The organism is Pseudomonas sp. GW821-FHT03E01 (genome assembly GCF_059420765.1).
Genome location: NZ_JBWKUI010000007.1, coordinates 169,716 through 226,916, shown reverse-complemented (window position 1 = coordinate 226,916; position 57,201 = coordinate 169,716). Strand labels below are relative to the sequence as shown.

At 57.0% G+C, this 57,201-nt stretch carries 51 protein-coding genes and 8 pseudogenes (2 of these 59 running past the window's edge); 31 read left to right on the top strand and 28 right to left on the bottom strand.

What is annotated here, in order from left to right:
- Together AC07VO_RS14245 and AC07VO_RS14240 are read left to right on the top strand one after the other, a co-directional pair.
- On the top strand, positions 1-333 hold the 3' portion of the coding sequence (locus tag AC07VO_RS14245) for a PilZ domain-containing protein (RefSeq protein WP_081625788.1). 111 nt of this gene lie to the left of the window's left edge; only the last 333 of its 444 coding nucleotides appear in the window; its start codon lies beyond the left edge, outside the window; the stop codon is at positions 331-333.
- A gap of 189 nt (positions 334-522) precedes the next feature.
- Positions 523-1,599, top strand: coding sequence for a 3-deoxy-7-phosphoheptulonate synthase (locus AC07VO_RS14240; protein WP_018929799.1), 1,077 nt, complete (start codon positions 523-525; stop codon positions 1,597-1,599).
- Positions 1,600-1,664: 65 nt separating this feature from the next.
- Here the strand turns inward: AC07VO_RS14240 and AC07VO_RS14235 are convergent, their stop codons facing one another.
- Positions 1,665-1,946, bottom strand: coding sequence for a GNAT family N-acetyltransferase (locus AC07VO_RS14235; RefSeq protein WP_007939987.1), 282 nt, complete (start codon positions 1,944-1,946; stop codon positions 1,665-1,667).
- Between the two features lie 629 nt (positions 1,947-2,575).
- Here AC07VO_RS14235 and oprI point away from each other — a divergent pair.
- Positions 2,576-2,827: an outer membrane lipoprotei OprI gene (oprI, locus tag AC07VO_RS14230; RefSeq protein ID WP_003172710.1), complete on the top strand. Its 252-nt coding sequence runs from the start codon at positions 2,576-2,578 to the stop codon at positions 2,825-2,827.
- A 123-nt stretch (positions 2,828-2,950) separates the two neighbouring features.
- Here the strand turns inward: oprI and AC07VO_RS14225 are convergent, their stop codons facing one another.
- From AC07VO_RS14225 to AC07VO_RS14215, 3 genes are all read right to left on the bottom strand, one after another.
- Positions 2,951-3,922, bottom strand: coding sequence for a L,D-transpeptidase family protein (locus AC07VO_RS14225; RefSeq protein ID WP_018929800.1), 972 nt, complete (start codon positions 3,920-3,922; stop codon positions 2,951-2,953).
- A 132-nt stretch (positions 3,923-4,054) separates the two neighbouring features.
- Positions 4,055-4,348, bottom strand: coding sequence for a hypothetical protein (locus AC07VO_RS14220; protein ID WP_007899882.1), 294 nt, complete (start codon positions 4,346-4,348; stop codon positions 4,055-4,057).
- 56 nt (positions 4,349-4,404) lie between these two features.
- Entirely contained in the window at positions 4,405-5,010 is a 606-nt protein-coding gene (locus tag AC07VO_RS14215; protein WP_018929801.1) for an arylesterase, read from the bottom strand.
- 10 nt (positions 5,011-5,020) lie between these two features.
- Here AC07VO_RS14215 and AC07VO_RS14210 point away from each other — a divergent pair, with 10 nt between their 5' ends.
- From AC07VO_RS14210 to greB, 3 genes are read left to right on the top strand one after another with little or no spacing between them, the layout of a single operon-like run.
- Positions 5,021-5,704 carry an ABC transporter ATP-binding protein gene (locus AC07VO_RS14210; protein ID WP_007939984.1) on the top strand — a complete coding sequence of 228 codons (684 nt, stop codon included), beginning with the start codon at positions 5,021-5,023 and terminating at the stop codon, positions 5,702-5,704.
- A complete protein-coding gene (locus AC07VO_RS14205) occupies positions 5,704-8,208 on the top strand; it encodes an ABC transporter permease (protein ID WP_064616715.1) in 2,505 nt (834 codons plus the stop codon). Before AC07VO_RS14210 ends, AC07VO_RS14205 begins: the two co-directional genes overlap by 1 nt.
- A gap of 59 nt (positions 8,209-8,267) precedes the next feature.
- Positions 8,268-8,765 (top strand): transcription elongation factor GreB, encoded by a 498-nt coding sequence (gene greB, locus AC07VO_RS14200; RefSeq protein ID WP_018929803.1) that lies wholly within the window; start codon positions 8,268-8,270, stop codon positions 8,763-8,765.
- A gap of 33 nt (positions 8,766-8,798) precedes the next feature.
- Here greB and AC07VO_RS14195 read toward each other — a convergent pair whose 3' ends face one another.
- From AC07VO_RS14195 to AC07VO_RS14185, 3 genes are all read right to left on the bottom strand, one after another.
- Positions 8,799-9,107, bottom strand: a complete 309-nt coding sequence (locus tag AC07VO_RS14195; RefSeq protein ID WP_007939981.1) for a hypothetical protein — start codon at positions 9,105-9,107, stop codon at positions 8,799-8,801.
- 261 nt (positions 9,108-9,368) lie between these two features.
- Entirely contained in the window at positions 9,369-9,803 is a 435-nt protein-coding gene (locus AC07VO_RS14190) for a DoxX family protein (protein ID WP_086944660.1), read from the bottom strand.
- Between the two features lie 103 nt (positions 9,804-9,906).
- On the bottom strand, positions 9,907-11,328 hold the full coding sequence (locus AC07VO_RS14185; protein ID WP_018929805.1) for an MltF family protein: 1,422 nt from the start codon (positions 11,326-11,328) through the stop codon (positions 9,907-9,909).
- Between the two features lie 237 nt (positions 11,329-11,565).
- Here AC07VO_RS14185 and AC07VO_RS14180 point away from each other — a divergent pair, with 237 nt between their 5' ends.
- From AC07VO_RS14180 to AC07VO_RS14170, 3 genes are all read left to right on the top strand, one after another.
- The gene (locus AC07VO_RS14180) at positions 11,566-12,375 is read left to right on the top strand and encodes a TatD family hydrolase (protein ID WP_192350969.1); all 810 of its coding nucleotides are present in this window, start codon (positions 11,566-11,568) and stop codon (positions 12,373-12,375) included.
- 110 nt (positions 12,376-12,485) lie between these two features.
- Positions 12,486-13,967: a methyl-accepting chemotaxis protein gene (locus tag AC07VO_RS14175; protein ID WP_192350967.1), complete on the top strand. Its 1,482-nt coding sequence runs from the start codon at positions 12,486-12,488 to the stop codon at positions 13,965-13,967.
- 132 nt (positions 13,968-14,099) lie between these two features.
- Positions 14,100-14,468 carry an Mpo1-like protein gene (locus AC07VO_RS14170; RefSeq protein WP_018929808.1) on the top strand — a complete coding sequence of 123 codons (369 nt, stop codon included), beginning with the start codon at positions 14,100-14,102 and terminating at the stop codon, positions 14,466-14,468.
- On the opposite strand, the gene AC07VO_RS14165 is transcribed toward AC07VO_RS14170, so the two are convergent.
- The 3 genes from AC07VO_RS14165 to AC07VO_RS14155 all read right to left on the bottom strand — a co-directional run bounded on the left by AC07VO_RS14165 (position 14,469) and on the right by AC07VO_RS14155 (position 16,493).
- A complete protein-coding gene (locus AC07VO_RS14165; RefSeq protein WP_192350965.1) occupies positions 14,469-15,266 on the bottom strand; it encodes an acyl-CoA thioesterase in 798 nt (265 codons plus the stop codon).
- A 134-nt stretch (positions 15,267-15,400) separates the two neighbouring features.
- Entirely contained in the window at positions 15,401-16,168 is a 768-nt protein-coding gene (locus AC07VO_RS14160; RefSeq protein ID WP_064616708.1) for a CHAD domain-containing protein, read from the bottom strand.
- Positions 16,169-16,214: 46 nt separating this feature from the next.
- A complete protein-coding gene (locus AC07VO_RS14155; protein ID WP_018929811.1) occupies positions 16,215-16,493 on the bottom strand; it encodes a hypothetical protein in 279 nt (92 codons plus the stop codon).
- A 219-nt stretch (positions 16,494-16,712) separates the two neighbouring features.
- On the opposite strand from AC07VO_RS14155, the gene AC07VO_RS14150 reads away from it, so the two are divergent.
- Positions 16,713-17,762: a patatin-like phospholipase family protein gene (locus AC07VO_RS14150; RefSeq protein ID WP_018929812.1), complete on the top strand. Its 1,050-nt coding sequence runs from the start codon at positions 16,713-16,715 to the stop codon at positions 17,760-17,762.
- 49 nt (positions 17,763-17,811) lie between these two features.
- Here the strand turns inward: AC07VO_RS14150 and AC07VO_RS14145 are convergent, their stop codons facing one another.
- The 6 genes from AC07VO_RS14145 to kdpF all read right to left on the bottom strand — a co-directional run bounded on the left by AC07VO_RS14145 (position 17,812) and on the right by kdpF (position 25,996).
- Complete coding sequence (locus AC07VO_RS14145; RefSeq protein ID WP_086944657.1) at positions 17,812-18,510, bottom strand: response regulator; 699 nt, start codon at positions 18,508-18,510, stop codon at positions 17,812-17,814.
- Between the two features lie 48 nt (positions 18,511-18,558).
- Entirely contained in the window at positions 18,559-21,210 is a 2,652-nt protein-coding gene (locus AC07VO_RS14140; protein WP_064616702.1) for a DUF4118 domain-containing protein, read from the bottom strand.
- Between the two features lie 169 nt (positions 21,211-21,379).
- Positions 21,380-21,925 (bottom strand): potassium-transporting ATPase subunit KdpC, encoded by a 546-nt coding sequence (gene kdpC / locus AC07VO_RS14135; RefSeq protein WP_192350961.1) that lies wholly within the window; start codon positions 21,923-21,925, stop codon positions 21,380-21,382.
- Positions 21,926-22,135: 210 nt separating this feature from the next.
- Positions 22,136-24,193, bottom strand: coding sequence for a potassium-transporting ATPase subunit KdpB (gene kdpB, locus AC07VO_RS14130; protein WP_111454878.1), 2,058 nt, complete (start codon positions 24,191-24,193; stop codon positions 22,136-22,138).
- 10 nt (positions 24,194-24,203) lie between these two features.
- Entirely contained in the window at positions 24,204-25,898 is a 1,695-nt protein-coding gene (gene kdpA, locus AC07VO_RS14125; protein ID WP_018929817.1) for a potassium-transporting ATPase subunit KdpA, read from the bottom strand.
- An 8-nt stretch (positions 25,899-25,906) separates the two neighbouring features.
- Positions 25,907-25,996: a K(+)-transporting ATPase subunit F gene (kdpF, locus tag AC07VO_RS14120; RefSeq protein ID WP_007899818.1), complete on the bottom strand. Its 90-nt coding sequence runs from the start codon at positions 25,994-25,996 to the stop codon at positions 25,907-25,909.
- 306 nt (positions 25,997-26,302) lie between these two features.
- Here kdpF and AC07VO_RS14115 point away from each other — a divergent pair.
- Together AC07VO_RS14115 and AC07VO_RS14110 are read left to right on the top strand one after the other, a co-directional pair.
- Positions 26,303-27,418: pseudogene (locus tag AC07VO_RS14115) on the top strand (amino acid permease); the annotation flags it as partial.
- A gap of 128 nt (positions 27,419-27,546) precedes the next feature.
- Positions 27,547-27,714 carry a DUF2897 family protein gene (locus AC07VO_RS14110; protein ID WP_008006000.1) on the top strand — a complete coding sequence of 56 codons (168 nt, stop codon included), beginning with the start codon at positions 27,547-27,549 and terminating at the stop codon, positions 27,712-27,714.
- A 125-nt stretch (positions 27,715-27,839) separates the two neighbouring features.
- Here the strand turns inward: AC07VO_RS14110 and AC07VO_RS14105 are convergent, their stop codons facing one another.
- The 6 genes and pseudogenes from AC07VO_RS14105 to AC07VO_RS14080 form a co-directional block, all read right to left on the bottom strand.
- On the bottom strand, positions 27,840-28,691 hold the full coding sequence (locus AC07VO_RS14105) for an urea carboxylase-associated family protein (protein WP_018929819.1): 852 nt from the start codon (positions 28,689-28,691) through the stop codon (positions 27,840-27,842).
- Between the two features lie 16 nt (positions 28,692-28,707).
- Entirely contained in the window at positions 28,708-29,361 is a 654-nt protein-coding gene (locus tag AC07VO_RS14100; RefSeq protein ID WP_018929820.1) for a GntR family transcriptional regulator, read from the bottom strand.
- Between the two features lie 78 nt (positions 29,362-29,439).
- The gene (gene fabF, locus AC07VO_RS14095; RefSeq protein WP_064616692.1) at positions 29,440-30,714 is read right to left on the bottom strand and encodes a beta-ketoacyl-ACP synthase II; all 1,275 of its coding nucleotides are present in this window, start codon (positions 30,712-30,714) and stop codon (positions 29,440-29,442) included.
- A 31-nt stretch (positions 30,715-30,745) separates the two neighbouring features.
- Positions 30,746-31,540: an SDR family NAD(P)-dependent oxidoreductase gene (locus AC07VO_RS14090; protein ID WP_064616690.1), complete on the bottom strand. Its 795-nt coding sequence runs from the start codon at positions 31,538-31,540 to the stop codon at positions 30,746-30,748.
- 197 nt (positions 31,541-31,737) lie between these two features.
- Positions 31,738-32,073, bottom strand: a complete 336-nt coding sequence (locus AC07VO_RS14085) for a ComEA family DNA-binding protein (RefSeq protein WP_064616688.1) — start codon at positions 32,071-32,073, stop codon at positions 31,738-31,740.
- A 197-nt stretch (positions 32,074-32,270) separates the two neighbouring features.
- Positions 32,271-32,883 (bottom strand): annotated as a pseudogene (locus AC07VO_RS14080) (polysaccharide biosynthesis protein); the annotation flags it as partial.
- Between the two features lie 236 nt (positions 32,884-33,119).
- Here AC07VO_RS14080 and AC07VO_RS14075 point away from each other — a divergent pair.
- From AC07VO_RS14075 to AC07VO_RS14060, 4 genes and pseudogenes are all read left to right on the top strand, one after another.
- Positions 33,120-33,671 (top strand): SDR family NAD(P)-dependent oxidoreductase, encoded by a 552-nt coding sequence (locus AC07VO_RS14075; RefSeq protein ID WP_371924416.1) that lies wholly within the window; start codon positions 33,120-33,122, stop codon positions 33,669-33,671.
- A 118-nt stretch (positions 33,672-33,789) separates the two neighbouring features.
- Positions 33,790-35,412 (top strand): hypothetical protein, encoded by a 1,623-nt coding sequence (locus AC07VO_RS14070; protein WP_111454880.1) that lies wholly within the window; start codon positions 33,790-33,792, stop codon positions 35,410-35,412.
- The gene (locus AC07VO_RS14065) at positions 35,409-36,338 is read left to right on the top strand and encodes an NAD-dependent epimerase/dehydratase family protein (protein WP_495007598.1); all 930 of its coding nucleotides are present in this window, start codon (positions 35,409-35,411) and stop codon (positions 36,336-36,338) included. The genes AC07VO_RS14070 and AC07VO_RS14065 overlap by 4 nt, the downstream gene beginning before the upstream one ends.
- Positions 36,339-36,386: 48 nt before the next feature.
- A pseudogene (locus tag AC07VO_RS14060) lies at positions 36,387-36,739 on the top strand (IS66 family transposase); the annotation flags it as partial.
- Positions 36,740-36,926: 187 nt separating this feature from the next.
- Here the strand turns inward: AC07VO_RS14060 and AC07VO_RS14055 are convergent.
- Together AC07VO_RS14055 and tnpB are read right to left on the bottom strand one after the other, a co-directional pair.
- Positions 36,927-38,015, bottom strand: a complete 1,089-nt coding sequence (locus AC07VO_RS14055) for an acyltransferase family protein (RefSeq protein WP_495007597.1) — start codon at positions 38,013-38,015, stop codon at positions 36,927-36,929.
- A gap of 600 nt (positions 38,016-38,615) precedes the next feature.
- A pseudogene (tnpB, locus tag AC07VO_RS14050) lies at positions 38,616-38,786 on the bottom strand (IS66 family insertion sequence element accessory protein TnpB); the annotation flags it as partial.
- 614 nt (positions 38,787-39,400) lie between these two features.
- Here tnpB and AC07VO_RS14045 point away from each other — a divergent pair.
- The 7 genes from AC07VO_RS14045 to AC07VO_RS14015 all read left to right on the top strand — a co-directional run bounded on the left by AC07VO_RS14045 (position 39,401) and on the right by AC07VO_RS14015 (position 47,637).
- The gene (locus AC07VO_RS14045; protein ID WP_310397277.1) at positions 39,401-40,843 is read left to right on the top strand and encodes a UbiA family prenyltransferase; all 1,443 of its coding nucleotides are present in this window, start codon (positions 39,401-39,403) and stop codon (positions 40,841-40,843) included.
- Positions 40,840-42,153 (top strand): FAD-binding oxidoreductase, encoded by a 1,314-nt coding sequence (locus AC07VO_RS14040; protein WP_111454882.1) that lies wholly within the window; start codon positions 40,840-40,842, stop codon positions 42,151-42,153. Before AC07VO_RS14045 ends, AC07VO_RS14040 begins: the two co-directional genes overlap by 4 nt.
- A complete protein-coding gene (locus AC07VO_RS14035) occupies positions 42,150-42,890 on the top strand; it encodes an SDR family oxidoreductase (protein WP_436275212.1) in 741 nt (246 codons plus the stop codon). Before AC07VO_RS14040 ends, AC07VO_RS14035 begins: the two co-directional genes overlap by 4 nt.
- A 184-nt stretch (positions 42,891-43,074) precedes the next feature.
- Positions 43,075-45,006: an ArnT family glycosyltransferase gene (locus tag AC07VO_RS14030; protein WP_436275211.1), complete on the top strand. Its 1,932-nt coding sequence runs from the start codon at positions 43,075-43,077 to the stop codon at positions 45,004-45,006.
- On the top strand, positions 45,003-45,953 hold the full coding sequence (locus AC07VO_RS14025; RefSeq protein WP_436275210.1) for an NAD-dependent epimerase/dehydratase family protein: 951 nt from the start codon (positions 45,003-45,005) through the stop codon (positions 45,951-45,953). Before AC07VO_RS14030 ends, AC07VO_RS14025 begins: the two co-directional genes overlap by 4 nt.
- Before the next feature lie 2 nt (positions 45,954-45,955).
- A complete protein-coding gene (locus AC07VO_RS14020; RefSeq protein WP_138867025.1) occupies positions 45,956-47,242 on the top strand; it encodes an NAD(P)/FAD-dependent oxidoreductase in 1,287 nt (428 codons plus the stop codon).
- Positions 47,239-47,637 (top strand): GtrA family protein, encoded by a 399-nt coding sequence (locus AC07VO_RS14015; RefSeq protein WP_111454885.1) that lies wholly within the window; start codon positions 47,239-47,241, stop codon positions 47,635-47,637. Before AC07VO_RS14020 ends, AC07VO_RS14015 begins: the two co-directional genes overlap by 4 nt.
- A gap of 168 nt (positions 47,638-47,805) precedes the next feature.
- Here AC07VO_RS14015 and AC07VO_RS14010 read toward each other — a convergent pair.
- Together AC07VO_RS14010 and AC07VO_RS14005 are read right to left on the bottom strand one after the other, a co-directional pair.
- A pseudogene (locus tag AC07VO_RS14010) lies at positions 47,806-47,904 on the bottom strand (IS5/IS1182 family transposase); the annotation flags it as partial.
- A gap of 73 nt (positions 47,905-47,977) precedes the next feature.
- Positions 47,978-48,215, bottom strand: a pseudogene (locus tag AC07VO_RS14005) (transposase); the annotation flags it as partial.
- A gap of 388 nt (positions 48,216-48,603) precedes the next feature.
- On the opposite strand from AC07VO_RS14005, the gene AC07VO_RS14000 reads away from it, so the two are divergent.
- Together AC07VO_RS14000 and AC07VO_RS13995 are read left to right on the top strand one after the other, a co-directional pair.
- Entirely contained in the window at positions 48,604-49,056 is a 453-nt protein-coding gene (locus AC07VO_RS14000; RefSeq protein ID WP_495007596.1) for a hypothetical protein, read from the top strand.
- Positions 49,053-51,875, top strand: a complete 2,823-nt coding sequence (locus AC07VO_RS13995; RefSeq protein WP_495007595.1) for a glycosyltransferase — start codon at positions 49,053-49,055, stop codon at positions 51,873-51,875. The genes AC07VO_RS14000 and AC07VO_RS13995 overlap by 4 nt, the downstream gene beginning before the upstream one ends.
- A 211-nt stretch (positions 51,876-52,086) precedes the next feature.
- Here AC07VO_RS13995 and AC07VO_RS13990 read toward each other — a convergent pair.
- Positions 52,087-52,359 (bottom strand): annotated as a pseudogene (locus AC07VO_RS13990) (glycoside hydrolase family 19 protein); the annotation flags it as partial.
- A gap of 337 nt (positions 52,360-52,696) precedes the next feature.
- Positions 52,697-52,870: a hypothetical protein gene (locus AC07VO_RS13985; protein WP_436275207.1), complete on the bottom strand. Its 174-nt coding sequence runs from the start codon at positions 52,868-52,870 to the stop codon at positions 52,697-52,699.
- 65 nt (positions 52,871-52,935) lie between these two features.
- Between AC07VO_RS13985 and AC07VO_RS13980 the strand changes: the two are divergent.
- The 6 genes and pseudogenes from AC07VO_RS13980 to AC07VO_RS13955 all read left to right on the top strand — a co-directional run.
- Positions 52,936-53,253 (top strand): annotated as a pseudogene (locus AC07VO_RS13980) (IS66 family transposase); the annotation flags it as partial.
- 120 nt (positions 53,254-53,373) lie between these two features.
- Positions 53,374-53,508: a hypothetical protein gene (locus AC07VO_RS13975; protein ID WP_436275206.1), complete on the top strand. Its 135-nt coding sequence runs from the start codon at positions 53,374-53,376 to the stop codon at positions 53,506-53,508.
- Between the two features lie 40 nt (positions 53,509-53,548).
- Positions 53,549-54,574 (top strand): glycosyltransferase, encoded by a 1,026-nt coding sequence (locus tag AC07VO_RS13970; protein WP_436275205.1) that lies wholly within the window; start codon positions 53,549-53,551, stop codon positions 54,572-54,574.
- Positions 54,574-55,755 (top strand): NAD(P)/FAD-dependent oxidoreductase, encoded by a 1,182-nt coding sequence (locus AC07VO_RS13965; RefSeq protein ID WP_436275204.1) that lies wholly within the window; start codon positions 54,574-54,576, stop codon positions 55,753-55,755. The genes AC07VO_RS13970 and AC07VO_RS13965 overlap by 1 nt, the downstream gene beginning before the upstream one ends.
- Positions 55,748-56,542, top strand: coding sequence for an NAD-dependent epimerase/dehydratase family protein (locus tag AC07VO_RS13960; protein WP_495007594.1), 795 nt, complete (start codon positions 55,748-55,750; stop codon positions 56,540-56,542). Before AC07VO_RS13965 ends, AC07VO_RS13960 begins: the two co-directional genes overlap by 8 nt.
- A protein-coding gene (locus tag AC07VO_RS13955; protein WP_436275202.1) for a sugar phosphate isomerase/epimerase family protein crosses the window boundary here: on the top strand, positions 56,539-57,201 show its 5' portion. It continues 174 nt past the right edge of the window; only the first 663 of its 837 coding nucleotides appear in the window; the start codon lies at positions 56,539-56,541; its stop codon lies beyond the right edge, outside the window. The genes AC07VO_RS13960 and AC07VO_RS13955 overlap by 4 nt, the downstream gene beginning before the upstream one ends.

Sequence of the window (57,201 nt, the reverse complement as noted above, 5' to 3'; positions counted from 1 at the left end):
TGCAATTACCACCGCGCGTGGCGCCACGGTACGGCGCTGGAAATACGCATGCCGACCCTGAACCCGGACTTGCGTTTCCTGGGTTATGTGGCGTGGTGCTTGCGACGCAAACGCGGCTATCTGGTGGGGATCGCCTTCGTCGACGAACAGACGCTGTTTTGCGCTCGGATGGGTGAGCAGATCTGCCAGATCGAACGTTACTGCCGTCAGCATGAACCCCAAAGCCAACAGCAGAACAATGAGACCCTGGCCCTCGAATGGGTCCAGCAGCACGCCGACGAGTTCTCCCACGATACAGTCAGCAAGGCATTTGCGCAGCCAATGGCCGGTTAGGGTGCATTCCCCATCAGTTTCCCCGCCACGGTGGGGGAAACTGATGGGGAATGCCCATTAAACCGGTGTCTGCCCATTGTCGAGCCACGGTGTAACGCGCTAAGGTTCTGCTCCCCGACGCGCTTAATTTGCTGTGCTCCGCCGCGCGGGTTCGCTGGCGGCCGGCACCCGTGACCTGACGAGTAAACGATGGCTGATTTACCGATCAACGACCTAAACGTCGCCTCCAACGAGACCCTGATCACTCCCGATCAGCTCAAGCGTGATATCCCTCTGAGCGACGCTGCCCTGCGCACCGTCACCAAGGGCCGCGAAGTCATTCGCAACATTCTTGATGGCACCGACCACCGCCTGTTCGTCGTGATCGGGCCGTGCTCGATCCATGACATCAAGGCTGCCCACGAATACGCCGAGCGCCTGAAAGTGCTCGCGGCCGAAGTGTCCGATACCCTGTATCTGGTCATGCGCGTGTATTTCGAGAAGCCACGCACCACCGTTGGCTGGAAAGGCCTGATCAACGATCCGTACCTGGACGACTCGTTCAAGATTCAGGATGGCCTGCACATCGGTCGTCAGTTGCTGCTGGACCTGGCCGAGATGGGCCTGCCGACCGCAACCGAAGCCCTCGACCCGATCTCCCCGCAATACTTGCAGGACCTGATCAGCTGGTCGGCGATCGGCGCACGCACCACCGAATCCCAGACGCACCGTGAAATGGCTTCCGGCCTGTCTTCGGCCGTCGGCTTCAAGAACGGCACCGATGGCGGCCTGACGGTGGCCATCAACGCCCTGCAATCGGTTTCCAGCCCGCACCGTTTCCTGGGCATCAACCAGGAAGGTGGCGTATCGATCGTCACCACCAAGGGCAACGCCTATGGTCACGTGGTACTGCGCGGTGGCAACGGCAAGCCGAACTACGATTCGGTCAGCGTCGCGCTCTGCGAGCAAGCACTGAAAAAGGCCAACATCAAGCCGAACATCATGGTCGATTGCAGCCACGCCAACTCCAACAAGGATCCGGCCCTGCAACCGCTGGTGATGGAGAACGTCGCCAACCAGATCCTCGAAGGCAACCAGTCAATCATCGGCCTGATGGTCGAGAGCCACTTGAACTGGGGCTGCCAGGCAATCCCGAAAGACCTCGCCGACCTGCAATACGGCGTGTCGATCACCGATGCCTGTATCGATTGGACTGCCACTGAAAACACCTTGCGCAGCATGCATGCCAAGCTCAAGGACGTGTTGCCTAAACGCAATCGCAGCTGATCGCCGTTTCGCGCATAAAAAAACGCCAGGTTTGAACCTGGCGTTTTTTTATGCGTTGGTTTTGCTCACAGCTTGGCAGCATGCCGCTGATGACGCTCCATGTAGCGCTCCACGTAGGAGCACGATGGAATCACCGTGTAGCCCATTTCATCAGCGTATTGCAGCGCCTGCTCGGTCAAAGCCGCCGCAATGCCGCGACCACGCAACGCGTTGGGCACAAAAGTGCGATAAATATCCAGGGTCTGTTTTCCCAGATCCATATAGGTCAGGTAGGCACGATAACCGTCCACAGTGGTCTCGAACTGATGACCAGCCTGGTCATGGTGGATGGACAACGCCTCGCTCATCACTACTCCTCGCGGGTCTTTAATTCTGACCCCTACCTTACCGATGTTTTTCCGGCGAAGGAACAACTACGCCACCCCGTGCCTGAATGGACACCGAGAGAGCCGCACCAATCTCGCGCAACCGAGCACGTATCAAATAGTAGGCACCATTGGCAAAAATGCTCAAGGGACGCTCGTCATTGTGCATCGGGTGGCGGGTGTTGCCGCGGATTACGCAGGAACGGCTCGACCGAACGGGTCAAAGCCTGAACATTGCCGGATATTGAGACTTAAGACGAGCGCCCTTTGTTTAAGTCACCTCAACATGGATAAAGATATGCGAGCGGCTGCGCAAAATTCGAACACAAGTGTAGACAAACCCATCTAGACGGACTTTGGGCAAGACCAAAAAACAGCCGCCGAGCCAGGGAACTTTTTCCCAACGGCTCGCTCAGTTCGGGCCTCGTAGCTGGATATTTTTTATACAACGCAGTTAAAAGTTGCTCGAAAAAGAATCAACGCCTACAATTTTTTTTGCTTCTTGCGCTACGTCAGTTTACTTACTACAAGTAATGGGTAGTATGTACGCCGGCTATTTCCTCACTCTGAGGAGACAGCTACTTAATAGAAAGTCCTTGAAGGGGAACACGATGAACAACGTTCTGAAATTCTCTGCTCTGGCTCTGGCCGCAGTTCTGGCTACCGGTTGCAGCAGCGTATCGAAAGAAACTGAAGCACGTCTGACTGCTACTGAAGACGCAGCAGCTCGCTCCCAAGCTCGTGCAGACGAAGCTTACCGTAAAGCTGATGAAGCTCTGGCTGCTGCTCAAAAAGCACAACAGACTGCTGACGAAGCTAACGAGCGTGCTCTGCGCATGCTGGAAAAAGCTAGCCGCAAGTAATAATCCTTCGGGATTGTTATCAAGCCGATCCATTTTTTGGGTCGGCTTTTTTATTGCCTGAGGTTTCTGCAGGCCATAAAAAACCCGCCGATGCGGCCTGCATCGGCGGGTTGCTTTAACGCGTTACTGCTGCAGGTCGATCGGCGCACTCGAGACCATCGGTGCCGACGTATTCGGCACGGCGATTTCCACCGGCAGGCCATCCTCAGCGGCGACCACGTCGCGCACTACATCCCAGTTCATGCGCAAGTTGTTGGTGATGTCCTCACGCTTGAGCATCGCATTGATCACGGCGGTGTGCTTGTCGACCACCGAAGGGTTGCCTTTGTCATCCAGCGGCGTGTGCGCTTCCAGATAAACCTTGCCGCCACTGAGGCCGAACTTGTACGGATCGTTGAGGATGCGTACCGACGTCCCTACCGGCACCATGCTGGCCATTTCCAGCACGTTGTTGTTGAACATGCGGAAGCAACCGTGGCTGGTACGCATGCCAATGCCGAACTTCTTGTTCGAACCGTGGATAAGGTACCCCGGAGTGCCCAGGGTGAATTTGAATGGCCCCAGCGGGTTATCCGGGCCGGCCGGCACTACGTTCGGCAGTGGGTCGCCATCGGCGGCGTGCTCAGCCTTGATCGACGCTGGAGGGGTCCAGGTCGGGTTCGGCGTCTTGGCGACGATGCTGGTGTGGGCAATCGGCGAACCCCAGCCTTCACGGCCGATACCCAGCGGGAAGGTGTACACCACGTTCCGGCCTTTCGGGTAGTAGTAGAGGCGGTATTCAGCCAGATTGATGACGATGCCTTCACGCGGGCCAGGTGGCAGGATGAAGCGCGTCGGCAGGACGATTTCGGTACCGGCGCCCGGCAGCCATGGATCGACGCCAGGGTTGGCCGCGACCATTTCCAAATAGCCCAGGTCGTAGGTGGTGCCAAGGTCGGCGAAGGTGTCTTCGTATTTGGCCTTGATCACTTGCACCTGGCCGACAATGTCTTCACCGGGTGGTGGCAGGGGCAACTCCAATGCTGCAACGGGACCCGCCACGCAGAGCGCAGCAAGAGACAGGCAGCGGGTGACGGCGGGAAAGCGCGGCAACATCCGGAAAATCCTTCGCATGATCGACAAGGGTATAAAAACCCGATTGTACACCGCCGCCCGTTATTTCGGGGAGATGCAAGACCTGCGGCGAGGGGGATTACCTGTGGTGGAAGCTTTCCTGTGGCAAGGGAGCTACAGCTCGAACCGCAACTCAGGCCAGATCGGGGAAGTGCCGCGTTTTTGCGATTCCAGAATGGCCCGGCACAGCGAGCACAGGCGCTGGTCCTGGAAGACCGTGCGATCGACGCTCGACCAGCGTGGTTGCGCCGGCAACAGGCTGCCGCACAGGGTTCGGTCCGCCGAGCCGCCCAGTTCCAGCTGACGGGTCACCAGATGCACCCGCACTTCCTGGCAGGCGAACAGATCCAGCTGTTCGTCAGGCTCGATCAGTTGATAGGCAAAAAGGGACCAGGCGGGACGCGGCATCGGGGCCTCCAAATCGGGGGCGCCACCTTAGCCGAAACGCCGCCGCTAGAAAAGCGTCAAAGCAGCGGTTTCAGTGTCGGCCAGACATTTTCCAGCAACTTGCCCTGAGCCCCCGCCGCCGGGTGCAGGCCGTCGGATTGCATCAGGTCTGGATGACCGCCCACGCCGTCGAGAAAAAACGGCACCAGCGGGATTTTTTTCTCGTCGGCCACCTTGGTGAAAGCCTCGGCAAATGCCTGGGTGTAACGCGCACCGTAGTTGGGCGGCAACTGCATGCCCAGCAGCAGTACCTTGGCACCACTGGCGCGGGAGCTGTCGATCATCGATGCAAGATTTTGTTGCAATTGTGTTGGCAGCATTCCGCGCAGTCCGTCATTGCCCCCCAACTCGAGGATAACCAGCTCAGGCTTATGCTCTGCAAGCAGCGCCGGCAGGCGTGCCCGGCCTCCGGCACTGGTGTCGCCACTGATGGATGCATTGACCACCTTATCGTCGAAACCTTCGTGCTTGAGCCGTTGCTCGAGCAATGACACCCACCCCAACCGGGTATCCAGGCCGAAACCGGCGCTGATACTATCGCCAACGATCAGGACTGTACCCGCCGCTGCGTTCTGGGCCATGCACATCAAGGCCAGGCCAGCACTCAAAAACCACACACGCATCGGATTCTCCATGGGCGCAAGCATTCTCACCGCGAAGAACCTCAGCAAAGTGGTTCCCAGCGCGGAAGGTGAACTGACTATCCTGCACGAACTCAGCCTGGAACTGAACAAGGGCGATAGCCTGGCCATTGTCGGCGCCTCCGGTTCCGGCAAATCCACCCTCCTCGGTCTGCTTGCCGGCCTCGACCTGCCGAGCAGCGGCGAAGTCACTCTCGCCGGCCAAGGCCTGAGCAATCTCGACGAAGACCAGCGCGCGCGCATTCGCGCCGAGCACGTGGGGTTTGTCTTCCAATCCTTTCAACTGCTCGACAGCCTCAACGCCCTGGAAAACGTCATGCTGCCGCTGGAACTCGATGGCCGCAAAGACGCCCGTGAGCGCGCCACCGAGCTGTTGCAACGGGTCGGCCTGGGTCAACGCCTGACCCACTCGCCGCGCCAGCTCTCCGGTGGCGAACAGCAGCGTGTGGCGATTGCCCGTGCCTTCGCCGCCGAGCCCGATGTGTTGTTCGCCGATGAGCCCACCGGCAACCTCGACAGCCACACTGGCGAGCGCATCAGCGATCTGCTATTCGAACTCAACAAGGAACGCGGCACCACCCTGGTGCTGGTAACTCATGACGAACGCCTGGCACATCGCTGCCGGCGCCTGATCCGCCTTGAAGCCGGCCTGCTGGTCGCCCCTCTGGAGCCTTGATGGCACGCCTGCCGCTGTTGCGCCTGTTCAGTCTCGCCATTCGCCAACTGCTGCGCGATGCCCGCGCCGGTGAGTTGCGCGTGTTGTTCTTCGCCTTGCTGGTGGCCGTGGCGGCGAGTACCGCCATCGGTTACTTCGGCGCCCGCCTGAACGGCGCCATGATGCTGCGCGCCACAGAGTTTCTCGGCGCCGACCTGTTGCTGGAAGGCAGTTCGCCGGCGCGGCCGGAACAGATCAACAGTGGCATCGAGCTGGGCCTTGAACATGCTCAGGTGGTGGAATTTTCCAGTGTCATTGCCACCGACAACGGCATTCAGCTGTCCAGCATCAAAGCCGCCGATGACGTCTACCCGTTGCGCGGCGAACTGAAAAGCGCCCCCGCGCCGTTCGCGCAGGAAGCACCCGGTGGCGGTCCGAAACCCGGCGAAGCCTGGGTTGAAGCGCGACTGCTGACTGCGCTGGACTTGAAGATCGGCGACAGCATCGATGTCGGCATGAAAACCCTGAAACTGGCGCGGGTGCTGACCTACGAACCGGATCGCGCCGGCAACTTCTACAGCCTGACGCCACGGGTGCTGATCAATCTCAGCGACCTCGAGGCGACCGGCGTGGTGCAACCCGGCAGCCGGGTCAGTTACCGCGAACTCTGGCGCGGCAACGCCCAGGCGCTGGAAACCTATCGTCAATTGATCAAGCCAGGCCTGGCCGCCAACCAGCGCATCCAGGATGCCCGCGATGGCAATCGGCAGATCGGCGGTGCCTTGGGCAAGGCCGAACGTTACTTGAACATGGCCAGCCTGGTAGCGGTGCTGCTGTCCGGCGTGGCGGTGGCGTTGTCGGCGACACGCTTCGCCACCCGCCGATTCGATGCCAGTGCATTGCTGCGCTGTCTGGGCCTGTCCCGCCGGGAAACCATGGTGCTGTTCAGTCTGCAACTGACGGTTCTCGGACTGCTCGCCAGCATCAGCGGCGCCCTGCTTGGGTGGCTGGCGCAGCTCGGGCTGTTTGCGCTGCTGCATGATTTACTGCCGACTGACGTTCCACCGGGAGGCCTGTTGCCGGCCATTGCGGGGATCGGCACCGGGCTGGTCGCGCTGGCCGGTTTCGCCCTGCCGCCGTTGGCCGCTTTGGGGCGAGTCCCACCGCTACGGGTATTGCGCCGGGACTTGCTACCGATTCCCTCCAGCACCTGGATGGTCTATGGCGCGGCGTTGGGCGCCCTCGGCCTGATCATGTGGCGTTTGAGCCTGGACCTGGTGCTGACTTTCGCCCTGCTCGGCGGCGGCGTGATCGCGGCACTGGTGCTTGGCGGTTTGCTCTTGCTGCTGCTCAAGAGCCTGCGCCGGATGCTGGCCCGCGCCTCATTGCCATGGCGTCTGGGGTTGGGCCAACTGTTGCGCCATCCACTGGCGGCGGCGGGTCAATCCCTGGCCTTCGGCTTGATTCTGCTGTCGATGGCGTTGATCGCTTTGCTGCGTGGCGAGCTGCTCGACACCTGGCAAAACCAGTTGCCGAAAAATGCCCCGAACTATTTCGCCCTGAACATTCTGCCGGCGGACAAACAAGCCTTCAGCGATCGGTTGATGGAGCTGTCAGCACAATCGGCACCGCTGTACCCGGTGGTGCCGGGACGGCTGATCAGCATCAATGGCAAACCGGTGCAGGAGATCGTCAGCAAGGACTCGGCCGGTGACCGGGCCATTCAACGCGACCTGAGCCTGACCTGGGCGGCGGACCTGCCGGCGGGCAACAAGCTCACCGCCGGCAACTGGTGGGATCAGCAACCGGCGGATGAACTACCCGGTGTTTCGGTGGAAGGCAAAGTTGCCGAAAGCCTCAAGCTCAAGCTCGGCGATCACATGGTGTTTAGCGTTGGCGGGGTCAATCGGGAGGCGAAAGTCACCAGCCTGCGGGAGATCAACTGGGACAACTTCCAGCCGAACTTTTTCATGATCTTCCAACCCGGCACCTTGAAGGATTTGCCGGCGACCTACCTGACCAGTTTCTATCTGGCACCCGGTCACGACCAGCAGATCGTCGACCTGTCCCGCAGTTTTCCAGCGGTGACCATCCTGCAAGTCGAAGCGTTGCTGGAGCAATTGCGCAGCATTCTCGCGCAAGTGACCCTGGCAGTGGAGTACGTGCTGTTGTTCGTGTTGGCGGCGGGGATGGCGGTATTGTTCTCCGGCTTGCAGGCCACCCTCGATGAACGTATTCGCCAAGGCGCGTTGCTGCGAGCGCTGGGCGCCGAACGGCAGTTGCTGGTCAGGGCCCGGCGAATCGAGTTCGGTTTGCTCGGCGCGGTCAGCGGGCTGTTGGCGGCATTGGGCTCGGAACTGGTGAGCCTGGTGCTCTACCGCTACGCCTTCGATCTGCCCTGGCATCCGCATCCATGGCTGCTGGTCATGCCGCTGATCGGCGCGGCGCTGATCGGCGGTGCCGGTGTGTTCGGCACGCGCCGCGCCTTGAACGCCAGCCCGCTGACAGTCTTGCGCGAGGGTTGATAAACTCAAGTACGCTTGTTTAAAAACCCGATTCAAGAACTCAACCACAAGAAGTCGCCATGAGCCGTTATCGCCCTCCCCGCACCGCCGGCACCGCGCTGATCACCCCCGAAGGTGAAGCGCGGATGCGCGCCGAGTTTCATGAGCTCTGGCATGTGCGCCGACCGCAAGTGACGCAATCGGTCAGCGAGGCGGCGGCCCAGGGCGATCGCTCGGAAAACGCCGAATACACCTACGGCAAAAAGATGCTGCGCGAGATCGATAGCCGTGTGCGCTTTCTCACCAAACGGTTGGAAGCGCTCAAGGTGGTCAGTGAAAAGCCCAGCGATCCGAACAAGGTCTACTTTGGCGCCTGGGTCACGATCGAAGACGAGGACGGCAAAGAGTCGCGCTATCGCATCGTCGGCCCGGATGAGCTGGACCTGAAGCTAGGCCTGATCAGCATCGACTCACCGCTGGCCCGCGCCTTGATCGGCAAGGCACTGGACGCCGAAGTGCGCGTGCAGACACCAACCGGTGAGCAGTGCGTGTATATCGTGGCAATCGACTATTTTTGAGCCACGGTGCTCTAAGCCGTAGAACCCTGAGCCTCAGCAGCGGGCAATCAGCCCTTGGCGCGCGACGCGGGTCAGTTGCCTGATCACTTCAGGCGCGTCCTCGGCGCTGGGTGCCTGAATCACCGCCAGATCGAAACTGTCTGTCGCGAAGCGCTCCAGCGACTCGCCATCTTCGACAAACTGGATCAGGAATGCTGCCGGACCGCCGGTGCGACGTGGCCAGCCATCGAGGTAACGCAACAGCGTCGGCTGATGTTTACCGCCAAGCAGGATTTTTGGATTGCGCTGGGTGAGATGTGCCGTAATCGGCGCGGGGCGTACAACGGGGTTCAATGCATTCATTGTGTCGTGTCTCTGCCTCAAAAGTCTGCATGGCAGGTGAGAGGCAACACCGAACCAGCGCTTTAGCGGTATTTCGAAGCCTGTTTCAAGCTTCTATCGGCAACTGAATGAGTCACCTGGCGCCCCGCAAGTAGCTGTTTAAATCGGCGCATGAGCAGCATCCTAGAGAAGCTGACCGGACAGTGTCAAGAATCGCCAGCAACAAAAAAAGGCCCGCACAGTGCATCACACTGCGCGGGCCTTTTTGTCGAGTCAGAGCGGTCAGTCGGAGATGGCGCGGTCGACCGAGAGCTTGCCTGCGCCTTCGATCAGCACTGCGAGGCTGCCACCGAGCAAGGCCAGGGCGAATTCATAACCGTTGTTGGCCATGAACAGACCGTTGCTGATGTGCACCGAGAAAATCGCAACCAGCGAGAGGAAGGTCAGCCCCAACGCCGCCGGACGCGCCAGCAGGCCGATGATCAGCGCCAGACCGCCGAAGAATTCAGTACCACCAGCCAGGATTGCCATCAGGTGACCGGGCGCCAATCCAATGCTTTCCATGTACTGCGCGGTGCCGGCAATGCCGTAGCCGCCGAATGCCCCGAAGAGTTTCTGTGAGCCGTGGGCCGCGAAGATGATGCCGACGAAAATCCGCAGAATCGTCAGGCCGTAGCCAGCGCGGGTAGACAGTACCTTGTTGATCAGTGTGCTCATGCTGTGTCATCCATTGTGAGAGTGTGTTGGTTGGTCGCCATATTAATCGGTTTATCTCATGCTAAAAGCGCAAAAAACGCACCATAACAATCAGATTAGTCGATCATTTACGTAAGGCAACTTTCTGCCCCTGAGGCTCCAACGATTCCCGCTCCCGATCGAACGCCAGGTAATACTTGTTCACGCTATTAACATAGCTGACAGCCCCCATTCCCACCTGCTCCATGGCGATGCGCTCAACCTGGAAAAACCACTGATTAGGATTCAGGCCGCGCCGCCGAGCCTCGGCCCGCATGCCCTGGACCCGCTCCGGTCCCATGTTGTAGGCCGCCAGCACGAACGCCATCCGTTCGCGCTCGTTGAGTTTGGGGCTGGCAAAGAATTTGCGGCGGATCATCGCCAGGTACTTGGCGCTGGCCTGCACATTGGCATCGAGATTCTGAATGTCACTGACGCCAACCCGTTGGGCGGCCGAAGGTGTTATTTGCATCAGGCCGGTGGGGCCACCGCCATTTCTGGCGGAGGGTTGCAACGCCGATTCCTTGAAGGCCAGCGCTGCCAGGTTCAGCCAGTCCATGTCCTGGGCTTGAGCGTGTTTTTGCAGCACCGGTCGAAGTTTTTCCAGGCGCTGACGATCGGCCTTGGCCAAGGGATAGTGCACTTGATACAGGCGCCGGTAGATCCGCAGGAACGCCGCATCCTGGTCCGACGGTTGCTTGTAGGTGGTCAGGAAACGGTCGATGCTCGCCCGCAGCATCGAGGCGTCGCGGCGTACGAACCAGTATTCCTCGCCCGGCTCACGGATGAGGACCTGTCGATCGAAGCGCAACTTGGGCAGGATCTTGCCCCAGCGCTCGGCGATCGGTTGCTCGACGATGGTCAGATGGAAGATCCCGCCCTGGACCATTTCCAGTACGTCCTCGACGGCCAGGCTTGGGTCGACCCACTCGATCTTCACCGGGGGCAGTTTGTGCAGCGCGAGCTTCTGATTGATCTGGCTGACCGCATCCCCGGCAGCACTGCCGGTAGGCAGCGCGAGGGTTTTACCCGAGAGTTGTTCAAGGTGGGTGTAACGCCGTTCGCCTTTGATCCCCACCAGCAGTAACGGCACGTCGCTGGCAATCGGCTCACTGGTGCTGACCGCGTGCCCCGATTGCGGATCAAGCAATTCCCCCGGCGCGACCAGATCGCCCTCCCCGCGCTGCAACGCGCCGAGCAGTTGATCCTTGGCTTTGGGAATGATCTTGAGGGTGATTTCCTGGCCGTCACGGGCGTGGCCATTAAGGTATTGCTCGAAAGCCCGCAGGCGGTGGTATTCGACGCCGATGGCCTGGCCCTGAACTTCGCCGGAGCTGTTGCGGCTCTGGTTGACCAGCACCCGCAGCACACGGCTACTGCGAATCTCCGCCAGGTCGCGGACCTTGGCTGCCGGTACGGCTTGCAACGGCCCGGCCAGACGCGCAACCGCCGGCATCGGCAGCAGCAACGAACAACATAGCAGTAACAAAACCGAGGGACGTGTCATCCACTCTCCGGAAAGAATACTGGCCAACCTCATGAGTGATTTCATGACATCGGGCAACAGAAACAGAGCGCTTGAAGCGCTGATAAAGTGCGAGAGAGTGGCACAGTGATGGCAAATCTACCAACCCCGACCTGCCTCGCGGCCTCAACAGACAGCTTTAACTCGTTGTAGTTCTTGGTTTTTCTTATAAATCTACAGCTCTGATATGCTTTCCGGCCTTTGGTCCGAGGTAGCACCATGCAACTCATCGATATCGGCGTCAACCTGACCAACCCCAGTTTTGCCGACAAACACCAGGCTGTACTCGACCGAGCCTACGCTGCCGGGATCTGCCAACTGGTGCTTACCGGGACCAGCGTCGAGGGCAGCGAACAGGCGCTGGAACTGTGCCGGAAACTGGACGAAAGCGCTGAACGACTGTTCGCTACCGCCGGCATTCACCCGCATTCAGCCAGCGACTGGAACGCCGACAGCGCCCAGCGTCTGCGCAGCTTGCTCAAGGAGCCGAACGTAGTGGCCGTGGGTGAATGCGGCCTCGATTTCAATCGTGATTTCTCGCCCCGCCCGCAACAGGAAAAAGTCCTAGAAGAACATCTGGCAATGGCGGTCGAACTGCAACTGCCGGTGTTCCTGCATGAGCGCGACGCCAGTCAACGGCTGCTGGAGATCCTGCACGATTACCGCGACCGGTTGCCGGCTGCCGTGGTGCACTGCTTCACCGGAGAAAAGAAGGCGCTGTTCAGCTATCTCGATCTGGATTTGCACATCGGCATCACTGGCTGGATCTGCGACGAACGCCGGGGCACGCACCTGCATCCGTTGGTCAAGGAGATTAAACGCGGGCGCCTGATGCTGGAGAGCGACGCGCCGTATCTGCTGCCCCGCAGCTTGCGCCCCAAGCCGAAGAACGGTCGCAACGAGCCGGCGTATCTGACTGAAGTGTTGCGTGAAGTGGCGTTGCATCGCAGGGAAAGCATGGAAGATCTCGCCGCCCACAGCACCGCCAGCGCCCGGGCGTTTTTCGGGTTGCCCTCGATCCCCCAGTAACCACTTGAGAACCGTGGCGGTCATTGACCCATATCAAGATTCGACGCACTGAGTAGCGGCACAATAATGGCACCTTGCCAAAACTGTTTCCGCTATCAGAGAAGACCTCCATGGGTGCCTGGCTTAGCAATATCTCGCTGAAATACAAATTCTGGGCAGTCAACGCCGTCGCCTTTGTCACCACCCTGTTGCTGGTGCTGTACGCCGTGCAGCTCGAACAACAGGCCCGCAGTCACGCCGCGCAAGTATCGGCCCAGGCCCAGGCACGATTGCTCAATGCCTGGCCTGCCGGGCAGCCGCTGCCCAAGGCCGACAACCTGCTGACCTTCAATCGTGGGCAGGCGCCTTTACTGAACGGGCAACCACTTCTGGAACTGACCGATACCCTCGGTTGGGTCCAAATCAATGCCATGCCGCTGTTCGGGGAAAATCCGTTGATGGGTGCCGAGGTGTTCGCTCGTCCCGACGGTCAACAGGTCGCGGTCGTTGCCTACAGCCCGAGCCTGAGCCAGGTGTTCGGCGAGCGCTTCACTCACTACGCGGTAGCGGTGTTCATCCTGATGCTGGCGATGCTCGGCGCGTCGCAACTGTTGATCCGCTTCCTGCTCAGCCAGCTCAACACCTTGAAAGACGTGATGCTCCACGTCGAGAAAACCGGTGACCTGTCGGCCCGTGTGCCCCTGGCCTGCAAGGACGAAGTCGGGCAGATGGCCAACGCCTTCAATGCCATGCAAGCCGGCTACCAGCGGGTGGTCAACACTGTCGCCAGCACCGCCCGGCAACTGGACGTCGGCGCCGCGCGACTGGCCGCGAGCATGAATGAAGTGCGTCACGGCATGCTCGGCCAGCAAAGCGAAACCGATCAGGCCGCCACGGCGATCAACGAAATGACCGCCACGGTCCATCACATTGCCCAACATGCCGGCGCCACCCGCGACCTCTCGCAAACCGCCGACACCCTGGCTGGCAGCGGTCAGGAAGTGGTGACTCGGGTGCAAAAATCGATTGGCGGATTGTCCACCGGCGTGCAGCAAACCGCCGAGATGATTCAGCGCCTGGCCGAGGACAGCCAGAAGATCAACGGCGTGGTCAACGTGATTCACAGCATCGCTGAACAAACCAACCTGCTGGCCCTGAACGCGGCCATCGAAGCGGCCCGGGCCGGTGAAATGGGCCGAGGGTTTGCGGTAGTCGCCGATGAAGTGCGCAACCTGGCCAAACGGGTCCAGACGTCCACCGACGAGATCACCACCATGGTTTCAGCGCTGCAGGCCGGGACCCGGGACGCGGTGGACTTCATGCAGGAAAGTTCGTACAAGGCGGACGACTGCATGCAACAGGCCCAGGAAGCCAGTGTGGCCCTGGCTGAAATCACCGGTGCGGTGGCGCAAATGCGTGAAAGCAATACGCAGATCGCGGTGGCGGCCGAGCAGCAGAGTCATGTGGCGGAGGAGATGAATCGGGCCGTGGTGAGCATTCGCGACGTGACCGAGAACACCGTGAAGCAGACCGTGAACTCGGCGATTACCAGCAATGAATTGGCGATGTTGGCCGGGGAATTAAGCAAGGCCATCGGGCAGCTCAAGCTTTAAGGGCCCGCGAAGGCGGTCAACATGAATATCGACCATGACTCCTATCGCGCCGATAGCCAGCCTTGATTCGCCGACGGCTTTCGCCCGACCTATTCTTTGTTCATGAGCCTCAACGAACCAAGGATAAGCATCATGGGCAAACGTCACCCCAACCTTCCCGCCTGGCAATGGCGCCTGTACCCGCACAATCACCAGCACCCGACCAATCTGGTGTTGCACCTGATTGCCGTGCCGCTGTTCATCGTGGCGTTTTTGCTGATGGTCTCGGGGGTGTTCAGCCTGGATCTGGCGAGCTTCGCGATTGGCATTATCGGCCTGATTGCCGCCCTGGGCCTGCAGCGCCACGGTCATAGCCTGGAGGCGCAAGCCTCCGAGCCGTTCAGTGATCGCAAAGACGCGGTATCACGCTTGCTGGTCGAGCAGTTCCTGACCTTCCCCCGGTTTTTCTTCAGTGGCGGCTGGTGGCGCGCCTGGCGCGAACGCCACCGTCGCCATCGCTGATCAGGCGAAAATCGTGACGGTCTGCCGACTCATGGCGATCAACTGACCGTCTTCGCTCCAGAGATTGGCGGCGGCGTGCCCATAGCCGTCAGCGGCATGTTCGATGTCCACCAGGTACTTGCACCAGTCCAGCGTACTCAACACCAGCAACGGCTGGACGAATTCGATGGTCCAGGTGAGCGTGCTGCCTGCCGCCGGTTTCTTCAGATGCGACAACAAGGACGGCGGCCATGCGTCGACCAGCGCCAGGATATGGGCTTCGCTGACCAACTCGCCCTCCCCATCCCCGCGCAAGCGTACCCAACCACCCATGTCCCGCGATTTGTTACCGGTGAACGGCATGCCACCGACACTCCAGCGCATGGCCAGGTAGCGCATGAATTCCGGGGTCACGCCTTTGATGTACGGCAGTTCCTGACAGTCGTCCCAATGCTTCATCTCAGGAGCCGGGTTGGCCGCGACCACCACTTCGGAAGTTCGCGAAGCGCCGAAGCTGCCCTGGACCAACGTCACCACTTGCCCTTTCTGCATCGCCCGGCCCAGCACCTGGCTGACGGCTTTGCCTTCGCGCAATACGTCGACTTCAAAACTGACCGGTACATCGGGCTCGACCGGGCCGACAAAGGTGATGGCCAGCGAGCGCACCGGACGATCCGCCGGGACTTTTGCGCGCATGGCTTCGTATTGCAAGGCGGCGATCAGACCACCAAAACTCGCCCGCCCCTGGCCCCACTCAGGTGGAATAGACACTTCCTGCGGCTGGCTGCGAACAGCGTCGAGCAGATCGGAAAAGCGCATGGGAACCTCAGAGACTGGAAAATGGATGGAGCGATCTTAACCAGCCCGCAAGGCCGGCACAGCGCTTATTCCGGCCAAAATTACTGACAGATGGGCCGTGTTCGGCTGGAACCCACATTGGATTCGTGATGGTTTCAGGATTTGAAGCAGGCTCGGCTGAGTTTGTCGAGAACACGGTCGGCGCGCTCTTCGGCCTGGGCCATGGTAGTTTTCCAGACTTCGACACATGGCTGCAAATCAGGCTCTTCCTTGGCGCGGGCCAGCCATTGCCAGCTGTCGTGCCAATCCCCCAAGGCAGCCTGAGCCGACTTCAGCCTGGGCATGGCCGCTTCCGGCAAACGATCCAGTTCGGGATAAGCTTCGATGCCATAACGCGCACGCTTGATCAGCAGGCGCAGACGATGGCGGTCATGGGCGGGATCGTGCAGGGCCTGGTCGAGTTTCTTCCATTGTTTGGCCAGGCGTTTTTCGATGCGCTGGCGCAAGCCCTTGAGCAAACCCTGGCGCTGGGAGGCCCGCAGGAAACGCGGAAAGGCGTCGAGGATCATCAACAACTGGGTCAGCTCCGGGCTCATCGCCACGGCGGGATAAGCCTCAGCCATCCGCGCCATGCGCCGGTGCGCGGCCTCGGGTTGATTGTGCTGGAGCAAGTACGCTGCCAGCACTTCACGATCACGCAACGGTGTGGTCAGTTGGCCGACCCGGGACGACGCTGCTTCCAGTTGTTCTACTCCGGGCAAACCGCGCAAGGGTCGCAGCAGGCTGCGCAATCTGCGCACGGTGGTGCGCAGATCGTGCAGCGCTTCGGGATCGGTGCGGGCACTCAAGCGAGCCTGACAGGCCAGCAAACGGACTTCCAGGCCCAATACTTGAGCCACCAACCGATCAACCACGGCAGACATCGCGTACTCCCTGAATCGAATTACCCTGAGTACGCTCCGTCATGCCTCAACGGCCGGCGCGGGACTCACGAATGTAGAAGCGGGCCTTCTCGGCCTTCCTGGTACAACCTTCGTAAGCTTCGAATTGTTGCTGGGTCTTGGCACCGGTCAGCAACGACAGCGCCTTGGAGTAGCTGACAGTCCCGGCTAAACCCTCGGCCTTGGCCAGATCCAGTTCGTGCCAGGCGGCGTCGAGCTGGCTACCGCAGCTGTCACGGTAAGCGGTTTTACCGGCACAACCGGCAAGCGCCAACGCAATCAAAGGCACACAAATCCAGGCTTTCATCACTCACACCTCAAAGATAATAGACAGTCGTGCAGGTAAGACCGCTCTGGCGCGCGAAAAGTGCCTTGGACCCGCAGTGGAAACTATAGCGCTCGCGAGGATACCTACTCGCCTTCGTTGAGTGTCAAAAAACGACGCCCGCTCCCGTCGAACGACCATAGCGATTGAAGCGAGCCCCTCGTTGGGTGCATTGTTGAACCTTGTCAAAGAGGTCGATTCATGAAAAAGCGTGTCGCACTGGTGTTGGGCTCGGGCGGTGCCCGGGGCTACGCCCATATCGGCGTTATTGAAGAGATCGAACGGCGTGGCTACGACATCGCCTGCATCGCCGGTTGCTCCATGGGCGCGGTAGTGGGCGGGATCTATGCCGCCGGCAAACTCGATGATTACCGCGACTGGATCGAGAGCCTGGATTACCTCGACGTGTTGCGCCTGGTAGATGTCAGCTTCCGCTTGGGCGCGATTCGCGGGGAGAAGGTCTTCGGGCAGATCCGCAAGATCGTCGGCGAGATCAATATCGAAGACCTGCGCATCCCCTACACGGCCGTGGCTACGGACCTGACTAACCAGCAGGAAATCTGGTTCCAGGAAGGCTGCCTGCACCAGGCCATGCGTGCGTCGGCGGCGATCCCCAGCCTGTTCACCCCCGTGATGCAGGGCAATCGAATGCTGGTGGACGGCGGCATCCTCAACCCATTGCCGATCGTGCCGGTGGTGTCGAGCCATTGCGACCTGATCATCGCGGTCAACCTCAACTCCACCAACCAGCGTCACTATCAACTGCCGGTGATCCAGCGCCCGGCGGCATTCAAGACCCGCTTCGACAGCCTGATCAGCTCGCTGGGCTCGAAATTGCCTTTCCGCCGCAAACAGGCGGAGCAATTGCTACTTCTCGAAAAGGAAGCGCTGATGGCAGAAGCGGCCGAGATCAACCCGTGGATCGAATCCGCCCAGCCCGAAGCCCAGCAACCGGCGGCGGCCCCGGAAAGCGACGGTGCACCGAAATCCGCCACCGGGTCGTTCATCATCGACAACGTCGGGCCGGCGTCTTTGCTGGACCTGATCAACCAGAGTTTCGAGGTGATGCAAACTTCATTGGCGCAGTACAAGATTGCCGGGTATCCACCGGATATCCTGATCAACGTGCCCAAGCGGGTGTGCCGTTTTTTCGAGTTCTACAAGGCGCCGGAGTTGATCGCGCTGGGGCGGGAGATTGCCCGGGATACGCTGGATCGGTATGAGAGTGAGCGCAATGAAGATTGGCGGTAAAGCGTACTGACGATCGTTCCCACGCAGAGCGTGGGAGCGATAAACAGAACTAAAGGCTGACTTCACTCAACAACCGATACCCCACCCCCGCCTCGGTGACGATGAACCGCGGCTGAGTCGGATCATCCGCCAGTTTCTGCCGCAAATGCCCGACTACGATCCGCAGATAGTGGCTGTCCTCGGTGTGGGTCGGGCCCCAGATGTCCTTGAGCAATTGCTGCTGGGTGATCACCCGCCCCGGATGCCGCGCCAGTTGCGCCAGCACCGCATATTCCTTGCGCGTCAGCGCCACTTCGGCGCCGTCCAATAGCACCCGGCGATAAGCCAGGTCGACAGTGAGCGGACCGAAATTGAGCGCCGCTTCCTGGGCCTCACCCGTTGGCGCCTGACGCAGCAAGGCGCGCACCCTGGCGAGAAACTCCTGGATGCCGAACGGCTTGGTCACGTAGTCGTTGGCGCCGCCATCCAGCGCCTGGACTTTCTGTCCTTCACTCGCGCGCACCGAGAGCACCAGTACCGGCACCGTCGACCACTCGCGAAACTCGCGCAATACCTGCTGGCCGTCCATGTCCGGCAGGCCGAGGTCGAGCACCAGCAGGTCGGGTTTGTTCAATGCGGCCTGGGCCAGGCCTTCCGAGCCGGTGCCGGCCTCCAGCACTTTGTAGCCTTGGGAGGCGAGGCTGATGCGCAGGAACTTACGGATCTGCGGTTCGTCGTCAATGACCAAAATGGTCGCGGTCTGGCTCATGAATTCACATCAACACAAAGAGGTGGCAAGAGAGTAGCGCAGGCGGGATCAGGCTTCACTGTCCAATCCCGGCTGAGTCTGCAACGGCAAGTGCAGCGTGATGCAGGTGCCGCGCCCTTCGATGCCGTCGGCGACGCTGATCCGCCCGCCATGGGCACCGACCATACCCTGACAGATTGCCAGCCCCAACCCCGTACCCTGCCCGCCACGATCGCCACGAGCAGCGGTGTAGAACATGTCGAAAACCTTCGCCCGTTCCTCTTCCGGAATCCCCGGCCCCTCATCGCTCACCGAAAAAAACAGCTCGCTGTCAGTGGCGCCGGCGCGCAATTCAAGACGTCCGTGGGGCGGTGAGAAACGCGCGGCGTTTTCCAGCACATTGACCAGTGCTTGCTCGATCAACGCGGCATGCACATAGAGCAGCGGCAGTTCGGCCGGCACTTCGGTCACGACGTGCAACGACGCCAGCACCGCACGCAGACGATTAAGTGCACTGCCGACGATGTCTGCCGGCGACACCCAGTCCCGCGCCAGCTTCAGGGCGCCGTGACCGAGGCGGGTCATGTCCAGCAGGTTTTGGATGTAGCGATCCAGCCGTTCGGCTTCATCGCGGGTGCCTTCGAGCAGTTCGCGACGGTCCGCAAGCGGAATCGCCTCGCCCAGCGCCAACAGGCTGTCGATGCTGCCGCGCATGGAGGTCAACGGCGTGCGCAAATCGTGGGACACCGACGCCAGCAGCGCGCTGCGCAACTGTTCGGTTTCGCCATGCAAACGCGCGGCTTCAAGGTCATCGGCCAGTTGCGCCCGGGCCAACGCCTGGGCCAACGGTTGGCTCAGCGCGGTCAGCAAGCGCCGACGCTGGCCGCTCAGGGTTTGGCCTTCTTTGGCACACACGCCGAGCAATGCCAGCGGCCCGTCGTCCACCGACAACGGCCACCACCACCAGCGCCCGAACGGCAAGGTGCCGGTGCCCGCGCCTGCCGGTTGATCGTGTTGCCAGGCCCAATCGGCGGCGGCGCGCTCGGCCTCGGAAAACTCCAGCGGCCCACCGGTTTCAACTTTCCAGCCGCTCTGGCCATCGCGATTGAGCAGGCACAGCTTCAGGTCGCTCCAGCCGTTGAGATGCTGGGCCGCGGCGCTGACCACGGCCTGACGGTCGGTGGCGGCGGTGAGCTTGCGCGACAGGTCGAGCAGTTCGCTGGTCTCTTCCTGAGTGTCGCGCAAGGCTTCCAGTTGCCGCCGTTGCCGCGCTGCAAGGTTACCGGTCAGGGCCGCCATCAGCAGGAAGAACAGCAAGGTCAGCACGTCTTCTTCGCGCTGGATGGCAAATGAGAATTTCGGTGGAATGAACAGAAAGTCATAAGTCAGAAACGACAGCGCCGCACAGGCCAGCGCCGGGCCAAGACTGCTGCGCACCGCCACCAGCAACACCGCCGCAAGGAACACCAACGAAATGTTGGGCAGCGGCAAGACGCTCGACACCGCCCAGGCCAGGGCACTGGCGAGCACCGTCGCCACCAGCGCCAAGGCGTAGTCGAACCACACCAGCGACTGCACCGAACGCTGACGTGGCTGATGCTGTTCGTGATCGCTGTCGAGCACGTTGATTTCCAGCCCGCGAGCATCGCGCAGCAAGCGCGACGCCAGACCGCCGCCGAACAACCGTCGACGCAAACGCTGGCGTGACTGGCCCACCAGCACCAGGCTGGCGCGACGTTCGGCGGCGTGCTGGATCAGGGTTTTCGCCACCTCACCGGCGCGCAGCAACACCACTTCACCACCGAGGCGTTCGGCCAGTTGCTGCGCGCTTTGCAGGCGCAGGCGCGACTGTTCGTCACGCACCCGGCCGTTGTCCACATGCACCAGGCTCCACGGCAGATGCCGCCGCTGGGCGACGCGACTGGCGTGACGCACCAGACGCTCGGCCTGCGCATCGCCATCGACGCCCACCAGCAAGCGACCACGCACCGCTGGCGCCGCTTGCCCCAACTGACGATACCCCTGAGCCAGATCGTTATCGACCTGAGCGGCGGCGGTTTGCATCGCCAGTTCGCGCAGGGCGGTGAGGTTGGTCTGGGTGAAGAACGCATCGATGGCCGCCCGCGCCTGCTCCGGCACGTAGACTTTGCCGTCGCGCAGACGCTCCAGCAACTCGCGCGGCGGCAGGTCGATCAGCAGCAGTTCGTAGGCTTCTTGCAACACCCAGTCCGGCAGGGTTTCACGCACCTGTACGCCGGTGATACCGCGCACCTGATCGTTGAGGCTTTCCAGATGCTGGACGTTGACCGTGGTGAACACGTCGATGCCGGCAGCCAGCAATTCCTGGATGTCTTGCCAGCGTTTGGTGTGACGGCTGCCGGGGGCATTGGTGTGGGCCAGTTCGTCGACCAGCACCAGTTTCGGTTTGGCGGCGAGCAAGCCATCGAGGTCCATTTCTTCGAGCATCACGCCACGGTATTCCGAGCGCACCAACGGCTGCTGCGGTAAACCGGCGAGGAGTGCTTCGGTTTCGGCGCGGCCATGGGTTTCGACCACCCCGGCCAGGACTTTCACGCCCTGGCGCAGTTGAGTGTGGGCGGCCTGGAGCATGGCGTAGGTCTTGCCGACCCCCGGAGCGGCGCCCAGGAACACCTTGAGCCGGCCGCGGCCATCGCGGGGCAGGTCTGCTAACAGCGCGTCGGCGCGGCCGGAGTCACTCATCTGTCATTGCCTTGTTCACTTTGTTGATCGTTCCCATGCTCTGCGTGGGAATGCAGCCAGGGACGCTCCGCGTCCCAGTCGAAGCGGACGCAGAGCGTCCATAGATGCATTCCCACGCAGAGCGAGGGAACGATCCTTCCAACCTTCCAACCTTCCAACCTTCCAACCTTTACAACTTTTCCAGCGCCGCATTCAACTCAAACACATTCACCACCGGCGGCCCCACCAACGGCCGCTCGATGTGCGCATTCATCAATTGCTCAAGCGTAGACACCGGCAGATTGCGCGCTGCCGCGACACGCGCCAGTTGATAGGTAATCGACTCTGGTGGCAAGTGCGGATCGAGGCCGCTGCCGGAGGTGGTCAGCATGGCCAACGGCACCGGTCCCTGCCCGGCCACCTGCAGCTTATTGGCCTCCTCGATCACCCGAGTAGCCAGCGCCGGATTACTCGGCGAAAGATTGCTGGCGCTGCTCGACACAGTGGCAAAGGCACCGGCCGATGGCCGTGGGTGGAACCAGGCGTCGCCGACAAAATCCTGGGCAATCAGCGACGAGCCACGGACCTTGCCGTCGGCGTCGCGCACCAGGCTGCCATTGGCCTGGTCCGGGAAGGCAACCTGGGCAACGCCGGTCACCACCAAGGGGTAAGCGACGCCGGTGATCAGGGTCATCAGCACCAGCAGGCTCAGGGCCGGACGTATCAGTGTGGACATTTCAAAATCCTCGATTCGAAGAATACTCATCACTTAGAAGGCACACACATCACCTGTGGCGAGGGAGCGTGCTCCCGCTCGGCTGCGCAGCAGTCGTAAACCCGGTGAATGCGGTGCCCTGAATCAACATTGGGCCTGAGGTGGGGCCGCTTCGCAGCCCAGCGGGAGCAAGCTCCCTCGCCACAAAAGCCCCTGCCTCAAGAGCAGCCGCTAAACTAGATGCAACGCCGTCAACAGCATGTCGATCGCCTTGATGCCCACGAACGGCACCAGAATCCCGCCCAGTCCATAGATCAGCAGATTGCGTCGCAACAACGCCGCCGCACTCGCCGCCTGCACCCGCACACCGCGCAGCGCCAGTGGAATCAGCACCACAATGATCAGGGCGTTGAACACGATCGCCGACAGAATCGCGCTCTGCGGACTGCTCAGGTGCATGACGTTGAGCACACCCAATTGCGGGTAGATGGAGGCGAACAGCGCCGGCAGGATCGCGAAGTATTTGGCCACGTCGTTGGCGATGGAAAAGGTGGTCAGCGCACCACGGGTCACCAGCAATTCCTTGCCGATCTGCACCACGTCCAACAGCTTGGTCGGGTCGCTGTCGAGGTCGACCATGTTCGCCGCCTCCCGCGCCGCCTGCGTGCCATCGTTCATCGCCATGCCCACGTCCGCCTGAGCCAGGGCCGGGGCGTCGTTGGCACCGTCGCCGCACATGGCAACCAGCCGACCGTCGTTCTGCTCATGGCGAATGCGCGCCAGTTTTTTCTCCGGCGTGGCTTCGGCCAGTACGTCATCCACGCCCGCTTCGGCAGCAATCGCGGCGGCGGTCAGCGGGTTGTCGCCGGTAACCATGACCGTGCGAATCCCAAGCTTGCGCAGTTCGGCGAAACGCTCGCGGATGCCGGGTTTGACCACGTCCTTCAGATGAATCACACCGAGCAATTTGCCGTCGGCGCACACCAGCAGAGGCGTACCACCGCTCTGGGCGATCTTGTCGATTTCCCGGGACAGGGCGGGAGCCAGATCAGCGCGTTTCAGACCGACGAAATTCAGCAGCGAATCCACCGCGCCCTTGCGATAGACCCGGCCCTGATAGTCGACACCGGACAGTCGGGTTTCAGCGCTGAACGGCACGGCGGTCAGTACTGCGGGGGACGGTTCGGGGTGCGAGTGAAGACCACGCAGGTACTCAACGATGGATTTGCCTTCAGCGGTGTCATCGGCCAGAGAGGCGAACAACGCGCCTTCGGCCAGTTCCTTGGCGCTGACGCCTGGTGCGGCATAAACCGCGCTGCAGCGACGGTTACCGAAGGTGATGGTGCCGGTCTTGTCCAGCAGCAGGACGTGCACGTCCCCCGCCGCTTCCACGGCACGACCGGATTTGGCGATCACGTTCAGGCGCACCAGACGGTCCATCCCGGCGATACCGATGGCCGACAGCAAGCCACCAATGGTGGTCGGAATCAGCGTGACCAACAACGCCACCAGGAACACCAGCGGAAGGTTACCGTTGGCGAAGTGGGCGAACGGTTGCAGGGTCACCACCACCAACAGGAAGATCAGGGTCAGGCCGATCAGCAGGATATCCAGCGCGACTTCGTTCGGGGTTTTCTGGCGTTTGGCACCTTCGACCAGGGCGATCATGCGGTCGAGGGTCGACTCGCCGGGGTTGGCGGTGATGCGCACCAGCAGCCAGTCCGACACCAGTCGAGTGTTGCCGGTGACGGCCGAACGGTCGCCGCCGGACTCGCGAATCACGGGCGCCGATTCACCGGTAATCGCCGCTTCGTTGACCGCCGCGATGCCTTCGATCACCTCGCCGTCGCCGGGAATCATCTCCCCCGCTTCGACGCGCACCACGTCGCCCTTACGCAGGCTACTGGCGGGCACTACCTGAAAGCTGCCATTGGCGCTTTTGCGCCGGGCGCTCAAGCCAACGCTGCCGGCCTTGAGACTGTCGGCGCGGGCCTTGCCGCGACCTTCGGCCAACGCTTCGGCGAAGTTGGCGAACAGTACGGTGAACCACAGCCACAACGCGATTTGCGCGGCAACGAAGGTCGGCACGGCGCTGTCGGGAATGAAACACAGCACGGTGGTGAGGACGGCGGTCAGTTCCACCACCAGCATCACCGGCGCACGCTGCAATTGCCGTGGGTCGAGCTTGACGAACGCTTGCACCAGCGCCGGGCGCCAGAGGGCCGAGATCGCAGTTTTCGGTTGTTCCGGCGCTTTGGCGGCGACGGTTTTGGTAACGGGCATATTCATCATTAGATCCTCAGAAGCCCATGCTCAAGTGTTCAGCAATCGGACCCAGCGCCAGTGTCGGCAAGAAGGTCAAACCACCCACCAGCAAAATGGTCACGGTCAGCAAGGTCACGAACAGCGGGCCATGAGTGGGGAAGCTGTTCTGGCCAATCGGCGCGGTTTTCTTCATCGCCAGGCTGCCGGCAAGGGCCAGCACCGGAAGGATGTAACCGAAGCGCCCGATCAACATGCCCAGCCCCAGCATCAGGTTGTGGAACGCAGTGTTGGCACCGAAGCCGCCGAAGGCAGAGCCGTTGTTGGCACTGGCCGAGGTGTAGGCGTAGAGCAACTGACTGAAACCATGAGCACCGGGGTTGCTCACCGCCGCCACCGGGCCTGGCAGGCTGGCGGCAATCGCGCCGAGCACCAGCACGCCCACCGGCATCACCAGCAAGGTCACCACCAGCAGCTGAACTTCCCGGGCTTGCAGTTTCTTGCCGAGGTATTCCGGCGTACGGCCGATCATCAGGCCGGCGAGGAACACCGCGATCAATACGTTGAGCAACATGCCGTAGAGCCCGGCACCGACGCCGCCGAAGATCACTTCGCCGACCATCATGTTGACCATCGCGACCATGCCACTCAGCGGGTTGAGGCTGTCGTGCATGCCGTTGACCGAACCGTTGGACGCTGCGGTAGTGGTCACCGACCACAGCACGGTGGCGGTGGTGCCGAAACGTGCTTCCTTGCCTTCCAGCGGCGCGGTCTGTTCGACGGCGACGTTGGCCAGGGTCGGATTGGGTTGGTATTCAGCCCACAGCGAAGTCGCGCCGCCGATCAAAAACAGCGCCAGCATGCAAGCGATGATCGCGCGGCTCTGACGCAGGTCTTTGACGTAATGGCCGAAGGTGAACACCAGCGCCACCGGGATCAGAATGATCGAGGCGACTTCGAACAGGTTGCTCCAGGCCGTCGGGTTCTCGAACGGATGCGCCGAGTTGACGCCGAAGAAGCCGCCGCCGTTGGTGCCCAGTTGCTTGATCGCAATCTGGCTGGCGGCCGGGCCGAGCGGGATCACCTGATCGACGCCCTGCATCGTTACGGCATTCACATATTGCGCGAAGGTTTGTGGCACGCCCTGCCACACCAGGTACAGCGCCAGCAGCAAGCACAGAGGCAGCAGGCCGTAGAGGGTGGCGCGGGTCATGTCGACCCAGAAGTTGCCCAAGGTCTTGGTCGACTTGCGACCGATGCCGCGACACAGTGCAACCAGAACCGCCAGGCCGGTGGCGGCGCTGACGAAGTTCTGCACGGTGAGGCCAACCATCTGGCTCAAGTAGCTCAGGGATGCTTCGCCACTGTAGGACTGCCAGTTGGTATTGGTCATGAAGCTGACAGCGGTATTGAACGCCAGCGTCCACTCCTGGCCCGGCAGGTTTTGCGGGTTCAGTGGCAAGTGATCCTGGAACATCAGGATCGCGAACAACAGCAAAAAGCCCGCGAGGTTGAAGGCGAGCAAGGCCAGGGTGTATTTCTGCCAACTCTGTTCGGCCTGCGGATCGACACCGGCCACCCGATAGCAGCCACGCTCCACCGGGCCGAGAATCGGCGAAAGCCAGGTACGCTGCCCTTCCATCACCTTGTAGTAGAAGCGCCCCAGAAACGGTGCCGGAATCAGCACCACGGCGAAGAAGGCGAGGATCAGCCAATAGTCATAACTGTGCATAGCCGCTCCTAGTTCCGGTCCGCGCGCAACAGCGCAACCAACAGATAAATGAACAGTCCCACTGCCAATAGCAGTGACACTCCGTCCAGAACGCTCATGGAAGTTCTCCGTGTTACGGCGTATTGCCGCGTGTGGAGTGATTGTCGGCAGGGAGGCTGTAAAGGCGCGAGATCGAGGGGTGCGGCGGGGCATAAAGAATGTGTAAAGAGTAACGCTGTTCACTTAAGCGCGATTCTTCAGTCATGCCTACCTTTGTGGCGAGCGAGCTTGCTCGCGTTGGGCTGCGCAGCGGCCCCAAAAACCTGATAACAATCGCCGATTTTTGTGAGCGCTACGCATTCAAGCGGGAGCAAGCTCCCTCGCCACGGGTTACTCACTGACTCAAGACTCTTAGGTGAATAGCATTCATCTTCAGTTTCACCGAGCTGACCACCGCGATTCCCCATGCCGGCGGTCCCTTTGCCTACAGCCGCCGTGCCTTTGGCGAGAAAGGTGGGTTGATTGCCGGGTTGGCGACGCTGATCGAATTCGTCTTCGCGCCACCGACGATTGCCTTGGCGATCGGCGCCTATCTGAACGTGCAGTTTCCCGCCCTGGACCCGAAACACGCAGCGGTCGGGGCGTACATCGTGTTCATGGGCGTGGTCGCCCCGGCCTTCAGTTTCAGCAACTTCGCCCTCAACGGCTGGGCCGGCTCTGATGTGTTCGGTGCGCCGGCGATTGCCGGGATGTTCGCGGCGATCCCGTTCGCCATCTGGTTCTTCCTGGCCATCGAAGGCGCGGCCATGGCCGCCGAAGAAGCCAAGGACCCGAAACGCACGATTCCCAAGGCCTACATCAGCGGCATCCTGACCCTGGTGCTGCTGGCGATGGGCGTGATGTTCTTTGCCGGGGGTGTCGGCGACTGGCGCACCCTGTCGAACATCAACGATCCGCTGCCGCAAGCGATGAAAGCCGTGGTTGGCGAAAGCTCCAGCTGGTTGCACATGCTGGTGTGGATCGGCCTGTTCGGCCTGGTGGCGAGTTTCCACGGGATCATCCTCGGCTACTCGCGGCAGATCTTCGCCCTCGCCCGGGCCGGTTACCTGCCGGCATCGCTGGCCAAACTGTCGCGCTTCCAGACCCCGCACCGGGCAATCATCGCCGGTGGCGTGATCGGCATCGCGGCGATCTACAGTGACGGCTTGATCAACCTCGGCGGCATGACGCTGACGGCGGCAATGATCACCATGGCGGTATTCGGTGCGATCGTGATGTACATCATCATGAGCATGCTCAGCCTGTTCAAACTGCGCAAAACCGAACCGAACCTGGAACGCACTTTCCGCGCGCCTTGCTACCCGTTGCTGCCATTCATTGCGCTGGTGTTGGCGGTGGTTTGCCTGGTGGCGATGGCCTGGTTCAACACCTTGATCGGCTTGATCTTCCTCGGCTTCATGGCAGTGGGTTTCGTGTACTTCATGCTGACCGCGCAACTGCGTGCCGATGCGCCGGCGGATGCGATGTTGACCGGGCTCTAAACAGCCGCAGTGCTGCTGTCGGATCAGGCATAGAATGGAACCACTGCGAAACTCCATCGCTCAAAAGTGGTATGCAGGATCGGTTGGCAAAACCCTTGTCCACCGGTCTGCCCTTAAGGAGAACTCCTATGCCCTGGTATGCCTGGTTGATTCTGATCGTTGCCATCGGCTCGATCGTTGGCGGTTTGATGATGCTGCGTGACACCGCCAACAAGGTCGAATTGACTGAAGAGCAACGTAAGCGCGTCGCCGAACGCAACGCGGAAGCGGATGCCAAGGATGCGCAGGACCGCTGACCGCGCAGCACCTGTAGGAGCGTGGCTTGTCCGCGAAGAACGATGACGCGTAAGACCTGAAAAACCACGGCGCATTCTTCGCGGGCAAGCCACGCTCCTACAGGATTTTTGTCGCTCAAACCCCTTTATTTTTCCCAATCAGCCTTGGCGATATGCAAGCCATGCAATCCCTTGTAAGCCGCACGCTCCGGCTGGCTCCAGCCTTCAAGCAACGAATCCTCCAACCGGTAAATTTCTACTCCCAGCGGGCGACAGACGCTCAACGGATCCTGCGCATCCGGCCCCCACATGGCCAGCGACAGATCGCCACCCGGGCAGGTCGATAGCGCACACAAAAGATCAATCTCGGCAAAGAACTCCAGATAGTCGCCCTTCTGCGCCGGGCAGGCTTTCATGAAATACAGGTCGTCGTGGTTCAGGCCGGTGCACTGGAAAATGTTCAACACGTCATGCACATCGAACTCGGTCAGGCCATGGGGCAATACGGCGCGAGTCAGGTTGGAGTGGCAGTGATGATGGAAGTCTTCGCCGGTAAGCATTTTGTTCACGTAAGGATCGCAGCGCGTTCCCAGCAAATCGTGCAAACGCCCGCCGTGTTCGTCGATGCCATAACCGGCCAGGCTGTCGTCGGTAATGGTCACCAGCGGCCGTAAAAATGGCAGGTTCGACCAGAGCCGGTCATGGGTGCTGACATGGGCGCCCTGCAACTGCCGGGTTCGCGCCGCCCACAAGCGCTCGCGTGGATCGTGGGCATTCCAGACGTTGAAATCCCCGACTTGCGGGCCGACAGGGGTCGTGACCCTGAACACATGCCCGGCCGGTACATTCCAGGCGCGACCGGTGCGGATCGGCACTTCGAACTGCTCGATCAGCGTGCGCCCCTCTTTCTGGTCGCGGATCCGTTCATAGAAGGCTGTGTCCACCTGCAAGGCCGAGCCTTTGCTGACTTGATAGGCCGCCGGATAGTCTTTGTACATGGCACAAAATCCTCGATCAGTGATGGGAAGAAGGGGCAAGCATCTGCAACAGGAGGTGTTCGGAGTCGTCAAGATAACGGCTCATGGCGTCCGCAGCCGCGCGTTTGTCGCCGTCGGCCAGCAACTCATGTATCTGCCGGTCACGCGCCAGCCAGGGCGCCTGAAAACGTGATTCATCGGGAGCGGTGCAAAACACCAGGCGCAGTTGCGCGACGACGTTGGTGAAGAACTCATCGAACAACGGACTGCGCAGCAATCCGACGATGTGTTGATGAAAGGCCAGGCTGTGGGTGCCGACGGCGCGCCAGTCCTCACGCTCCCGGGCCAGTTCGGTGGCCTCCAGGGCTTCGAGCATCCGGTCGGACTGATACTCACGCAATGGCTGGCTGGCGCTGATGGCTTGCAGTTCCAGGGTGCGCCGAACCTTGAACAGATCGCGCACATCATCGACACCCAGCCTGCGCACCATCACGCCCTTGTTGCGGACATAGCGGGTCAGCCCTTCCTGCCCGAGACGGTGCAACGCCTCGCGAATGGTGTTGCGCGAGGCGTTGTAGGCCGACACCAGATCGTTTTCCACCAGCGCCATGCCGGGCAGCAAACGACCGCCGATGATGTCAGCGCGCAATTCCAATGTGATGTGGTCGGCCAGGGACAGTCCGCTGCTCATACTCAACGCCTCGTGATTGTTCAACAATCGTCTGCGAATGAGTAATCACTATTCGTGCCATCACCTGCCTGTCGTGAACTAATCCTCCCAGTATTTGAACAATACGCTGGCGTTCACACCGCCGAATCCGAAACCGTTGGACATCGCGTAGTCGATGTTCATTGGTCGCGCCTGACCGTGGACGATGTCCACGCCTTCGGTGGCCGGATCCGGGTTATCGAAGTTGAGCGTGGGCGGCACCACCTGATCTCGCAGTGCCAACAGGGTAAAGATCGCCTCGACTCCGCCTGCGGCGCCGAGCAGATGCCCGGTGGCGGACTTGGTCGACGTCACCGCGATCTTGTTGTCCGAGCCGAACAACGACTTGATGGCCGCCAGCTCTCCCAAATCGCCAACCGGTGTCGAGGTGGCGTGCGCGTTGAGATGCTGCACCTGTGCCGGCGAAATGCCCGCCTGCGCCAACGCCAGCGACATCGCCCGACGCGCACCGCTGCCATCCTCCGGCCCCGCGGTCAGGTGATAGGCATCGGCGCTGGTGCCGTAACCGACCAGCTCGGCCAATGGTTGAGCGCCGCGTGCCAGGGCATGCTCCAGGGATTCGATCACCAGCAGGCCCGAACCCTCGCCCATCACGAAGCCATCGCGCCCACTGTCGAACGGCCGCGAGGCGCGCTCCGGGGTATCGTTGTAGCCGCTGGACAGAGCCCGAGCCGCCGCAAATCCGGCGAGACTGACCCGATCGATCGCCGCTTCCGCGCCGCCACACACCGCAATGTCCGCCTCACCGCAACGAATCAGCCGCGCCGCGTCACCAATCGCCTGAACCCCGGCCGCGCACGCTGTTACCGGAGCCCCCAAAGGCCCCTTGAAACCGTGCTGGATCGACACATGGCCCGCGGCGAGGTTGACCAGAAACGAAGGAATGGTGAACGGCGATAACCGTCGCGGACCACGGCTGTCGGTGGTGCGCACCGCATCGGCAATCGCGCCGAAACCACCCACGCCCGAGCCGATAATAGTGGCCGTGCGCTCCTGGGCATTGGCGTCGAGCGCCTGCCAACCGGCCTGCTCAACTGCCTGACGCGCCGCCTCCATGGCGAACACAATGAAACGGTCCATCTTCTTCTGCTCTTTGGGCGGCGTCGCCCGATCCGGATCAAAACCCGCCTCGGCATCTTCCGCCAGAGTCGGCACCACGCCACCGACCTTGGCCGGCAGATCGGCAACCACCTCGTCCGGCAACGCCCGCACCCCGGAGCGTCCAGCCAACATACGCGCCCAGACCGCTTCGACGCCGCTCCCCAACGGACACACCAGGCCCATGCCCGTGACCACCACCCGACGATTACTCATAGCGCAAATACCTCAATCGATTCATGGCGCCTCACTTGTAACGCGCCGCTGCCATGCTTCTGGACAGATTCGGCGCCATCGCATGACGCGCCGCCATAAAAGCTTCCCACTCGGAGACATTCGGTAACGAAGGAATGGTGATCAGTTCACCCTGATCCAGACCCGACAGCGCCGCGTCGACCATCTCCCCTGCGTCCATGATCATGTCCTCCGGAATCTGGGACGCATCAATACCTGAGCGCTCCAAAATCTCGGTGCGTGTCACTCCCGGCAATACCGCTTGCACTTGGACCCCGGTGCCTTGCAGCTCAGCGTTCAACGACTGAGTCAGGCTCAATACATAAGCCTTGCTCGCGCTGTACGTCGCATTGAACCGCTCAGGAAACAACGCCACCACCGAGGCAATATTGATGATCGAGCCGCGCCCAGCCTTGGCAAAACTGGCAGCTGCAGCCGATGCCAGACGTGTGACTGTTGTAACGTTCAGCTGGATCAGCCGTTCCAGTTGCTCCATGTCTGCGTTTGCCAACAAACCATCGGCAGCTACGCCCGCGTTGTTGAGCAACAGGCTGATACTCGAATCACTGCGAAGCCGTTGCTCCACCTTCAGCACATCATCCCGTTGTGTGAGATCTGCCTTGAGCACCTCCACCTTAATGCCATGCTCGGCGCGCAACGTGCTCGCCGCAGCTTCCAGCCGCTGCTCGTCACGAGCAACCAGCAACAAATCAAAACCACGAGCTGCCAAACGCTCAGCGTAAATTGCACCGATACCGGAGGATGCTCCGGTGACGAGGGCTGTACCTTGGGTCTGGGGAGTGTTCATGAGCGAGCTCCTGAGGATGCGATAGAGAGATGAGCGCCTGGGCGCATCGGCAAATAGGAGAATTATTATAGGCATAATCTTAAGACGATATGATAGCCGTAATTTTTCTGACTCCGATGAAAGGCACGCCACCTCGCTTTACGCCACAATGCAAAAAAGCCGGTCAATGACCGGCCTCTCAGCGTTGATCTTGAAGCTTAGTTCACTTCCAGCTTCTCGCGATTCTTATCCAGGATCGCTTTACCGATGCCTTTCACTTCCAGCAATTCGTCAACGGACGAAAATGGACCATTACTGTCACGATAAGCAACAATCGCCTTGGCCTTGGCTTCCCCGATACCGGACAGCTCACGCTGCAGGGTGGGTGCATCAGCGCCATTAAGATCGACTTTTCCTGTTTGCGCTTTAGGGGAAACTTCCTGCACCAAAGGTGCATTGCCTGTCTCAGGCTTCACCGCAGGCGCGGCTATTGCAGCAATAGAGGCGCTGGTGAGCAGGGCAAAAACCAGGGAGTAGAAATAGCCAGTACGCATAAATGAAGCTCCATGACATCGATTGAGAAAGCAGCTTTTCCGAAGCTGCCTCCCAAACTTAGGCGATGTCTGGAGCCTGTCAAAAATGTGTCAGTTACAGGATGTGAACCAATCAGGGATCGAGGCGGCGTTGCTGGTGGATTCGGTTAACGATATCGCCATCAGGGCGTAGCCGCTGACGGTTTCGCGCAGGATCTGGCGGACGCGAGCGTATTCGTCCTGATCATCGGATGTTGGGTCGCTGCCACGTTGTCGCGCTCGACCATCGGGACGTGTTTATAAGCGGCAGCGTGGTAGACGGCGTCCACACCCCAGGTTTTCATCACATCCAGAAGTTTGTCCCGGTGGCGGATGGAACCGAGAATCGGCAACAATTTGACCGAAACCGACTTACGACAAGCGCGCTGCTCCAGTTCCGAGAGGATGCTGTATAGATTGAATTCGCTATGTACGAACAACAGAAGCGTCGTTGGGCCAAGCGAGAAGATCTGCCGACAACGCTCTACGCCGATCGATCCGCCAGCGGGTTTGTAGACTTGCAACCAGGCAATCGAACGATCCGCGATGCTCGGATCATCATCGATAAAAGCCACGGGACGCAAGACTCGGCCCATGCGAAGTGCTGCAACCAGCTGATTGCCGGCTACGCCTGCACCGTAGATGGCGACTTTGGTGAGGCGATCATCCGGTTGGCGAACGGTACATGCTGCGCGGCGATGAACCAGTCTCCCATGAAATATTGACGCATGCACAGGCGCAGACCGCCGATGATGACGAGGCTTAGCACCAGTAGTTAAAGACTATTGAGCGGAATAAAGGACTCCGCAATGAAAAATACTCACCGTCTATGGTTATGCCATAAGGTCTATCCGGGTGCGTTTCATTGGCACTGGATCCATGACGACAAGCCCTCTCTATGGTAACGTGCCCCGCAAAACTTAGTGTGGATGGTTGGCTAGCCATCACAGGAGCAACTATATCGCCTCCTGCGGCTTCCATCGACCTAACAAACTGATTTGTTAGTCCAGCATTCAAGGACAGTTCTCGTGCCCCTCCCCCTCGTGGTTGACCTCGACGGAACGTTGTTGCGTTCGGACCTATTAGTAGAAACCGGCATGGCATTTATCCGTCGCCATCCATTTCAGCTCTATAAAACGGTAGGTTGGCTGGCGCAAGGTAAAACTATGCTTGAGTCGCAACTGGCTTCTGCAACCGATATATATGTTAATGTTTTACTTTACAGCGCTGTTTCTGTCGTCGCGTTACTCACGTTGCTGGGCAATCAATTTGAAATTCAAAGACATGGCTCATTGGCGGTCATTTCTTCGGTAGCTGGCGACAGGGGCAGACCCTCCAACTGTTTATACGGCACAGCAAAAGCTGCCGTTTCCACATTCTGCGAGGGTTTGCGCGCAAGACTTTTCAAAGTCGGCGTTTCGGTGACTACCATCAAACTCGGTTTTGTTCAAACACCTATGACCAAGGGGCTCAACCTGCCTCCCCTGCTGATAGCACAACCTGAAAAGGTAGCACTTAGTATTGTCAAAGCGGTGCAAATAAAACCAACACGCTGTACACCCCAACATTCTGGGCACTGATAATGCTTATTATCAAACATTTACCAAATTTTATATTCAAGCGGATAAATCTATAGTCAGATTTACTGCAAGTGATAAAACTTTATACATCCAGCTTCATCGACAACAGGGCTCTTCAATGTCAGCTTTAAATACCCTAGGAAATCTGCTTCAAAGGCATTTATTACTAATTGCCCTAGCCATTGTCATTCTGTTGAACCTGTACTACCTGAAGACGTACCCTATCAACATTGCTGCCTTTGACTATCCAAATTATGCTCAGATGATTTTCTCCAGCGTATCCAATCTTATCCACGCCAGTGGATATACTTTGGCCGCACGTTTCGCACTCGATTTTGCTGGCGTACCCAACGGAATAGACATCTATAATGTTAAATGGCTGCGACACTTACAGCACATTCATTTTTACTTCCACGTGTTCGCCATCGCAATTAGCACATTCATGTGCAATAAAGTATTTGGTAAAATCTCAGCCACACTTATGTGCCTAGCGTGGGGTGGCAGTCTGTTTTTCATGGGTGGGGTCAATTCCATCGGACCGGACTGGTTACAAGGAGACTTTCTTGCCATCGCACTGCTGACTGCTCTCTGGGCGTTCGATGTAAAAAATAATGCAAAAATAATTTTGTATATACTGTCCGCAGTTATTCTTACGGTTGCCTACCTTGTAAAGTTCAACTCCTTGGTAATCGCCCCTGTCATTGCGATGTTAGTAATTTTTGACAGCAAGGACTGGACTTGGAAAATCGCGACAGCCATCGTCAGCCTATCGGCGAGCACCATAATTATATTTGTATTTGTCGAAACCTTTCACTACCCGACGACCAATTCACGGCAACTGAGTTACGATCATGCTTGGGTTCTAATTGACGCAATACCAAACGACTACATCACTCAGGAACCAAACAAGCTGGGAATCAACAGTTTGAGGTGGCGGGCCCTTGGCGCAATTTTACCACCGGAATATTTCAGGGCTGCAGCCTATCAAGATGTTGATTGGGGCGCACCAAAAGAAGTAAGAGCGCCCTACCTCGCACAATATAATTATCTGATGAACGCATCGCGCTCGGAGTTGATTGATTTCACGACCAAGCACCCACTGCCTGAAACATTTAATATTCATGTTTCGGCCATTCCCGGCTATTACTATATCGGGCTTCCGCAAACGGACGCCCTAAGTATAGCCGTGTATAAAGAATCGGTGCTGGCGATACCCGCGGCCTACATCGCGAAATTGATCAAGGGTTGGTTAGCTTTTTTCATCGAAAAACCGTTCCAACTCACACCTTTAAAATCAAATAGCTTGTATCTGATTATTGGTGACAATATTCAAGCGGATGGCAGCGTTAAACTGACCCCTCCTCCGGACGCTATACCTCAACACATGCCGTACTGGAATCCTGCCGAGAAAGCACAATACCAAGGCATGGTGTTTTTTGGTTGGATGAATTTCCTGACTCCGCCACCTTGGGTCTATGCCTTGCTGGCGTTCGTCTCATGTATCGCTATATCTAAAACACAAAACATCAGAAAAGCCTTTCAGGCAAGCTTGTTAGTATTGTCTACAGCATTACTGGTTAGTTCTTCGTTGATGCTACTGTCTGTTCGATCCAAGGAAATGCTTGCACTGTTGCCCATAGTAAGTATCTTTCTCAGTTTTGGCTTTTCTAGCTGCATCAATTACTGCCTGAAACGAAGATCCAACTTAAGCATGCTAGGCTTAAATGGAGAGCCAAAATGAAAATAATTCTTCCAGGCGGAGCAGGTTTGGTCGGGCAAAATTTGGTGGCACGTTTAAAAAGCCGCGGATACACTGACATCGTGGTGCTCGACAAACACCGAACGAACCTCGCCATATTAAAGTCTGTTCACCCAGAATTGACTATTGAGTATGCGGACCTTTCAAAAAAAGGTAGTTGGAGCGAACACTTTGTTGGCTCGGCAGTGGTCGTCATGCTACAAGCTCAAATCGGTGGCAATATCTATCAAGAATTCGTACAAAACAATGTGATTTCAACACGCCTAATACTGGACTTGATAAAAGCCAATCCGAACATGCACCTTGTTCACATTAGCTCGTCTGTACTGGAATCTAAAGCCGACGACTTCTATACGCAAACAAAGCGTGAACAAGAAGAATTGGTATTAGCCAGCAATATTTCCTGCCCGATTCTTCGACCCACCCTTATGTATGGCTGGTTTGACCGCAAGCACCTCGGCTGGCTTGCCCGCTTCATGAAAAGAACGCCAGTGTACCCAATCCCCGGCAACGGTAAGTTTATGCGCCAGCCTCTTTACGCCGGTGACTTCTCCAACATCATTATCAATTGTATCGAGCAGCAAGAAAAACAAGGTATTTTCAATATTTCCGGACATGAAAAAATTGATTATATTGATATCATCCGCGAAATAAAACGAGTGACTCACTCGAAAACAAAAATCGTGAAAATACCCTATACACTTTTTTATGCCTTGCTTTGGATGTGGGCACTCGTTGATAAAAACCCGCCCTTTACAACGCAACAGTTAGCGGCCCTGAGTACAAAAGATGAGTTTGAAGTCATCGACTGGCCTTCAATCTTTGGGGTTCCCTACACCCCCTTTGCCATCGCCATAGACGAAACATTTAATAATCCAACTTATAGCAATATTGTGCTGGAATTTTAATGATGGGACAGCGAATCGCCGTATTAGGCGCAGGACCAATGGGATTGGCAGGTCACTTCGCAAAGCGCACTGGGCAAGGCCGTTAATTATCTGGCAAGCATCTGGAGCCGGCTGGAGCGTTACGTGGAGGCAGTTTTTTACCGATCGACTACAACAGAGCCGAGCGCGCAATAAAACTGTTTGTCATAGGGCGCAAGGCATTGCGGTTCAGCGATACGCCCAAAGGCGCCACCGCCACCGCCAGTGCCCAGATTTACAACTTGGTCGAGACCACCAAGGTCAACGGCCAAGAGCCCTATACGTGGCAGCGCCACGTACTTGAGCGGTTGCCGCATGCATCCACGGTAGAAGACTACGAAGCGTTGTTGCCGTGGAACTGCTCACCGGTAATGCCAAGGTAAACCAAGGCCTCACCTTGCGGTGGGCGGAGTTTATGGATCTGTTACGAAGTAGCTGATCCATAAACCGGGCATTATGAAACCCTGGGGGGGGGGTAGGATCGTCAGGCGTCTGCGCTGTCGCGGCAGCCCCCTTTAGCTCTTCATAGGTGACCTGAGTGACTGTTACATCATAAATACATACACTTGCTCAAGCCCCTGAATTGAGCTTTTCACCCACAACAGGATTGAACGCCGAATAGGCATCAACACCATTCAATACAGACCTGACTTTATTTTTTGGCTTGAATTTGAGAACCCTTTTCTCTACCAAATGCCAAGAGCTGTATCCCAAAATCAGAGTAATGACCACTGTAACAACAAGATAGGTTGAATAGGCAATACCAGGGAATTTTAGCAAAACAAACTGCTGAACCGGAAAAGCATAGATATAAACACCGTAAGAGCAGTCACCCACTTTATTAACCAAACTCCCCAACCAACTTTTGGAAAGTCCATATGCCAAAACGACATACGGTAACGTAAGCCATAACAGGGCTTTCGAAAACGATAAATACGGAGCCAGAAGAAGGGTAATCATCACCATGACAGTTACGCCGGAGAGACTGAACCACCGTTCGAGCCCCCACTTCGCATAACATGCCCCAATCATGAAATAGATGCCTATTAACGGAATGTTTCTTACATCAGTACCGTGAACCACCAGCAAAGGCGCATCTCGCCAGCACCAAAAAACTACAATCAGCGCAAACAATGCTGCGGTAACTGTGTATGCAAGACGACCGCCTTTGAATAGAAGCCCAAGCGCCACCACGACCAAATACATGAAAAATTCAATAGGCAAACTCCATAGAGGACCATTGATCACATTGGCAACTCTGGAGTGCTCCAGCACGCCCGGCAAATAAAATACCGGACTTAAAATTATGTTCTTCAAGTACATAATAAATGCCAGATCCGAGAAATACTGCTTGACTGTCAACGTCGAAAAAACCGGACCAAGAAGAAACGAAGTTAGCACCACAACAACAATCAGGGCTGGAAATATTCGCAGCGATCGTTTAACTAAAAAGCTAATGACCGAAGGATCAAAACTCCAACTTTTCGAAATCAAATAACCACTAATTATAAAAAATATTGCGATCCCGAGCCCACCATAGGAATCAATACCGATAAAAATCTCCGGAGTATTACCGTAAATATCGAATGAATGTGCATATAGAACCATCAGCGCGGCAACCAACCGTAACAAGTTCAAGTTATTATCCTTGTGCAGCATGTATTTCCGCCCTGATTTTAATTACAGATGATAAGAAATTTCTATTCTTGCAACAGCTCATTGGTCGCGCAGGGTAATACCCGGCGCTTCGTCAGGCCTGGGCAAATGTCTTCGCTGGAGGACTGGATCACACGTATTCCCGTGCCATCATTGATGACGCGGTGAGGATGATACAACGCTACTTGGTCCTCTTGCAGCTCAATCAGCCTTTGCACCTTCCAGATGCTAACTGGAGCGCGCCGCTTTTGAAGGCGCTTGTGCTGCTCTGCCAAGACGTCGTTGCGATAAAGCGTGTCGGGGAGGTCAGGAGCGTAGGAGTTCCTGAGCCTTGGATCGCTCGTCGCCTGTCGCTTCGGATCCGGCAGGTCTCGGTATTGCGAGCTTCGAGGAGCTCACACTATCGTGGCACAGGTCGCGCCCGGCGCTGCTGAGAGACGCCGTCGTTTATTCGTATGCAATCCACGAAGTACATCTACCGCCAGATGTGCTTCCCGTTTACCGTGACAAAGACTTCGAAGCCTTGCTGCCGCGGAACTACACGCCGAAAATTCCAAGATAGCCATAGATCCCAACCTTTAAAATATGGGGTTAATGGAGCGCTTACGATACGTTCAGCTCTTGTACGGTCAGCACGATCACCTCATCCGTGATGTCGGGCGAGGTTTTGAACCATTCAGACTCCAGGCGCTTAAGCCAAAGGCAAAACCCGTTGCGCTCCCAATAAAGGATTTTCACTAGATTACGAGGGCGATTCAGAAAGACGAAAAGTACGGGGTCAAATACCTGTCAAAAATGTGTCCGTTACAGGATGTGAAACAATCAGGGCTCGAGTCGAAGTTGCTGGTAGATTCAGTCAACGATATCGCCATCGGGGGATGTAGCCACTGACGGCTTCGCGTAGGACCTGTCGAGCGCGGGTGTAATCGTCCAACCGCGCCGAGCGTTCGCCTTCCTGTTGTAAACCGGAGTTGCGAGCGAATGCCACTGACCTTGCGCGGCGGGGCGGAAAGATCAAATTCAGCAATTGCGAGAAGCGGATCGGTGCCCGGAATCGACTCCAAGGCGAGTGGAGTGATCTACGGAGAGAACGGTGAAAAATGGATGATTCTCGGGGGTTACTGACGCACCTCACTCTTTGTGCGGGGATCGAATCAAGTTGACCAGGTCAGGGATCGGCTGCGTTACGACTCTGTGATCACCCTCATCACCGCATGCCCTGTCAGTCAATTTATTAGCCACTTCCCGTGAATCCATGTGTCAACCGTGGTACCATTTCGCGCAAATTAAAGCCTGACGGCCTTTTAGTAGCCTTTGCTAAGATCTCCGTTGTTTTCCTGATCTTATTTTGTTTTTGTTTGAGTCGCCAATATTCAGGAAGAGCTCTTGTGACTGTCCAAATTACATCTCCCACTATTCCGCTTATTGTCGATCTCGACGGTACCCTGCTGCGCTCCGATCTGCTGCTGGAAACAGGTATGGCTTTTGTTCGGCATAAGCCATTGAGCCTGTTTAAACCCTTTATTTGGTTGACCAAAGGCAAGGTGGCTTTAAAGGAAGGCCTCGCCCATGCCACCCATATTGACGTCAGTGTCCTGCCTTTCGATCCTGCAGTCATTGAACTAATTGAAGTCGAGCGGCGTACCGGTCGGACCGTAGTGCTGGCGACAGCCAGCCATTACAGCCTGGCCGAACGCATTGCTGAACATCTTCAATTGTTTGACCTGGTGCTAGCCTCTGACAGCAAGCGAAACCTGTCGGCCCATCGTAAACGCGATCTGTTGGTCGAGCACTATAGTGAGCAGGGCTTTGATTACGTGGGTAACTCTCATGACGACGTCCCAGTTTGGGCGGTTGCCCGGAAGGCTTATGTGGTCAATCCGGAATCCGGTGTTGAGCGTGGCGCTCGGGCACAGGGCAATGTCGAACAGGTGATTCACTCCAATCCTTCCAGGGCGAAGGACTGGTTGAAGGCGTTGCGGCTGCACCAGTGGATGAAGAATGCGCTGATTTTCGTGCCTCTAATGGCGGCGCATCAACTGACCAACCCCATGCTCCTATGGCAGGGAGTATTGGCCTTTCTGTTTTTTGGACTATGTGCCTCTAGCGTCTATCTACTTAATGACTTGTTGGATCTCGCCGATGACCGGCATCATCACTCCAAACGACATCGTCCATTTGCCGCTGGACGATTGTCGATCAAGTCCGGGCTACAGCTCTTTCCCGTATTATTGGTTGGCGCTTTTTCCGGGGCTGCATGGCTTCTGCCTTGGGAGTTTTCCGGAACCCTCATTGCATACTACATATTAACTCTCGCCTATTCGCTGTCATTGAAACGACAGATGGCTATCGATGTGATCGCCCTGGCTGCGCTTTATACCCTGCGCATCATAGCTGGCGCGGCAGCATTCGGCTTGGAACTGACATTCTGGATTTTGGCGTTTTCGATGTTCATGTTCCTGAGCCTCGCACTAGTTAAGCGCTACGCGGAGCTGCGCGAAGCAAGGCGCAAGGGCGATACCGGGAAAACCCGTGGGCGAGGCTACTATCCCGCCGACCTGGAAATGATTTCCTCGCTGGGCGCGTCTTCCGGTTATCTAGCCGTAATGGTCTTGGCTCTATACATCCATGATCAGGCTACAACCGGACTTTATGCCCACCCACAGGTGATCTGGCTAGCCTGCCCGCTGCTCTTGTTCTGGATCACTCGAGTGTGGATGCTCACTCATCGCGGGCAAATGCATGATGACCCTGTAGTGTTCGCCATCCGCGACCGCAGCAGTCTGGTCGTTGGCGCTTTGTTTGGGCTGGTGTTCTGGGTAGCAGCATGAGTCGTCCGCTGCACTCTTGGGGATGCTATCCCTATGCCCCGCAGACTGCACACGCTTGTAGCTGGCGTAGCGAAGTCGAGTCTCTGCGCGATGCGGTGGCCGCCACGCACGGGAGCACCCTGCCGTATGGCAACGGACGTAGTTATGGAGACAGCTGCCTAGCCGCGAGCGATCAAGTGTTGCACATGCGAGCTCTTAATCGCTTCATCCAGGTTGATTGGCAGCAGGGAACCGTACAAGCAGAGGCCGGTGTAACCCTCGCCGAGATCCTGGCAATTTCCATCCCGCAGGGCTGGTTCCTGTCAGTCACACCTGGCACCCAGTTTGCCACCCTCGGCGGGGCCATCGCTAACGATGTCCATGGCAAGAACCATCACCTGCGCGGCACCTTTGGCAACCATGTGCGGCGTTTGGGTTTATTGCGCCATAATGAAGGAGTGCTGACCTGCTCTCCTACCGAGCATCCCGAATTTTACACCTCTACTATTGGAGGTTTAGGTCTGACTGGGATTATCGTGTGGGCAGAAATTCAGCTTATCCCCATTCGCACCAGCCAGATCGACAGCACCGTAGTGCGTTTCGGCAATCTGGGCGAATTCTTCAGCCTGTCCGCCGAACTCGATCACCAGCATGAATACAGTGTCGCCTGGATCGACTGCCTGGCAAAAGGCACTCAGACCGGGCGGGGCGTATTCATCGTAGGTGACCACGCACGTTATGGTTCACTGGAAGTGGACGAGCGAGCGAAGTTGAGCATGCCGCTGACACCGCCAGTGTCTCTAATCAACAACCTGTCATTGCGAGCCTTCAATGATATGTATTGGAGGGTGCATCCTGCCCAGAGCACACGCAAACGCGGTGACTACGAGCCCTTCTTTTATCCGCTGGATCGCATACTGCATTGGAACCGTATCTACGGGCGCCGAGGTTTCCAGCAATACCAGTGCGTGATACCCGACGCAGTGGCCGAGGTAGTCATGCACGAGTTGCTGGAAGCCATTGCAGACTCTGGCCAAGGCTCGTTTCTCGCCGTGCTCAAACGCTGTGGCAACATCGCCTCGCCAGGCCTGCTGTCCTTCCCTCTCCCCGGCACCTCTCTAGCCTTGGACTTTCCGCAGAAGGCTGACTTGGTGCGGCTGTTTGCAAGGCTGGATGCCATCGTTCGCGAGAGTGGTGGTCGCCTGTATCCGGCCAAGGATGCCCACATGACCGGCGGCGATTTCCGCAAAGCATACCCCGCATGGGAACGACTGGAAGCACTGCGTGATCCCTCTCTGAATTCCCACTTCTGGAAACGAGTTACTGCATGAAACGAATTCTAATTATTGGTGCAACATCGGCCATTGCCGCTGCCTGTGCACGTCTATGGGCCGAACAAGGCAGCGAATTTTTTCTCGTGGCCCGTAACCTCGAAAAACTAGAACAAACCGCAGCCGACCTGAAAGGTCGAGGCGCCAAATCAGTAACACTTCACTGCATGGATGCCACCGACTTTGTAGCACACGGCGCAATGCTCGACAGTTGCCTAGCGACCTTACAGCAAATCGATATTGCGCTCATTGCGCACGGCACATTGCCCAATCAGAAAGTCTGCGAGCAGGACGTTGGCGTAGCGCTCCAGGAATTTGCCAACAATGGTACGTCGGTGATCGCCCTGCTAACGCTGCTGGCCAACCAATTTGAAACCCAGCGTTGTGGCACCTTGGCTGTGATTACCTCGGTAGCTGGTGACCGCGGTCGTCCGTCCAACTACTTATACGGTACCGCCAAGGCTGCGGTTTCCACCTTTTGTGAAGGTCTACGAGCACGTCTGTTCAAGGTCGGTGTACATGTCATTGACATCAGGCCGGGCTTTGTCGATACACCGATGACTCAAGGCTTACCATTACCTGCTGCACTGCTGGCCAAGCCTGAGCTGGTGGCCCTACGCATTGTAAAAGGTATTGATCGCAAAGTTGACGTCCTCTACGCCCCGGGATTCTGGGTATTAATCATGATGATAATTAAGTTAATTCCTGGCGTACTCTTCAAAAGAATGAATATGTAATCACTTACTTCCAGACGAGTGGACAGTGCGAATGTTGTAGTTATGCTGCAGGCGCAAATTGTTGCGCAATAACAATGTACCGCGCTTCTGGTCATTGATCATGATGGTCATCCAGAAGTTGCCGCAATTCATATTCAAAAAAAAATTCTGATATTCAAACTTTTAGACGGACTGGGGTGGATCCTTGAAGCTATTCAAGTTGGCAGATAATGAGCTGCTGATCGAGCGCAGTATCAAATGCATTGCCGTATTGACGGTGCTTTACGCGACCTATTTGGCGTTTCGCTTTTCGGGGCAGCCATTGCTCGAATTGTTCGGCTTTCGCCAGACCCAAACAGCGCTGACCTCCTTCTGGTTCATCAAGGAGGGTTTCAAGTTCGCCTACGAAACACCCGTCTCCGGCGCCCCCTGGTCAATCCCGTTTGAATTCCCGCTCTATCAGGCGCTGGTGGCGCTGATCAGCAAGTTCACGGGCATCGATCTGGGCAAGGTCGGCAGGATCGTTTCTTTCGTGTTCTTGGTGCTATGCCTGCTGCCGGCTCGCTCCATTTGCCTGTCGTTGAAACTAGCCCCGCGCACCTTCTACATTTTCGCCGGTCTGCTGTTCTCCAGCCCTCTTTACCTGTTCTGGGGTCGCACCTTCATGATCGAGACGGTGGCGGTGTTCTTTGCCGTTGCCGCGATTAAGTATTTCCTCGATTTCCTGGCCGCAGGTCGCCACCGGGACGCGATTTATTTCACCACTCTGATTTCGCTTTCGATCCTGCAAAAAGCCACCACCGGCCTGCCGGTGCTGGCGGTGATGGCACTGGTATTCCTGGTCCACGAAATCCAGCGCAATGGGGGCCTGTCCAAGGCCATAAGTGCACGCAACATCACCTTGGGCATTCTGCTGTTCGCGCTGCCCATCGTGTTCGGGGTTGCCTGGACCCACTACACCGACGTGCTCAAGAACCAGAATGAATTCGGCAGCACCCTGACGTCCAGCGGGCTCTCGACATGGAACTGGGGTACTTTGCCTCAACGCTTTTCCAAGCTGTTGTATGGCGAGGTCATCTGGTCACGCATCGTCAAGGGCAACCTGTCGGGCGTCTTCGGTATCGCAATCATCCTTTGCGCCCTGTTGATGGCTCGCGACACCAGAACTCGCCTGGTGGTGCTGACGAGCTGCGTCCTGGCATTGCTGCCCCTGTTCCTATTCACCAACCTTCATCTAGTCCATAGCTACTACCAGTCGGCCAGCGTCATTTTCATCATCTTCGCCCTGGCCGTGGCGCTGTCCCAAGGCCTCGCTCAGCCGCAGTCTCGCCTGTGGATATTGGGGCTGTTCGTAGCCTTGCTGGCCAACAACTACAGCACCTTCGCACAAGGGTACGGCGAAAACCTGCGGCAGAAGATTGACCTGAGCAACTCCAGAGACCTGCTGGTGGCTGACACGCTGAAGCACAACATGAAGGAAGGCGAGGCATTTACCCTGTACGGCAACGACTGGAGTTCGTCGATCGTCTACTACGCACAACACAAGTCATTCACCATTGCCAACAGCTTCAAGGATCTGGACAAGACCATCGAATCCCCCGAGACCTTCCTGGGTGGCGCGCCCCTGGGCGCGGTAGTCGCGTGCCCGCCGGTTGAGAAGCCCAGCCTTGGCCAATTGGTTAACCAGCAACACAAAGACGGTCAGTGGAAGGTCGCCGAAGTATCAGGCTGCTACATCAGCCTGCCACAGACGAACGTGGGCCTGGACCTACCGAAGGCCCCAGCGCAATGCATTGGTAGCCTTGACTTCGCGAACCCGACCACGCAGAAGCTCGCAGGCGCCATTGAAGCCAAGGGCTGGACCGTCGTGGATGCGGCCCGCAACCAGCTGCCGTCACAGGTCTACATCACCCTCACCGATGCCCACCAGAACGTGCGTTACTATGATGCGACCCAGTACGCACGCCCTGATGTAAACGACTTCTTCAAAAAATCCGACCTCGGCAACGCCGGCTTCGGCCGCGTTATAGACACCCGCGACCTCAAGGGCAGCTATGCCGTTGGCGTGGCCCGCGTGGTAGGCAAGGAACTGCAGTTGTGCCAATTTCGCAAAGACATCCAGGTTGACCCGCAATGACCGCTATTAATCTTGATGAACGTATCATCCTGCCCGGCGGTGCCGGGCTGGTCGGACAGAATCTGGTAGCTCGCCTCAAGGCCAAGGGCTACAGCAATATCGTGGTCATCGACAAGCACCGCGAAAACCTGGAGATCCTCAAGCGCGTACAGCCTGACGTGACCACCATTTTTGGTGACCTGTCCATGCCCGGCGAATGGCAACAGGCCTTCGCCGGTGCCAATGTGGTCGTCATGCTGCAGGCACAGATCGGTGGTATTGACTATCAGGAATTCGTCAAGAACAACGTTGATGCCACCCGCCTGATTCTTGAACAGATCAAACTGCACAGCATCGACTATCTGGTGCACATCAGCTCTTCGGTGGTCGAATCGGTGGCCGACGACTTCTACACAAAAAGCAAAATAGACCAGGAAAAGATGGTGCTGGAAAGTGGCATCCCCTGCCCGGTGCTGCGCCCGACGCTCATGTTTGGCTGGTTTGACCGCAAACACCTGGGCTGGCTGTCGCGCTTCATGAAGAAGGTTCCGGTCTTCCCTATTCCTGGTCATGGCCGCTACATGCGCCAGCCGTTGTACGTGGGCGATTTTTGCAATGTCATCATCAGCTGCATACAAAACCGTGTGCGCGACGGCATCTATAACGTATCGGGGCACGAAAAAGTCGACTACATCGATATCATTCGCGAAATCAAGCGTGCCACCGGCGCCAAGGCCGTGATCGCATGCATTCCCTACGGCCTGTTCTACAGCCTGATCTGGACATGGAGCCTGTTCGACAAGAACCCACCCTTCACCACCCAACAGCTGGCTGCACTCAGCGCCAAGGACGAATTCGAGGTCAATGACTGGCCCGGCACCTTCGGCGTGACCTACACGCCGTTTGCCAAGGCGATACAGGAAACCTTCAACGACCCCACTTACAGCAAAGTGGTTCTGGAGTTTTGACGATGGGACAAAGAGTTGCCGTGCTGGGCGCTGGCCCCATGGGCCTGGCAGTGGCCTACCAGTTGGCCAGGGACGGGCATAAACCCGTGGTATTCGAGGCGGATGACCGTGTGGGTGGAATGACCGCGGCGTTCGATTTCTCGGGCACCACCATCGAGCGCTACTACCACTTCCATTGCATTTCTGACCACGCCTTCCTGAAGGTACTGGACGAGTTGGGCTTGGCCTCGAAAATGCGCTGGGTCGAAACCAAAATGGGCTATTGGTATCAAAACCGCTTGCAACCTTGGGGTAACCCCATTGCTCTGCTCAAGTTCAAGGGCCTAAGTCTGACAGCCAAAGTCCGTTATGGCCTACACGCATTCCTGTCCACCAAGAGAAATGACTGGAAGCCTCTGGACAACGTCGAAGCCACGGGCTGGATCAAGCGCTGGGTCGGGGCCGAGGCTTGGGAAGTGCTATGGAAGCGCCTGTTCGACTACAAGTTTTACCATTACACCGATAACCTATCGGCAGCCTGGATCTGGAGCCGCATCCGCCGCATCGGCCGCTCGCGCTATAGCCTGTTCCGCGAAAAACTCGGCTACCTGGATGGCGGTTCTGACACCCTGCTGCAAGCGCTGAAGGCCGACATCGAAAAACACGGCGGCATCATTTGCCTGAAGTCGCCGGTCAACCGCGTGATCATCGAACACGGCAAGGTTCAGGGTGTGGTCTGCGGGGAAGAAACCCAGCGCTTCGACAAGGTCATCAGCACCGTGCCCCTGCCCTATGTGCCCTCCCTGATGCCGGACCTGCCACAGGATATTCTCGCGCGCTTCGCAGCCCTCAAGAACGTTGCGGTGGTCTGCGTGATCGCCAAGCTGCGCAAGCCTCTGACCGAGAACTTCTGGCTCAATACCAACGACCCCGAGATGGATATCCCCGGACTTGTCGAATACACCAACCTGCGCCCAATGAACGAACACATTGTCTATGTGCCGTTCTACATGCCTGGTGAACATCCTAAGTTCGCCGAACCGGACCAGGCTTTCCTCGACAAGGTGCGTCGCTACTTAAAGAAGATCAACCCGACGCTGAACGATGAGGACTTCATCGATATCCGCGCCAGCCGCTATCGGCATGCGCAGCCCATTTGCGACCCGGGCTATCTGGACCGGCTGCCGCCGGTTTCGCTGCCAGTGCAAGGCTTGTGGGTAGCCGATACCTCCTACTACTATCCCGAGGATCGCGGTATTTCCGAGAGCATCGATTTCGGTAGAAACATGGCAAGGGATGCAGTTAAGTGAAACAGCTGCTTAATCGACAGTTCCTTGCCTTTCTGGTGACGGGGGGTAGTGCAGCTGCTGTCAACTTCTTCTCGAGGATTCTTTATAACCAATGGCTGAGCTTTTCAGTCTCGATCGGGCTCGCCTACCTGACCGGCATGATCACCGCCTTTGTACTGGCACGAATGTTTGTCTTTACCGAAAGCCAACAGCCCATCCATCACTCGGCAATGTTCTTTGTACTGGTCAACCTGGTTGCGGTCGTACAGACATGGATCATCAGTATTGGCCTGGCATCGTACATCCTGCCTGCAATGGGCATGGAGTCCTTCAAGCATGAAATAGCGCACGCAGTCGGCGTGGCTGTGCCGGTGTTTACCAGCTACTTCGGCCACAAGCGCTGGTCATTTCGCTGAAATCGCACGTAGAGGAGCCCGGACCACACGGCCCGGGCTCCGGGATTGGCCGCCTTGGTCGCCGCCCACAGCACCTTCAACAAAGCATGCGCATAAGCGGGCAATTTCAACGTGAATTGGTCTATGGGGCGTTAGAGGTACCGCTTGACGCCCCACGATATCGCGCAGCTCGCTGATCGAGCACCTGTTCTGCAACAGATGAATGGGCAGCATGGTCTCCAACGGATAGGGTTTGCGACTACCGCCTGCCTTCGGGTAATACGGTTCGTATCAACCTCTTCAGACCGCTTGCAACCCCTGCACTGTGCTGGTGGGCTTTGAAATAGCTGCCATCGATTTAAACCCACTCCATATCAGGATCAGTCACAAGCGTTTGAACCACATTGAGCCGCTTGTTTGTAGACCTTGCTCCAGCCACCGAATGCTTCGGGCAAGTCACTCCAGGGACAGCCTGTGCGCATGCAATACAACATGCTTTCGACCGTTATCCGTAGATCACGCTTGTTGTTGATGGTCTTGTGCAGCAGAATTTCCCGCCACTTCGACCGGTGCTCATCGCTGAGCATCAATCGGGGCATTGCAAGCTCGCACTGTCCGAGAGCTATTACAATGCAATTTTACATTTATAATTCAATGAGTTAGGACGAGAAGAAGATAGGCCTTAGGCTTTCCATGTATCGCAAAAGTCGATGGTGGTATCAACGCTCTAATCCTCCAGTACCGACCCAAAGGCACGCACTTGTCGGTTCGCAACCGGGAGACACGAACGACATTGCCTAGCAATGAACGAGGGGGCCACTAAAAAGCTTCGACTTCAAATGCCCACTCAGGTCATGGGTGAGGTGATGCAAGGCGTCATGCCATGCAGCATAATGCCGCCTACATCCATTCAATGACCGTGTTGCACTCAGTTCCTGCATTCACCTTGTTTACCAGCGCTGAATTTTTTCCAAGGACGATAGCCATTTGACTGCCAAGAAAACAACCATGGTTCTGAGCATGCTTCGCAGCGGAAACATCGCACTTGCGCGTGCACTCAGTACCATGGGCGTTGAGCTTGGTGCCCCCCTCCATCCGATGGATATGGACCATACGGCCAGTTTTTGGAAAGACAGAGACGTCACTGCTGTCAATAACAAGCTGTTAAGCCGGCAAGATTCTGCCTCGGCGCTTGACCTGCCAGCGCCGACCGAAGATGAGATATCGAAATACATCAATGAGTATCCAGACCCTGGCTCCCGTCACGCTCAGCACCTCGAAAGCGTACGGCTCAACAGCCAGACTGAACCAAAAGTACTCGCCAATGCCAACCTGGAAAGCATTTCTTTAAAAACGCAGATCAAAGCGCTAAATACCGAGAATGTAGTGGCACACGGCGCCACAACATCCACAGCAACTTACCGTCGAAGACGACCATGAAAAATAACGAACAAGTAGACCAAGAACAAACCACCATCATTAAACTTTCCGATGAAAATGCTCGCCTCAAATCTGAACTGGCGGATCTAAGCTCCCAGAACAAAAAACTGGAAATTAATCTGGAAAAATGGAAAGCCTCTGAGGCGGGGCTGAAACAAGAGTATATTCAAACACTGTCCAACTCGTGGGAGCGCTTATTTAACTCACGATTCTGGCGCCTGATCAGTTTAACGGACATAAAAAAAAGGCTTCCGTCGATAATTCTTCCCAATGGAGAAGCTTTTGACGAAAACTACTACCTCGAAACTTATCCCGATGTTAAAGCGACCGGCATTCCCGCAGTCGTACACTATCTTTGCCACGGCATCCAGGAAGGCCGCCTAGGTGTTCCAAAGCCGATATCGCAGGCTTCTCGCGACTATGCAGGCGAAAAGCAGGTTCTCGCTGGCGGACTGCTCCATGAACCGACAGAGCCATTCAACGCCGACTTCTATCGGGCCATGTATCCAGTTCTCGCCTCGCTCGCTGATCCGGAACGGCACTTCCTGGATCACGGGCGGGTCGAAGGCCTGCTTGGCCGTATTCCGCTTATCGCTTTGAGTCGACCCATCGAGTCGCTGCCTATTGATAAGCCCACCATTTTGCTAGTCAGTCATGAAGCTTCGAGAACCGGCGCCCCTATTCTTAGCCTGAATATCGTCCAGCAACTCACCTCGCAATTCAATGTAGTGACACTGCTGCTTCGTGGCGGCCCGTTGGAAGAGTCTTTTATCGAGGCTGGAGCGATAGTTGCCGGCCCTGTGGATCTTTACCACAAAGAGACTTTCGCCAATTGGGTATTAGGCAAGTTCCTCGACACCTACTCATTTCAATTTGCAATTGTGAACAGTGTAGAGTCCCATATAGTACTCAAGCCCTTGGCCGATCGCTATATCCCGACAATCAGTTTAATCCACGAGTTCGCTGTATATATTCGCCCCCGCACGCGAATCCAAAATGCATTGTTATGGTCAAGTCAAACCGTTTTCTCTGCCGACATTACACTCAACAGCGCAATACAGGTGCTGCCTGAACTAGCTTCGTGCAAACTTCCCGTGTTGGCACAAGGCAAAAGCATTGTCCCTGGCGAGGCACACGATCCAGCTCATATCGAAGCAGAGAAGGCGATGCTGCAAAAGATTATGCGTCCGGATGGACCTGAAGATGACACGATCGTTATATTAGGCGCCGGCTGGGTACAAATCCGCAAGGGTGTAGACCTGTTTATCGAGTGCGCGACCCGCGTAATAAATTCACCTATAGGTCACAAGTGTCGTTTTGTCTGGATCGGCAATAACTACAATCCAGAGAAAGATACTGATTACTCTATTTACCTTCAGGATCAGATTCAGCGCGCCGGAATCTCGGAGCGATTCAAGATCATTTCCGAAACAGCTGCCATTGAGCATGTCTATGCCCTGAGCGACATGATGCTGTTGACCGCCCGTTTGGACCCATTGCCCAACGTCGCTATTGACGCCATGGTACTGGGCCTGCCAGTTCTCTGTTTCGATAACACAACGGGTGTTGCAGACATTCTTAAGCGTAATGGCCTCCAGGAAGAGTGTGTCGCGCCTTATCTGGACACCCATAAGATGGCTGACAAAATCATTCAACTGGCCTCGTCGAAAGAAGCTCGGGATAAGGTAGGAGAGCAGGCCCGATCTCTGGCTGCTCGCGAATTCAATATGTCCCGTTACGTCGAACAATTACTCGCCCTTACAGAGGGTAATGCAGCCCTGTCCCGTCAGGAGCAGGTTGACGCAGCCACGATACAACAGGCCGAGGTTGTTGATTTAGACTACTACCCACCGGCAGGTGTGCAGCTATCAGGAGCTACTGAAGCTATTCGCCGATACGTGCGCTCGTGGACGCGCGGCGTGTTGCGACGCAAGTTGTTCCCGGGCTTTGATCCCCTCCTTTACAAGGATATGAAAGCCTCGGCGGTCGGAGCTCAGGATCCATTGGCGCACTTTCTGAGTGCCGGCCGCCCCGAGGGACCATGGAATTGGAAGAACCTTTCGTGGAAAGATCATTCCTCCACCTCCACCGATAGTAAGTCGTTGATATTTATAAGCCTGCGCTCTGCAGACTCTATCGAGCAAATCGTCAAGCTTCTCGTGAAAAAGTCAGCCCAGATTGATGTCGTCATTCTTGTTCCGGACGAACTGGCCGCTCTTACCATCAAACAATGCCTTCAGAAAGAGCAATACTCAGTACTGAGCATACTGGTGAGTGAAGATCAGCCATTACTTGCGATCTTCAAACACCTGGCGAGCGTTCCTTACCTGGATTACACAGCGATCGCGCATATCAATTTGAACACCGACCCGATCGACATCGATTTCAGCGACCGGGAAACCTATCAGCAGTACCTGATCGAAAACATGATAGGCGGCAAGTACGATGCATTGGGAGTCATCGCGGGTCTCCTCAGCAGCGACTCATCTGATGCCGCTCCGGGGCTGGTTTTCCCGGAAGACCCTAACATTCATGACGCTACCGCCGATGCGGAAATCATTTCAAGCCTGTGTCAGTCTCTTGGATTCAAGGCGCCCGCTTCATACCACCTTCCGTACCCGGTAAATGGATCATTCTGGGGGGCGCCAACAATTTTGAACACGTTGCTCGCTAATGCCGAAGGTTGGAAGTCGACGTTAAAGAGCCTGAAGCTTACTGCCGTAGAGCAGGAACAGATCCTTGCCCGTCTGTTAGCTGAAGCCTGCCGCAACGATGGTAAACACATCGTCACCACCGTGGTTCCGGGGATCACCTATTAACACACGTGCAGGGCACCGCTAAAAAAGTAAATGCTCCATAAACCTCACCTTCCAGAGGTAAGGTTTATGGAGCGGCTACGCTCCTAGGAGCGGGCCTGAGAAAGGCTGAATCGTCCCGGATTTTCTTCCCCCCAAGCTCATTGCATAATACTTTTCAAACTCTACCGATGACATCTGATTGTTGTGCGCTTACTGACAATGTCGAACTTAAGCGTTCCATGAATTGGACCCCATCGCCATCCTCGGTGTTGCACAGATCCTTACGGCCTTCATATCCCGCCTGAGCCGGACTAGGCCCCCAAAGCTCGCGGATTTAGATCAGTTGGCCTGATTCATGGCTGATCTGCACAATGAACGCGGCGACACGCTTAGTGCTGACGATCTGATAGCGCTGCACTGCCGTATTAAGGACAGGTGCAAAAACTCCAGCTCATTTGCGGGTGTTTGGGAGGATCTGCAGCAGCTGCTGTGCGGTGATGGGCATACTTTTCTCCGGGCTAAAAAACCCGCCGGAGCGGGTTTGTTTTAATCATTCGATCAGGTTAATGCAGTTGAATTTTGACTCTCTTTCTTTCGACCCAGCTTAGAGACAAAACAAAGAAAAAACTCACCCCAGAAGAAAGTGGGACCCCCTTCATGAACTCGCTGGAAAAAACCAATCCTTTTGCGTGATGCAAGACGATGGCGAATGCCGCGAAAAAACGGAGCGAAGTCAGGCTGTCGATCATGCCCTTACTGTCCATGTAGGCTAGTATCCTGGTGATAAAATTTTGGGGCCGGAATACTACCTTATCTTCACTTTCTCCGTAAGAATTTACAGGTCATCGTGTCCGGGAGTAGTTGACCACTACAATATTGTTCAGCGCCAGCTGGTTGGCAGTGAAAGCCTTGAAGGTCGCGATATCGCCTGCATCCAGCAAGCCGGCAATGTAGGCATCTGCCATGCCAGCAGTGGCGTCGCTAGCGACAGACAAAAGCGCATCGAGCTGAGTCATGGCACCGCCCTAAGCTCGGCATCCGTCGGCACGTGCGGGATCGGCGCGGCGAAGCTCCAGGCGCGATCCGTGACCGGCTGCGGGAAAGTCGCGTAATCCACCGCGACGAAACGCGCGTACAGGTGATGAAAGAGCCTGATCGAGAACCGAGCAGCCAATCCTGGATGTGGGTGCAAACCGGCGGGCCGCCAAATCAGCCGGTGATCCTTTTTGACTACTCGACCAGCCGGGCGCAGGAGGTTCCGTCGCGCCTGCTCGACGGTTATCGCGGCTACCTGATGACCGATGACTACGCTGGTTATAACGCCTTGAGCTCGCAATCCGGTGTCGAACGTTTAGGCTGTTGGGCACACGCACGAAGCAAGTTCGTCGAGGCGCAAAAGCCCAAACGATGTGCAATGTAAAATCTGAAGTCCACCTGCCTTGTGACAGTGGACTAAAAGACCCGTCCGTCTGTTAGTAAAATGACTACACTAGGCCGTCACACACAAGAAGCGTTACCGATGCAAACGAGTGAAGCGGTAAAAGTGGTTCAGGTCGCCGACACCGACAATGCCGGCCCCAATCCGGGCGAAGGTTGGCGACTGCTAGCGGTGGCGCTTTTTTTTCGCTCAGAAGGGCTCGGATTTTTGTTTTAATAGGACAATGCTTTAGGCAATCCATTTTAAGAGTCCAAAAATGCCTTTCTTTCCCTGTTTTTTGTCTGCCGTGTTTGTGGTGCGAAACCAGTCAGCAAATATTGAAAATATCCTGTCTGATGCGGTGGCTATCATTGCGGACATCGTCAGTGATTATGAATTGATCGTGGTGGATAACGCCTCGGACGACGACAGCATTTTAGTGTTGAAGCGGCTGACTGCTGAAAATGGATTGGCCAATTTACAAGTGTATGCGCTGACCAAAGAGGTGGACACGGATACCGCTTCGTGGGTTGGACTCGAGAATGCGCTTGGTGATTTCGTTGTCGTTGTCGATCCGTTGGCCGATGAAGTTAGCTTTGTTCCTAAGATGCTCGATCAAGCGGTTAGCGGTGCTGATGTGGTGTTTGCTAATAATGCGCAAAAACCCGCTCAAAGCCTTGCTTATCGTGGGGCAAACGCCGTGTTTCATAGCCTCTACAATCGCCTCAATGGTGTCCATCTGGCCAAGGAAGCACCGCAATACCGCGTTCTAAGCAAGCGGGTGATCAATTTCATCCTGCAGCATCCACAGCCGGCGATGACCTACAGGCACCTTCCTGCTACGGGTGGATTCGCACGTGCTTACCTGAACTACAGCTCCGCGCCGCAGGCATCTCGGCCCAAGCGATTGGGCGAGAGCATCGACCGTGGCATGCGCTTACTGGTCTCGACAACGCGTGCACCGATGCGTTTGGTGACCTCACTCTCCCTTTTTGGTGCCGTTGCCAACCTGGTGTACTGCGTTTATGTAATTGCGGTGGGCATTTTAAAAACCGATGTTGCACCGGGCTGGATCAGCTTTTCTCTGCAACAGTCGGGCATGTTCTTTCTGATCTCGCTCGTTCTGCTGGTCTTGGGCGAATACATTCTGAACATGGCCAGCCTGTCAAATGAGGGCCCGCTTTATCATGTAGGCCAAGAGTTCACCAGTGCTCGCATGACCCGGCATGAAAAACTGAACATCGAAGAAGTGGTGTCAAATTCAGCCGAGGAGAAACCCCCGACCATTGAACGTGTTTCCTGATGTTGCGCCTCGATCCAAGCCAATCCAGTCAGGATGCCGTGATAATTGGAGGCGGGTTCTACGGTGCGGCTATCGCTGTGTACCTGGCCAAGCAACGTGGCCTTAAGCGCATCCTGCTGATTGAACGTGAGCCGGCGCTTCTGATGCGTGCCTCTTACAACAATCAGGCGCGTGTGCATAACGGCTATCACTACCCACGCAGTTTCACTACCGCTTATCGAAGTCGGGTAAACCTACCAAAGTTTGTACGGGACTGGCCGCTCGCTGTGAAGCAAGACTTCACCAAACTCTACGCTATTGCCCGGCGAAACTCGAAAGTCACGGCCAAACAGTTCGAACGCTTTTGTCGGGAAATCGGGGCGGATATCCAGCCTGCAGATCCCGTGTTGCGTGCCTTGTTTGAACCCCGTCTGATCGAAGATGTGTACCTGGTCGAAGAATATGCGTTCGACGCCAGACAACTCGCGATCTGGGCAGAGCGCGAGCTGAAAGAAAGCGGGGTGCAAATCCACTACCAAACAAGGGTGACCGCGATCTTGAAAGGGGCACAAGCGCCGTTGCAGGTTGTGACCGAGATGAAGCAGGGGAGCCAGGAGGTAATCACCTCTCGCTATGTATTCAACTGCACCTATAGCGGCCTTAATCAGTTTAAGGGCGATTTTCCCGGTGTTAGTACCGATCTTAAGCAAGAACTTACCGAAATGGCACTGATGCAGATGCCCGAATCACTCAAAGGTTTGGGTATTACGGTGATGGATGGCCCGTTCTTCTCTATGATGCCCTTTCCGGCGCGTGGACTGCATACCTTGTCCCATGTTCGCTATACGCCGCACATGCACTGGAATGACCAGCTAGGGGTTGACCCTTACGAAAAATTGCGTCTTTACGAACGCGATACCCGCGTGGATCGGATGGTTAGAGACGTTGGACGGTATATTCCTGAAGTATTGAAAGCCAAACACATCGACTCGCTATTCGAGATTAAAACCGTTTTGGTGAAGAGCGAGGGCAATGACGGAAGGCCGATCCTTTTTGAAAAGCACGCAGAGTTACCAGGCTGTTATTCAGTACTGGGCGGTAAAATTGACAATATTTATGACGTTCTTGAAACGCTCGAAGCTGAAAACATTATCGGCATCGATGATCAAAAAAAATCTACATTTGGAGAGGTGAATGTTTAATTCGCTTATTGGTTATTCGGGTTACGTGGGCGGCACCCTTCTTAAACAGGGAAATTTCACATCGCTTTATCGCTCAACCAATATTGGCGATATCGATAATCAATCATTTGATACGGTAGTGTGTGCCGGTGCTCCGGCGCAGAAGTGGATCGCCAACCGGGAGCCAGAAGCGGATCGACAAAAAATTGAGGAGCTGATCGAACACCTCAAAACTATTCGGTGCAAATTTTTTATTTTGATCAGTACGGTGGATGTCTTTAAGAATCCCATAGGCGTCGACGAGGACAGCCCTGTCGATGAGTCGGGCCTGCATGCCTATGGTTTGCATCGTCGATTGCTGGAAACATTCGTCGAAGCGCATTTCCCGAACCACCTGATTGTTCGTCTGCCAGGACTGGTTGGCCCAGGTTTGCGCAAGAACGTCATCTTCGACTTTCTGAATGACAATAACCTTCAGTCAATTGATAGCCGGGGGGTATTCCAGTTCTACCCGATGGTTAACCTTTGGTATGACATTCAAACGGCGCTCAATGCCGGATTGAAATTGGTTCACCTCACGGCTGAGCCCGTTAGTGTGGAGGATATTTCCCGACAGGGTTTCGGTAAATCCTTGACTCATACCTTGGCCAATCCCGCTGCGACCTATGACCTGCAGACGAAGCACGCCCAAGTATTTGGTGTATCGGGCGGCTATCAATACAGCGCCCGCGAAACGATCCTGGCGGTTAGAGCCTACGCGCAGTCCGAGCCGCTCACGATTAAAGCCGATTCGGGGACGAGCGTATGAGGTTGGCGATTTCCAATATTGCTTGGGATATCAACGAAGATGAAGCAGTCGCTACGCTGCTTCAGCGGTTTGCGGTTGATGCTATAGATATCGCACCTGGTAAGTATTTTCCAGAACCCGCCAAAGCTACGAATGAGGATATTGCTCAAGTCAAAGATTGGTGGGCTGAGCGCGGTATTGAGATCACCGGCATGCAGGCGCTGTTGTTCGGCACCACGGGGCTGAATGTCTTTGGCTCCGTTGAAAGCCAGGCGGCCCTGCTAACGCATTTGGCAGCGATATGCCGTATCGGCGCTGGCCTGGGGGCAACTCGGGTGGTCTTTGGCTCACCGAAGAATCGTGATCGCAGTGGGTTGAACGATCAAGAGGCTTTGGACGTGGCGATTCCTTTTTTCCGACAGTTAGGGGATATCGCTCAGGCTTGCGGGGTGACTATCTGTCTTGAGCCCAACCCCACCTGTTACGGAGCTAATTTTATGACCACCAGTGCGGAGACCGCTCAGGTGGTGAAGTGCATTGCGCATCCAGCCATCCAGATGCAGCTAGACACCGGTGCGCTCACTATTAACGGCGAAAATTCGCTAGTGGTCTTGCACGACTGTGCCGCGCTGATTGGGCATGTACATGCCAGCGAGCCCGACCTGTTGCCGTTGGGCGAT

Coding starts and splice junctions, on each gene's coding strand:
- AC07VO_RS14240 (WP_018929799.1), top strand. CDS start 523: ATGGCTGATTTACCGATCAACGACCTAAACGTCGCCTCCAACGAGACC.
- AC07VO_RS14235 (WP_007939987.1), bottom strand. CDS start 1,946: ATGAGCGAGGCGTTGTCCATCCACCATGACCAGGCTGGTCATCAGTTC.
- oprI (WP_003172710.1), top strand. CDS start 2,576: ATGAACAACGTTCTGAAATTCTCTGCTCTGGCTCTGGCCGCAGTTCTG.
- AC07VO_RS14225 (WP_018929800.1), bottom strand. CDS start 3,922: ATGTTGCCGCGCTTTCCCGCCGTCACCCGCTGCCTGTCTCTTGCTGCG.
- AC07VO_RS14220 (WP_007899882.1), bottom strand. CDS start 4,348: ATGCCGCGTCCCGCCTGGTCCCTTTTTGCCTATCAACTGATCGAGCCT.
- AC07VO_RS14215 (WP_018929801.1), bottom strand. CDS start 5,010: ATGCGTGTGTGGTTTTTGAGTGCTGGCCTGGCCTTGATGTGCATGGCC.
- AC07VO_RS14210 (WP_007939984.1), top strand. CDS start 5,021: ATGGGCGCAAGCATTCTCACCGCGAAGAACCTCAGCAAAGTGGTTCCC.
- AC07VO_RS14205 (WP_064616715.1), top strand. CDS start 5,704: ATGGCACGCCTGCCGCTGTTGCGCCTGTTCAGTCTCGCCATTCGCCAA.
- greB (WP_018929803.1), top strand. CDS start 8,268: ATGAGCCGTTATCGCCCTCCCCGCACCGCCGGCACCGCGCTGATCACC.
- AC07VO_RS14195 (WP_007939981.1), bottom strand. CDS start 9,107: ATGAATGCATTGAACCCCGTTGTACGCCCCGCGCCGATTACGGCACAT.
- AC07VO_RS14190 (WP_086944660.1), bottom strand. CDS start 9,803: ATGAGCACACTGATCAACAAGGTACTGTCTACCCGCGCTGGCTACGGC.
- AC07VO_RS14185 (WP_018929805.1), bottom strand. CDS start 11,328: ATGACACGTCCCTCGGTTTTGTTACTGCTATGTTGTTCGTTGCTGCTG.
- AC07VO_RS14180 (WP_192350969.1), top strand. CDS start 11,566: ATGCAACTCATCGATATCGGCGTCAACCTGACCAACCCCAGTTTTGCC.
- AC07VO_RS14175 (WP_192350967.1), top strand. CDS start 12,486: ATGGGTGCCTGGCTTAGCAATATCTCGCTGAAATACAAATTCTGGGCA.
- AC07VO_RS14170 (WP_018929808.1), top strand. CDS start 14,100: ATGGGCAAACGTCACCCCAACCTTCCCGCCTGGCAATGGCGCCTGTAC.
- AC07VO_RS14165 (WP_192350965.1), bottom strand. CDS start 15,266: ATGCGCTTTTCCGATCTGCTCGACGCTGTTCGCAGCCAGCCGCAGGAA.
- AC07VO_RS14160 (WP_064616708.1), bottom strand. CDS start 16,168: ATGTCTGCCGTGGTTGATCGGTTGGTGGCTCAAGTATTGGGCCTGGAA.
- AC07VO_RS14155 (WP_018929811.1), bottom strand. CDS start 16,493: ATGAAAGCCTGGATTTGTGTGCCTTTGATTGCGTTGGCGCTTGCCGGT.
- AC07VO_RS14150 (WP_018929812.1), top strand. CDS start 16,713: ATGAAAAAGCGTGTCGCACTGGTGTTGGGCTCGGGCGGTGCCCGGGGC.
- AC07VO_RS14145 (WP_086944657.1), bottom strand. CDS start 18,510: ATGAGCCAGACCGCGACCATTTTGGTCATTGACGACGAACCGCAGATC.
- AC07VO_RS14140 (WP_064616702.1), bottom strand. CDS start 21,210: ATGAGTGACTCCGGCCGCGCCGACGCGCTGTTAGCAGACCTGCCCCGC.
- kdpC (WP_192350961.1), bottom strand. CDS start 21,925: ATGTCCACACTGATACGTCCGGCCCTGAGCCTGCTGGTGCTGATGACC.
- kdpB (WP_111454878.1), bottom strand. CDS start 24,193: ATGAATATGCCCGTTACCAAAACCGTCGCCGCCAAAGCGCCGGAACAA.
- kdpA (WP_018929817.1), bottom strand. CDS start 25,898: ATGCACAGTTATGACTATTGGCTGATCCTCGCCTTCTTCGCCGTGGTG.
- kdpF (WP_007899818.1), bottom strand. CDS start 25,996: ATGAGCGTTCTGGACGGAGTGTCACTGCTATTGGCAGTGGGACTGTTC.
- AC07VO_RS14110 (WP_008006000.1), top strand. CDS start 27,547: ATGCCCTGGTATGCCTGGTTGATTCTGATCGTTGCCATCGGCTCGATC.
- AC07VO_RS14105 (WP_018929819.1), bottom strand. CDS start 28,691: ATGTACAAAGACTATCCGGCGGCCTATCAAGTCAGCAAAGGCTCGGCC.
- AC07VO_RS14100 (WP_018929820.1), bottom strand. CDS start 29,361: ATGAGCAGCGGACTGTCCCTGGCCGACCACATCACATTGGAATTGCGC.
- fabF (WP_064616692.1), bottom strand. CDS start 30,714: ATGAGTAATCGTCGGGTGGTGGTCACGGGCATGGGCCTGGTGTGTCCG.
- AC07VO_RS14090 (WP_064616690.1), bottom strand. CDS start 31,540: ATGAACACTCCCCAGACCCAAGGTACAGCCCTCGTCACCGGAGCATCC.
- AC07VO_RS14085 (WP_064616688.1), bottom strand. CDS start 32,073: ATGCGTACTGGCTATTTCTACTCCCTGGTTTTTGCCCTGCTCACCAGC.
- AC07VO_RS14070 (WP_111454880.1), top strand. CDS start 33,790: ATGTCAGCTTTAAATACCCTAGGAAATCTGCTTCAAAGGCATTTATTA.
- AC07VO_RS14065 (WP_495007598.1), top strand. CDS start 35,409: ATGAAAATAATTCTTCCAGGCGGAGCAGGTTTGGTCGGGCAAAATTTG.
- AC07VO_RS14055 (WP_495007597.1), bottom strand. CDS start 38,015: ATGCTGCACAAGGATAATAACTTGAACTTGTTACGGTTGGTTGCCGCG.
- AC07VO_RS14040 (WP_111454882.1), top strand. CDS start 40,840: ATGAGTCGTCCGCTGCACTCTTGGGGATGCTATCCCTATGCCCCGCAG.
- AC07VO_RS14035 (WP_436275212.1), top strand. CDS start 42,150: ATGAAACGAATTCTAATTATTGGTGCAACATCGGCCATTGCCGCTGCC.
- AC07VO_RS14025 (WP_436275210.1), top strand. CDS start 45,003: ATGACCGCTATTAATCTTGATGAACGTATCATCCTGCCCGGCGGTGCC.
- AC07VO_RS14020 (WP_138867025.1), top strand. CDS start 45,956: ATGGGACAAAGAGTTGCCGTGCTGGGCGCTGGCCCCATGGGCCTGGCA.
- AC07VO_RS13995 (WP_495007595.1), top strand. CDS start 49,053: ATGAAAAATAACGAACAAGTAGACCAAGAACAAACCACCATCATTAAA.
- AC07VO_RS13985 (WP_436275207.1), bottom strand. CDS start 52,870: ATGACTCAGCTCGATGCGCTTTTGTCTGTCGCTAGCGACGCCACTGCT.
- AC07VO_RS13975 (WP_436275206.1), top strand. CDS start 53,374: ATGCAAACGAGTGAAGCGGTAAAAGTGGTTCAGGTCGCCGACACCGAC.
- AC07VO_RS13970 (WP_436275205.1), top strand. CDS start 53,549: ATGCCTTTCTTTCCCTGTTTTTTGTCTGCCGTGTTTGTGGTGCGAAAC.
- AC07VO_RS13965 (WP_436275204.1), top strand. CDS start 54,574: ATGTTGCGCCTCGATCCAAGCCAATCCAGTCAGGATGCCGTGATAATT.
- AC07VO_RS13960 (WP_495007594.1), top strand. CDS start 55,748: ATGTTTAATTCGCTTATTGGTTATTCGGGTTACGTGGGCGGCACCCTT.